General features: G+C 60.4%; 60 protein-coding genes (1 of these 60 cut by a window edge). 34 read left to right on the top strand and 26 right to left on the bottom strand.

Features of this window, described 5'->3' with window-relative positions; translation table 11 throughout:
* The 4 genes in view from ACR3FF_RS09900 to ACR3FF_RS09885 are tightly spaced (at most 42 nt apart) and all read left to right on the top strand, a layout consistent with a single transcriptional unit that may run on beyond the window.
* On the top strand, positions 1-784 hold the 3' portion of the coding sequence (locus ACR3FF_RS09900; RefSeq protein ID WP_458187848.1) for a glycosyltransferase family 2 protein. 173 nt of this gene lie to the left of the window's left edge; only the last 784 of its 957 coding nucleotides appear in the window; its start codon lies beyond the left edge, outside the window; its stop codon occupies positions 782-784.
* Positions 781-1,842 (top strand): DUF354 domain-containing protein, encoded by a 1,062-nt coding sequence (locus ACR3FF_RS09895; RefSeq protein ID WP_458187847.1) that lies wholly within the window; start codon positions 781-783, stop codon positions 1,840-1,842. Before ACR3FF_RS09900 ends, ACR3FF_RS09895 begins: the two co-directional genes overlap by 4 nt.
* A gap of 42 nt (positions 1,843-1,884) precedes the next feature.
* A complete protein-coding gene (locus tag ACR3FF_RS09890) occupies positions 1,885-3,867 on the top strand; it encodes a hypothetical protein (protein WP_458187846.1) in 1,983 nt (660 codons plus the stop codon).
* Between the two features lie 39 nt (positions 3,868-3,906).
* Positions 3,907-4,824 carry an NAD-dependent epimerase/dehydratase family protein gene (locus ACR3FF_RS09885; protein WP_458187845.1) on the top strand — a complete coding sequence of 306 codons (918 nt, stop codon included), beginning with the start codon at positions 3,907-3,909 and terminating at the stop codon, positions 4,822-4,824.
* Here the strand turns inward: ACR3FF_RS09885 and ACR3FF_RS09880 are convergent, their stop codons facing one another.
* From ACR3FF_RS09880 to ACR3FF_RS09865, 4 genes are all read right to left on the bottom strand, one after another.
* Positions 4,825-5,784, bottom strand: a complete 960-nt coding sequence (locus tag ACR3FF_RS09880; protein WP_458187844.1) for a sugar phosphate nucleotidyltransferase — start codon at positions 5,782-5,784, stop codon at positions 4,825-4,827.
* 156 nt (positions 5,785-5,940) lie between these two features.
* Positions 5,941-6,507, bottom strand: a complete 567-nt coding sequence (locus tag ACR3FF_RS09875; protein WP_458187843.1) for a metal-dependent hydrolase — start codon at positions 6,505-6,507, stop codon at positions 5,941-5,943.
* A 2-nt stretch (positions 6,508-6,509) separates the two neighbouring features.
* A complete protein-coding gene (locus ACR3FF_RS09870; RefSeq protein ID WP_458187842.1) occupies positions 6,510-7,769 on the bottom strand; it encodes a DUF1616 domain-containing protein in 1,260 nt (419 codons plus the stop codon).
* 45 nt (positions 7,770-7,814) lie between these two features.
* Positions 7,815-9,533 (bottom strand): asparagine synthase-related protein, encoded by a 1,719-nt coding sequence (locus ACR3FF_RS09865; RefSeq protein WP_458187841.1) that lies wholly within the window; start codon positions 9,531-9,533, stop codon positions 7,815-7,817.
* Positions 9,534-10,275: 742 nt separating this feature from the next.
* On the opposite strand from ACR3FF_RS09865, the gene ACR3FF_RS09860 reads away from it, so the two are divergent.
* Positions 10,276-10,515 (top strand): hypothetical protein, encoded by a 240-nt coding sequence (locus ACR3FF_RS09860; protein WP_458187840.1) that lies wholly within the window; start codon positions 10,276-10,278, stop codon positions 10,513-10,515.
* Positions 10,516-10,946: 431 nt separating this feature from the next.
* Positions 10,947-11,996 (top strand): polysaccharide deacetylase family protein, encoded by a 1,050-nt coding sequence (locus ACR3FF_RS09855; protein ID WP_458187839.1) that lies wholly within the window; start codon positions 10,947-10,949, stop codon positions 11,994-11,996.
* Between the two features lie 306 nt (positions 11,997-12,302).
* Here ACR3FF_RS09855 and ACR3FF_RS09850 read toward each other — a convergent pair whose 3' ends face one another.
* Entirely contained in the window at positions 12,303-13,985 is a 1,683-nt protein-coding gene (locus ACR3FF_RS09850; RefSeq protein WP_458187838.1) for a hypothetical protein, read from the bottom strand.
* A gap of 273 nt (positions 13,986-14,258) precedes the next feature.
* Between ACR3FF_RS09850 and ACR3FF_RS09845 the strand changes: the two genes are divergently transcribed.
* The gene (locus ACR3FF_RS09845; protein WP_458187837.1) at positions 14,259-15,566 is read left to right on the top strand and encodes a polysaccharide deacetylase family protein; all 1,308 of its coding nucleotides are present in this window, start codon (positions 14,259-14,261) and stop codon (positions 15,564-15,566) included.
* Between the two features lie 140 nt (positions 15,567-15,706).
* Here ACR3FF_RS09845 and ACR3FF_RS09840 read toward each other — a convergent pair whose 3' ends face one another.
* From ACR3FF_RS09840 to ACR3FF_RS09815, 6 genes are all read right to left on the bottom strand, one after another.
* On the bottom strand, positions 15,707-16,519 hold the full coding sequence (locus ACR3FF_RS09840) for an FkbM family methyltransferase (protein ID WP_458187836.1): 813 nt from the start codon (positions 16,517-16,519) through the stop codon (positions 15,707-15,709).
* A 258-nt stretch (positions 16,520-16,777) separates the two neighbouring features.
* Positions 16,778-18,937, bottom strand: a complete 2,160-nt coding sequence (locus ACR3FF_RS09835; protein WP_458187835.1) for an oligosaccharide flippase family protein — start codon at positions 18,935-18,937, stop codon at positions 16,778-16,780.
* An 87-nt stretch (positions 18,938-19,024) separates the two neighbouring features.
* The gene (locus ACR3FF_RS09830) at positions 19,025-19,927 is read right to left on the bottom strand and encodes an alkaline phosphatase family protein (RefSeq protein ID WP_458187834.1); all 903 of its coding nucleotides are present in this window, start codon (positions 19,925-19,927) and stop codon (positions 19,025-19,027) included.
* 74 nt (positions 19,928-20,001) lie between these two features.
* Positions 20,002-20,610 (bottom strand): hypothetical protein, encoded by a 609-nt coding sequence (locus tag ACR3FF_RS09825; RefSeq protein WP_458187833.1) that lies wholly within the window; start codon positions 20,608-20,610, stop codon positions 20,002-20,004.
* Between the two features lie 204 nt (positions 20,611-20,814).
* The gene (locus ACR3FF_RS09820) at positions 20,815-21,531 is read right to left on the bottom strand and encodes a twin-arginine translocation signal domain-containing protein (RefSeq protein WP_458187832.1); all 717 of its coding nucleotides are present in this window, start codon (positions 21,529-21,531) and stop codon (positions 20,815-20,817) included.
* A gap of 283 nt (positions 21,532-21,814) precedes the next feature.
* Positions 21,815-23,086: a glycosyltransferase gene (locus ACR3FF_RS09815; protein ID WP_458187831.1), complete on the bottom strand. Its 1,272-nt coding sequence runs from the start codon at positions 23,084-23,086 to the stop codon at positions 21,815-21,817.
* Between the two features lie 277 nt (positions 23,087-23,363).
* On the opposite strand from ACR3FF_RS09815, the gene ACR3FF_RS09810 reads away from it, so the two are divergent.
* The 10 genes from ACR3FF_RS09810 to ACR3FF_RS09765 all read left to right on the top strand — a co-directional run bounded on the left by ACR3FF_RS09810 (position 23,364) and on the right by ACR3FF_RS09765 (position 29,304).
* Positions 23,364-23,801, top strand: coding sequence for a DUF7269 family protein (locus ACR3FF_RS09810; RefSeq protein ID WP_458187856.1), 438 nt, complete (start codon positions 23,364-23,366; stop codon positions 23,799-23,801).
* Positions 23,798-24,637, top strand: coding sequence for a DUF58 domain-containing protein (locus ACR3FF_RS09805; RefSeq protein WP_458187830.1), 840 nt, complete (start codon positions 23,798-23,800; stop codon positions 24,635-24,637). The genes ACR3FF_RS09810 and ACR3FF_RS09805 overlap by 4 nt, the downstream gene beginning before the upstream one ends.
* Positions 24,638-24,706: 69 nt before the next feature.
* Positions 24,707-25,000 (top strand): hypothetical protein, encoded by a 294-nt coding sequence (locus ACR3FF_RS09800; protein ID WP_458187829.1) that lies wholly within the window; start codon positions 24,707-24,709, stop codon positions 24,998-25,000.
* Positions 24,997-25,674 (top strand): DUF7519 family protein, encoded by a 678-nt coding sequence (locus ACR3FF_RS09795; protein WP_458187828.1) that lies wholly within the window; start codon positions 24,997-24,999, stop codon positions 25,672-25,674. Before ACR3FF_RS09800 ends, ACR3FF_RS09795 begins: the two co-directional genes overlap by 4 nt.
* Positions 25,675-25,718: 44 nt before the next feature.
* On the top strand, positions 25,719-26,633 hold the full coding sequence (locus ACR3FF_RS09790; RefSeq protein ID WP_458187827.1) for a glycosyltransferase family 2 protein: 915 nt from the start codon (positions 25,719-25,721) through the stop codon (positions 26,631-26,633).
* Entirely contained in the window at positions 26,630-26,818 is a 189-nt protein-coding gene (locus ACR3FF_RS09785; protein WP_458187826.1) for a hypothetical protein, read from the top strand. The genes ACR3FF_RS09790 and ACR3FF_RS09785 overlap by 4 nt, the downstream gene beginning before the upstream one ends.
* Positions 26,819-27,000: 182 nt before the next feature.
* Complete coding sequence (locus ACR3FF_RS09780) at positions 27,001-27,585, top strand: DUF7344 domain-containing protein (RefSeq protein ID WP_458187825.1); 585 nt, start codon at positions 27,001-27,003, stop codon at positions 27,583-27,585.
* Between the two features lie 211 nt (positions 27,586-27,796).
* The gene (locus ACR3FF_RS09775; RefSeq protein ID WP_458187824.1) at positions 27,797-28,339 is read left to right on the top strand and encodes a hypothetical protein; all 543 of its coding nucleotides are present in this window, start codon (positions 27,797-27,799) and stop codon (positions 28,337-28,339) included.
* Positions 28,266-28,886 (top strand): helix-turn-helix transcriptional regulator, encoded by a 621-nt coding sequence (locus ACR3FF_RS09770; protein ID WP_458187855.1) that lies wholly within the window; start codon positions 28,266-28,268, stop codon positions 28,884-28,886. Before ACR3FF_RS09775 ends, ACR3FF_RS09770 begins: the two co-directional genes overlap by 74 nt.
* Before the next feature lie 193 nt (positions 28,887-29,079).
* Positions 29,080-29,304 carry a DUF7563 family protein gene (locus tag ACR3FF_RS09765; protein ID WP_458187823.1) on the top strand — a complete coding sequence of 75 codons (225 nt, stop codon included), beginning with the start codon at positions 29,080-29,082 and terminating at the stop codon, positions 29,302-29,304.
* A 51-nt stretch (positions 29,305-29,355) separates the two neighbouring features.
* Here ACR3FF_RS09765 and glmU read toward each other — a convergent pair whose 3' ends face one another.
* Together glmU and ACR3FF_RS09755 are read right to left on the bottom strand one after the other, a co-directional pair.
* Positions 29,356-30,537, bottom strand: coding sequence for a bifunctional sugar-1-phosphate nucleotidylyltransferase/acetyltransferase (gene glmU, locus ACR3FF_RS09760; RefSeq protein WP_458187822.1), 1,182 nt, complete (start codon positions 30,535-30,537; stop codon positions 29,356-29,358).
* A gap of 52 nt (positions 30,538-30,589) precedes the next feature.
* On the bottom strand, positions 30,590-30,958 hold the full coding sequence (locus ACR3FF_RS09755) for a hypothetical protein (protein WP_458187821.1): 369 nt from the start codon (positions 30,956-30,958) through the stop codon (positions 30,590-30,592).
* Positions 30,959-31,204: 246 nt separating this feature from the next.
* Between ACR3FF_RS09755 and ACR3FF_RS09750 the strand changes: the two genes are divergently transcribed.
* A complete protein-coding gene (locus ACR3FF_RS09750) occupies positions 31,205-31,501 on the top strand; it encodes a hypothetical protein (protein ID WP_458187820.1) in 297 nt (98 codons plus the stop codon).
* A 21-nt stretch (positions 31,502-31,522) separates the two neighbouring features.
* Here ACR3FF_RS09750 and ACR3FF_RS09745 read toward each other — a convergent pair whose 3' ends face one another.
* Positions 31,523-31,843, bottom strand: coding sequence for a hypothetical protein (locus ACR3FF_RS09745; protein WP_458187819.1), 321 nt, complete (start codon positions 31,841-31,843; stop codon positions 31,523-31,525).
* 192 nt (positions 31,844-32,035) lie between these two features.
* Entirely contained in the window at positions 32,036-32,533 is a 498-nt protein-coding gene (locus ACR3FF_RS09740) for a PH domain-containing protein (protein ID WP_458187818.1), read from the bottom strand.
* A 262-nt stretch (positions 32,534-32,795) separates the two neighbouring features.
* On the opposite strand from ACR3FF_RS09740, the gene ACR3FF_RS09735 reads away from it, so the two are divergent.
* Together ACR3FF_RS09735 and ACR3FF_RS09730 are read left to right on the top strand one after the other, a co-directional pair.
* Complete coding sequence (locus tag ACR3FF_RS09735) at positions 32,796-34,517, top strand: NAD+ synthase (protein WP_458187817.1); 1,722 nt, start codon at positions 32,796-32,798, stop codon at positions 34,515-34,517.
* A gap of 156 nt (positions 34,518-34,673) precedes the next feature.
* Complete coding sequence (locus ACR3FF_RS09730) at positions 34,674-34,871, top strand: hypothetical protein (protein ID WP_458187816.1); 198 nt, start codon at positions 34,674-34,676, stop codon at positions 34,869-34,871.
* Positions 34,872-34,882: 11 nt separating this feature from the next.
* Here the strand turns inward: ACR3FF_RS09730 and ACR3FF_RS09725 are convergent, their stop codons facing one another.
* The 3 genes from ACR3FF_RS09725 to dgoD all read right to left on the bottom strand — a co-directional run bounded on the left by ACR3FF_RS09725 (position 34,883) and on the right by dgoD (position 38,376).
* Complete coding sequence (locus ACR3FF_RS09725) at positions 34,883-36,361, bottom strand: glycyl aminopeptidase (protein WP_458187815.1); 1,479 nt, start codon at positions 36,359-36,361, stop codon at positions 34,883-34,885.
* A 90-nt stretch (positions 36,362-36,451) separates the two neighbouring features.
* Complete coding sequence (locus ACR3FF_RS09720) at positions 36,452-37,225, bottom strand: SDR family NAD(P)-dependent oxidoreductase (RefSeq protein ID WP_458187814.1); 774 nt, start codon at positions 37,223-37,225, stop codon at positions 36,452-36,454.
* Positions 37,226-37,227: 2 nt separating this feature from the next.
* Positions 37,228-38,376: a galactonate dehydratase gene (dgoD, locus tag ACR3FF_RS09715; protein ID WP_458187813.1), complete on the bottom strand. Its 1,149-nt coding sequence runs from the start codon at positions 38,374-38,376 to the stop codon at positions 37,228-37,230.
* 83 nt (positions 38,377-38,459) lie between these two features.
* Between dgoD and hisS the strand changes: the two genes are divergently transcribed.
* From hisS to ACR3FF_RS09700, 3 genes are all read left to right on the top strand, one after another.
* Positions 38,460-39,758, top strand: coding sequence for a histidine--tRNA ligase (gene hisS / locus ACR3FF_RS09710; RefSeq protein WP_458187812.1), 1,299 nt, complete (start codon positions 38,460-38,462; stop codon positions 39,756-39,758).
* 277 nt (positions 39,759-40,035) lie between these two features.
* Positions 40,036-40,239 (top strand): hypothetical protein, encoded by a 204-nt coding sequence (locus tag ACR3FF_RS09705; RefSeq protein WP_458187811.1) that lies wholly within the window; start codon positions 40,036-40,038, stop codon positions 40,237-40,239.
* On the top strand, positions 40,232-40,477 hold the full coding sequence (locus ACR3FF_RS09700) for a DUF7563 family protein (RefSeq protein WP_458187810.1): 246 nt from the start codon (positions 40,232-40,234) through the stop codon (positions 40,475-40,477). The genes ACR3FF_RS09705 and ACR3FF_RS09700 overlap by 8 nt, the downstream gene beginning before the upstream one ends.
* Before the next feature lie 254 nt (positions 40,478-40,731).
* Here ACR3FF_RS09700 and ACR3FF_RS09695 read toward each other — a convergent pair whose 3' ends face one another.
* Positions 40,732-42,153, bottom strand: a complete 1,422-nt coding sequence (locus ACR3FF_RS09695; protein WP_458187809.1) for a sensor histidine kinase — start codon at positions 42,151-42,153, stop codon at positions 40,732-40,734.
* A gap of 126 nt (positions 42,154-42,279) precedes the next feature.
* Positions 42,280-42,903 carry a response regulator transcription factor gene (locus ACR3FF_RS09690; RefSeq protein ID WP_458187808.1) on the bottom strand — a complete coding sequence of 208 codons (624 nt, stop codon included), beginning with the start codon at positions 42,901-42,903 and terminating at the stop codon, positions 42,280-42,282.
* 280 nt (positions 42,904-43,183) lie between these two features.
* Between ACR3FF_RS09690 and ACR3FF_RS09685 the strand changes: the two genes are divergently transcribed.
* Positions 43,184-44,170: a transposase gene (locus tag ACR3FF_RS09685; RefSeq protein ID WP_458187807.1), complete on the top strand. Its 987-nt coding sequence runs from the start codon at positions 43,184-43,186 to the stop codon at positions 44,168-44,170.
* Between the two features lie 708 nt (positions 44,171-44,878).
* Complete coding sequence (locus ACR3FF_RS09680) at positions 44,879-45,940, top strand: helix-turn-helix transcriptional regulator (protein ID WP_458187806.1); 1,062 nt, start codon at positions 44,879-44,881, stop codon at positions 45,938-45,940.
* Here the strand turns inward: ACR3FF_RS09680 and ACR3FF_RS09675 are convergent.
* A complete protein-coding gene (locus tag ACR3FF_RS09675; RefSeq protein WP_458187805.1) occupies positions 45,937-46,674 on the bottom strand; it encodes a helix-turn-helix domain-containing protein in 738 nt (245 codons plus the stop codon). The two genes, ACR3FF_RS09680 and ACR3FF_RS09675, sit on opposite strands and share 4 nt — an antisense overlap.
* Before the next feature lie 696 nt (positions 46,675-47,370).
* Here ACR3FF_RS09675 and ACR3FF_RS09670 point away from each other — a divergent pair.
* Positions 47,371-47,976, top strand: a complete 606-nt coding sequence (locus ACR3FF_RS09670; RefSeq protein ID WP_458187804.1) for a DUF7344 domain-containing protein — start codon at positions 47,371-47,373, stop codon at positions 47,974-47,976.
* Positions 47,977-48,016: 40 nt separating this feature from the next.
* On the opposite strand, the gene ACR3FF_RS09665 is transcribed toward ACR3FF_RS09670, so the two are convergent.
* The gene (locus ACR3FF_RS09665; RefSeq protein ID WP_458187803.1) at positions 48,017-48,247 is read right to left on the bottom strand and encodes a UPF0058 family protein; all 231 of its coding nucleotides are present in this window, start codon (positions 48,245-48,247) and stop codon (positions 48,017-48,019) included.
* 206 nt (positions 48,248-48,453) lie between these two features.
* On the opposite strand from ACR3FF_RS09665, the gene ACR3FF_RS09660 reads away from it, so the two are divergent.
* Positions 48,454-48,753, top strand: coding sequence for a PadR family transcriptional regulator (locus tag ACR3FF_RS09660; protein ID WP_458187802.1), 300 nt, complete (start codon positions 48,454-48,456; stop codon positions 48,751-48,753).
* A gap of 345 nt (positions 48,754-49,098) precedes the next feature.
* On the opposite strand, the gene ACR3FF_RS09655 is transcribed toward ACR3FF_RS09660, so the two are convergent.
* Positions 49,099-49,344 (bottom strand): DUF8028 family protein, encoded by a 246-nt coding sequence (locus tag ACR3FF_RS09655; RefSeq protein WP_458187801.1) that lies wholly within the window; start codon positions 49,342-49,344, stop codon positions 49,099-49,101.
* Between the two features lie 416 nt (positions 49,345-49,760).
* Between ACR3FF_RS09655 and ACR3FF_RS09650 the strand changes: the two genes are divergently transcribed.
* The 4 genes from ACR3FF_RS09650 (at position 49,761) to ACR3FF_RS09635 (ending at position 52,796) form a co-directional block, all read left to right on the top strand.
* Positions 49,761-50,150, top strand: coding sequence for a hypothetical protein (locus tag ACR3FF_RS09650; RefSeq protein ID WP_458187800.1), 390 nt, complete (start codon positions 49,761-49,763; stop codon positions 50,148-50,150).
* A gap of 156 nt (positions 50,151-50,306) precedes the next feature.
* Entirely contained in the window at positions 50,307-51,263 is a 957-nt protein-coding gene (locus tag ACR3FF_RS09645) for a transcription initiation factor IIB (RefSeq protein ID WP_458187799.1), read from the top strand.
* 630 nt (positions 51,264-51,893) lie between these two features.
* Positions 51,894-52,151 (top strand): hypothetical protein, encoded by a 258-nt coding sequence (locus ACR3FF_RS09640; protein ID WP_458187798.1) that lies wholly within the window; start codon positions 51,894-51,896, stop codon positions 52,149-52,151.
* A gap of 288 nt (positions 52,152-52,439) precedes the next feature.
* Entirely contained in the window at positions 52,440-52,796 is a 357-nt protein-coding gene (locus tag ACR3FF_RS09635; protein ID WP_458187797.1) for a PadR family transcriptional regulator, read from the top strand.
* A gap of 78 nt (positions 52,797-52,874) precedes the next feature.
* Here ACR3FF_RS09635 and ACR3FF_RS09630 read toward each other — a convergent pair whose 3' ends face one another.
* The 3 genes from ACR3FF_RS09630 to ACR3FF_RS09620 form a co-directional block, all read right to left on the bottom strand.
* A complete protein-coding gene (locus ACR3FF_RS09630; RefSeq protein WP_458187796.1) occupies positions 52,875-53,264 on the bottom strand; it encodes a DUF8160 family protein in 390 nt (129 codons plus the stop codon).
* On the bottom strand, positions 53,261-54,052 hold the full coding sequence (locus tag ACR3FF_RS09625) for a ParA family protein (RefSeq protein WP_458187795.1): 792 nt from the start codon (positions 54,050-54,052) through the stop codon (positions 53,261-53,263). Before ACR3FF_RS09625 ends, ACR3FF_RS09630 begins: the two co-directional genes overlap by 4 nt.
* A gap of 296 nt (positions 54,053-54,348) precedes the next feature.
* On the bottom strand, positions 54,349-54,531 hold the full coding sequence (locus ACR3FF_RS09620) for a hypothetical protein (protein WP_458187794.1): 183 nt from the start codon (positions 54,529-54,531) through the stop codon (positions 54,349-54,351).
* 102 nt (positions 54,532-54,633) lie between these two features.
* Here ACR3FF_RS09620 and ACR3FF_RS09615 point away from each other — a divergent pair, with 102 nt between their 5' ends.
* The 3 genes from ACR3FF_RS09615 to ACR3FF_RS09605 all read left to right on the top strand — a co-directional run bounded on the left by ACR3FF_RS09615 (position 54,634) and on the right by ACR3FF_RS09605 (position 55,776).
* Positions 54,634-55,158, top strand: a complete 525-nt coding sequence (locus tag ACR3FF_RS09615; RefSeq protein WP_458187793.1) for a plastocyanin/azurin family copper-binding protein — start codon at positions 54,634-54,636, stop codon at positions 55,156-55,158.
* Between the two features lie 206 nt (positions 55,159-55,364).
* Positions 55,365-55,601, top strand: a complete 237-nt coding sequence (locus tag ACR3FF_RS09610; RefSeq protein ID WP_458187792.1) for a UPF0058 family protein — start codon at positions 55,365-55,367, stop codon at positions 55,599-55,601.
* Positions 55,602-55,635: 34 nt separating this feature from the next.
* Entirely contained in the window at positions 55,636-55,776 is a 141-nt protein-coding gene (locus ACR3FF_RS09605; RefSeq protein WP_458187791.1) for a hypothetical protein, read from the top strand.
* The last annotated feature ends 49 nt before the right edge of the window (positions 55,777-55,825 follow it).

Below are 55,825 nucleotides of genomic sequence, written 5' to 3'. Positions count from 1 at the left end.
GCCGCGCGCTGGTGAGAGTGACGACACTGACGGTGAGGTGGTCGCCATCCGTCACGAGCACAATCGCGGCGCAGGTGGGGCTATCAAGACGGGTTACCTCGCCGCCCGCGAGGACGGCGTCGACGTGACCGTCACCATCGACGCAGACGGTCAGATGGACCCCGACATGATGACGCGCTTTCTCGACCCAATCATGGCAGACGAGGCGGAGTACACGAAGGGCAATCGGCTCTCGAATCCCGAATACCGCCGCGATATGCCGCGTTTTCGCCTGCTGGGCAACTGGCTGCTGACCGGCCTGACCCGCATCGCCAGCGGCTACTGGGACGTAACCGACCCACAGAACGGCTACACAGCCATCTCGCTGGCGGCGCTCGAAGCGATCGACCTCGAAGGGATGTACGAGTATTACGGCTACTGCAACGACATCCTCGTGAAGTTGAGCATCGCCGGCATGCGGGTCGTCGACGTGGACATGCCCGCCACCTACGGTGACGAAGAGAGCAGTATCGAGTACGGCGACTACATTCCGAAGGTGTCGCTCATGCTCCTGCGCAACTTCGTCTGGCGTCTGGGTTCACGCTACCGAGCGCACCCACTCGGCCTCGCCTACGCGCTCGGCGTGGGAAGCGCACTGGTCGGCGTCGTCCTCGGCATTCGTGCCCTCGGCGCGGCCCGTTCCGGTTCGGAGAGCGACCACGCACGCAAGTCGCTCACGTCGTTCGCAGTCGGTCTGGTCGGCGTTCTCGCCGGCATCGTCCTCGACAGGAGGGAGAATCGATGAGGGTGTTCGTCACCATCCAGCATCCGGCGCACGTCCACTTTTTCCGCAACGCCATCGCGGAACTGGAGCGTGAGGGCCACGACGTTCACGTCTTCGCCCGCGAGAAGGAGATGGCGGTCGAACTACTCCAGCGATACGACATCAGCCACGACGTGCTGGCCGGTACTGCGTCGGGGCTGTCCCAACTGGCGCGGGTGCAGGCCACCTACGAGGCGCGCTTGCTCCGCCGGGCGATACAGCTGAAACCCGACGTGATAACCGCCATCGGCGGTGTCGCGGCGGCTCACGTCGCCAAACTCGTCGGTGCGCGGAGCGTCGTCTTCTACGACACGGAGCACGCGAAGCTCATCCAGAACCTCGCGTTCCCGTTCGCGGACGCCGTCTACACGCCCGATTGCTACACCGGGAGCGTCGGGCCAAAACAGGTGCGCTACGCCGGCTATCACGAACTGGCGTACCTCCATCCCGACCGGTTCACTCCCGACCCCACCGTGGTCTCCGACCTCGGACTCGACCCGGACGACTCGTTCGTCGTCCTCAGGCTCGTCGAGTGGGGGGCGTCACACGACGTGGGGCAGGCCGGGTTCGACGACGTTCGCGACGTCGTGTCGCGACTGGAGGCCGCCGGCGCGGACGTGCTCATCACGTCGGAACGCTCCCTGCCGTCGGAACTCGAATCCCACCGCGCGACCGTCGAACCCCATCGGATGCACGACCTGTTGGCCTACGCCGACCTGTTCGTCGGCGAGGGCGCGACGATGGCGGCAGAAAGCGCCGTCCTCGGAACGCCCGCCATCTACGTCAACACGCTCACGATGGGGTATACGAACGAACTGGACGAACGCTACGGTTTGCTGTTCAACTATCAGGAAGACGACCGCCACGCGCGAGCGCTGGAGAAGGCGGTCGAGATCCTCGAAGGCGACGACGACTGGCAGGAACGACGCGAGCGGCTACTTGCCGACAAAGTCGATACGACCGACGTAATCCTGCGCGCGGTCACCGGCCGTACCCGACGGGTACGCGACCACCCCGACAGGCCGGGTGCGGAGGTTTAAGTATGATGACGGAACCACCACTTGACAGACGGAGACGATAGTATGTTCGGACAGATGTCTGGCTGGCTGAAACAGCGACGACTCGACGTCGACGCCGCCATCCTGGGATTCATCATCGCACTCGCGCTGTTTCCCCTGCGATTTTTCGCCTCCCAGATTTACATTCAGACGATTCCCATCATCCTCGGACTGGGCTGTGCGCTCTACCTCCTCGCGGTTCGCAACGACCGCGAAACGATGGAGATGTTCCCGGCCATCTCGCGACCGGTGGCGCAACTTCTCCCGAGCGTCGTCTTCGTGACGACGGCCGTGATGGTCGTCGTCGCGCTCTACTCGGGCCAGCGTTCCGTGCTCTTTCACGTCCTCACGGGTATCGCTGGAACGCTCATCTTCCTCCAGGTACTGTTCACCGACGACGAGGATTTCCTCCCGGCACTCCTGCTCACGGAGATCCTCGTGTTGGCGTTCGTGGTTCGATTCATGGCGGTGTACTCCACGCCCTCGTACATCGGCATCGACATCTGGACGCACATGACGCGGTTGGCGCAGGGCGTTCTCGACCAGCACTCGCTCTCCTCGATGCAGGGGAACAAGCACATCGCTGCGCCGCTGTACCACCTGATGGTCGCGTCGGCGGCGATGCTCTACGACGTGTCGCTCCGAAACGCCCTCTACCTCTCGGTGGGCGTCGCGATGCCGGCAGTCGTCCTGTTCGTCTACGGGGCGACGAAACTCCTCGCACCAGCGCGCTGGGCGGTGTTCGCGGCGCTGCTCTACTCGCTCGGCGACTACGTCATCGAGTGGGGTATCCACATCATTCCGACGAGCCACGGGCTGTTGTTCTTCATCGCCATCATCTACGCGCTGTTGCGTATCATGCAGTTGGAGTACAACGCACGGGACTTCAGCCTCCTCGTGTTCCTCTCTATCGCCATCATCCTGACACACCAGGTCTCGACGTTCATCATGCTCGTCGTCCTGTTCTCGGGGCTGTTGGCGCAGTTTGTCCTTAAACTGGACATCTTCCAGACGACGGCGCGCAGACCGGGCGTCTACCGAAAGATGGAGCCCGTGAACCTCGCCGGACTCCTCGCGTTCGACGTCGGCCTCATCACGTTCATGTGGTCGTTCACGCCGTACAACGGCGATTCGTTCCTCGAAACGGTGCTGTCGTATCTCGCCCAGACGATGCAAGAGAGCTTTGGCGTCCTCAACCTCGCCAGCAACAACTCCGGGAATATCGCGGTTCCGAAGCCGACGCTCGTTCAGAAGGTGGCGACGTACATCGACACGATGGGATTCTTGCTACTGTTCGGGCTGACCATCGTCGGCTGTCTGTACGTCCTCCGTCGTAAGCGCATCTCGCACTCGGTGTTCACCCTGCTCTTCGCGACCGTCGTGATGACGGTGTTCACCCTCGGTCTGCCGCTGTTCGGCATTCGTAACTTCATCCCACAGCGGTGGTTCGCGTTCCTCTACGTGCCGATGGCGATTCTCGCCGCCCTCGGTGTGGCGTATCTCGTTTACAACCTCGACCGGCGGGTCGTGGTCGCGACGCTGCTCGTGGTGGCGCTCGTCTACCCGAGCATGATGGTGATGTCCGGTCACGGGGCACTCGACAGCCCCGTCTTCCAGAACGAACAGACGCGGCTGACCTACAACGAACGCGAGGTGGCGGCCGTCTACACCATCGCGGACATGACGGGGTCTCCGGACTCCTCGAACCTCCTTCCCCGGCAGGTGATCAGAACCGACCACCCCTACCAGACGGTGTTCTCTAGAACGGGGGCGTATCCAGCGGACGCGGTCAACCTCTCGGTGAACGGAGGGGCGACCGACCATCCCATCACCGTCTATCGTGAGTATCAGTCCACGGGTGCGCCGCAGTTCCGTCTCGTCAACCAGAGTGCGAACGCGAGCGTTCCGGTTCGCCGAACGGTCCCCCGCGAGAACGTCTGCCGTCCCGGTCAGAGCGTCCTCTATACGAACGGTGATGTCACGATGTGTGCGGATCGATCGGTGTAGAGGACAACCCTTTTCTAGCGTCCCGGTAGACCCTGAGGTATGCAGGGAAAGCGCGTACTCGTAACTGGCGGTGCCGGATTCATCGGATCGAATCTCGCCAACGATCTCGCCGCAGAGAACGACGTCGTCGCCATCGACGATGGCTACCTCGGAACGCCCGAGAATCTGGACGATGCCGTCGAATTTCACGAGCAGAGCGTCCTCGACGACGACCTTCCGACGGACGTCGACGTGGTCTTTCACCTCGCAGCCCTCTCGTCGTACGCGATGCACGAGGAGAACCCGACGAAGGGCGCGCGGGTGAACATCGAGGGGTTCGTCAACACCATCGAGCAGGCGCGCAACGACGGCTGTGATACCGTCGTCTACGCCTCCACGTCCTCCATCTACGGCAGTCGAACGGAACCCTCTCCGGAACACATGGAGATCGAAGCCCGGACGGGGTACGAAGCGTCGAAACTCTCCCGCGAACGCTACGGCGAGTACTTCGCCCACCACTACGACATGAACATGGCCGGGATGCGATTCTTCTCGGTCTACCAGGGCTACGGTGGCGCAGAAGAGCACAAAGGCGAGTTCGCGAACATCATCGCGCAGTTCGCCGACGACGTCGCCAACGGCCGGTCGCCAGAGATCTACGGCGACGGAAACCAGACACGAGATTTCACCCACGTCTCCGACATCGTTCGCGGCCTGGTGCTCGCGGCCGAACACGAACTGACGGGCATCTACAACCTCGGCACCGGCACGAGCTACGACTTCGACACCGTCGTCGAGTTCATCAATCGTGAACTCGGCACCGACGTCGAACCCGTCTACGTCGAGAACCCGATTCCGGACGACGTGTACGTTCACGACACGAAAGCCGACGTGACGAAGTTCAAGAACGCGACCGGGTGGAAGCCGAAAGTCAGCTTCAGAGAAGGCGTCCGTCAGGTCTGCGAGCAGTACCAGTAATCAGGCGATTCGGGTGTGTGCGCCGATGAGCGCACCTGCCAAATCCATGTTTTCGACGTGCGTCTTCTCGTCGATGATGGAATCGCGCACGTCACAGTCGCGCACCGTCGCGTTCGGGAAGACGACGGCGTTCTCGACGTTCGCGTTCTGCAGTTCGACGCCGTCCATCACGTGGACGTTCTCGCCGATGGTGGTTTCTTCTATCGTGGTGGACTCGGCGACGTAGGTGTCGCCGTCGAGGTACCACGCGACGGCGTCGAGGTAGCTCTCGGGCGTGCCGATGTCGTACCACGCCTCGTCAAACGTGTAGGCGTAGACGTCGTGGCGCGACTGCAGCCACTGGATGAACCAGCCGGGTTCGTCGGGGTTGTTGCCGTCGGCGAGGTACTGTTCGAGCAGGGGGAGATTCTCGCGGGTGAAGGCGTAGCAGGCGATGGAGACGAGCGTGGAGTTGGGGTCGGCGGGTTTCTCCTGGAAGTCGACGACGCGTTCGCCGTTGAGTTCGACCAGCCCGTAGGATTTCGCGAGTTCTTTGCTGCCGACGTCGTAGGCGGCGAGACAGGGTGCGTCCTTGTTCTCGAAGAAGTCGACGAAGTCGTCGATGTCGAAGCTGATGAGGTTGTCGCCGGCGATGACCAGCAGGTCGTCATCCACTCCCTCGCGGTCGACGAGCTGGGCGAGCGCGCCGACGACGCCGAACTTCTCGTCTTCTTCGGCGGTGTCTTCGACGCTCAGTTGGGGTTTTTCGAACTCGCTTTCGGCGAGGTGGGTTTCGAAATCGTCGGCGAAGCGTTCGTTGGTGCTGACGTAGACCGTGTCGATGCGGTCGTCTGCTTCGAGGTCGGCGAAGATGCGGTCGATGACCGTGGTTTCGCCGATGGGCAGGAACATCTTCGGCCGGTGTTTCGTGATCGGCCACAGCCGAGTCGCGTAGCCGCCTGCTAAAACAACAGCGTCCATATCTCCTCATCTCGTTCACCCCCCCTTCATTATGAAGCGGCTAATCGGCCGTTCGGCGAGACTGGCGTGTCACTGTCTCACACCACCAACTTCGCCGTTTGCGACTGACGGTTGATGATGCGTGCCACCGCACCACACGAGCAGTTCGTCCGGAAGTCACCGCTTTCGCCAGTCGGGCGTCGGGAGACCGGCCGTGCCGTCGTACAGCCAGAGAGCGAACATGGCGGTGCCCAGGACGAGTTCGAAGACGACGATCGGGTGCCAGCCCGCCTCGCCGAGCATCTGGAGGTACTCGAAGAAGTACAGTAGAAACCGCCCGGTGAGACCGCGGTGCTGCTCGTACGCCGCAAGCTGGACGACCGGCCACAGCACGACTTCGGGTTTCAGCCCCTCGCCCATGAACACCGGGTAGACGATGTCGCCGACGAGGTGCGAGACGTAGCCGACCCCGAACGCGGCGGCGTATCGAAGCCGGCGTCCACACCACGCGAATGTGGCGATTATCGACAGCACGAGACCCGCGACGAAGACGGAGTGGGCGACGGAGTACCCCGTCGGAAACAGTTCGAACGACCACGACAGCGGCTTATCGACGAGGTCGGGAAGGAGGGCCGCGAAGCCGAGGACGACCACCTCTCTGGTCCTCGGCGACGGTCGCCGTGCGAGGTTCACGGACAGCGAGTACCACAGATATCCGAACGCGACGTGTTCCCACGGCCACATCTCTATCGGTCGTTCAGGACGTCCGAGTCACGGTCGGGGAAGAACCCGTCGTCGGTCGTGGTGGTGGTAGATGTCTCGCTGGTGGCAGATGTCTCGCTGGTAGTAGACGTTTCACTCGTCGTGGTGGTTGCGCTCGTGGTCGTCGCACTCGACGTCGTCGTGGTCGTACTCGGCGGTGACGTGGTGGTGTCGCTGGTCGTCTGCGGCGGTTCGGTCGTGCTCTCGCCTCCGTCGCTGCCGTCACCTCCGTCGCTGTCGTCTCCACCGTCGTTACTGTTTTCCTCATCGCTGTCGTCTCCGCCGTCGTTCGTAGTCTCGTCTTTCGCTGGGGCGCCCTGCTGTGAGAGCCACAGTCGCATCGTGAGATACGGGTCGTCGCCGGGGTCGCCCTTGTAGAGCAGGAGACGGAGTCGGACGTTGTCGCCGGAGATAGACGGGTCGCCTTCGAGTGTCACTTTCTTCGTCTTTCCTTCGTCGACCGTCACCTGTTTCTCGGCGAACTGCGCTTGCTTCACGACGTTCCCGTCCTCGACGCGCTGGAGAACGGCGACGACGGTGTACTGGGTACGTTCTCCCTCGCGATTGCCGACGTTCACGGTCACGCCTTCTCCACCGAGGTCGGTCTGGTACAGCGTGTTCGTGTTGCTATCGACGTTCTGCGTGTCTACGTAGAACTCCGTGAACTGGTCTCCCTGTGGCGGGTTGAACACTGCGAAGCCGACGCTGGACGCGACCAGCAGGAAACTGATGACGATACCGACGTTCAGGAGCGTCGTCGTCCCGCCATCGGACCCTCGCCCCGTCGCCCCGAACAGCAGTCCGGGTACGCCGGGGGAGTATCGACGCTTCGCGGGGACGCGGGCCCGGCGAGTCAACGCAACCAGCGTGAAGACCGTGGTGAAGGCGACGAGACCGACCAGAATCGGAAGCATCCTCACGCCCCACGGCGTGAAGTTCGCCACTGCCGCAATCATGGGGACGATGGCAACGCTCAGCGTGACGGCCAGTGCGACTCGTTCGGGGCCGCCGAGCGAGTATATCGTGTTAGCGTCGCCGATTCCGAACTTCCGCGTTTTGTCTTTTTCCCCGCCCGGGAATATCGCCGAGACGAGGACGTACCCTGGTAGGAAGACGACGAGCGGCAACACGAACGCGACGCGCGCTCGCCCGCCGAGTCCGGCGTACGCTGTGTACCCCCCCAGGCCAGTCAGCGCGAGCGCCACTACGAGGTCCGCGAACCACCAGCGGCTATTCGTACTCATTGTCTCTCATGTCGCGTGATGCGGGTTTTATTATACGGCTCCTAATCAATTCTCCGAGCGCACCTCGTCGGCGCCCCGCGCTTCTGCGGGCATATAGAGCACGTCGGCCGGGTCGACGACCGTCTCGGAACACTGGGTGACCCACCCGACCATGTCGTTGATACGGAGTTTGTGTAGTGGCGGCAACTCGTGAATCATCTCCTGTTCCGGGAACAGGCGCTGGTCCAGGTTGTAGCGGTCGTACACCTGCTCACGGTCGGGCCACGCCGATTCGAACTTCCGAACGAACGGCACTTTCCGACGCGCGAACCGCTCCATCTCCGAGAGGAGCATCGACGTGTACGGACGGTCTGGGGGTCGGTGTCGGAACAGGTCGCCGTCCAACTGTCGAATCGCGCGGATGAACGTCTCGGTCGTCCGGTACTCCGGCGGCGTCTGGAGGTGCCAGTTCAACAGCTCCGTGTCGGCCGCGATGAACGATTCGAGATAGTTGTCCGCGAGGTGGGTGCGGAACGGAATCGTCGGCTGGTTGCTGATGCTGAACAGCGAGAGGGCGTTTTGCACGGAGTCACACCGATTCAAACAGTGGTCGAATTCGCTGGCGATGGCCTCGCGCACGAACTCTCCGGCGGCGTCCGGTTCGGTGGTATACTGCTCGGCGACTCGTTTACTCTTGTCCGGCATGTAGCCGAAGTTGTCGAGGGACGACTCGATGGGGTCGGGGTCGTTTTCCATCTGCTTCAACGGGATTCGCTTCCCGAACAGTCGAAGCTCGCTCCGCTTCTGGGCGAATCCGCGCAAGAGTGTATCGAAGAGGAGGCCGTGGTACATCGTGTCCACTTCGATTTCGTTCTTGTAACCCGCGTGGTGGATGTGGATGGACTCTTTGATGCCGTTCGTGTACCGAACTTTCTCCTCGCCCGGGATGATGTACCGTTCGTTCGTCACCAGCGTCGTGTGGTCGACGCCGTACTGTTTCGACAGCCGCCGGGCGGTTTTCACCTCCTGTGCGTCCGGCATCCCGACAGTGTAGCAGTGCTCGATCTCGGGAAGCTGAGAGAGGAGCGTCCGCGAGTCGTAGCCCGCCGACAGGAGCAATCCTTTCTTTCCGGGCTGGCGCGAGCGCCGACGAATCGCTCGCTGCATACGGTCTGCGAGTTCGCTCGCGTAGTCCATTTCCCGTTCGTCGTAGACGAATCGGTCGAGTTCGCCCACTTCGTCCGCCGTTAGATAGCCGTCGAAGGGGGTACGATGCAGTTCGTGAAACAGCGTCTTGTTCCCGAGGACGACGCCCATGTGGAGGAACTCGCCGACCGACTGGCGGCGCATCGTCGGATTGTCGATGGTCGCCGCGACTTCTGCCGCGTCCGTCCCGAACACGCGCACGCCGGGGTCGTCCGTGTAGAAACTCTCCCACGACCGGATGGTGTCGGTGAGCACGATGGCGTCACCATCGTGTTCGATGAACGCGAGGTACGACCCGTTGAGCGCCTTGATGGCGTCTGTTCCGTTCTCTGCGTACTGTTCGAGCAACCAGCGGGCCGGCTCCGACCAGCCGTGCTTGTTCGGGTACGCTTCTCCCCAGATGACACACGACCCGAGTTCCCCCGAGTAGGAGGCGCTCCGGCCCGGAATTCCGAGCCCGGTGTCTCGAATCCCGACGGTCGCAACATCGCTGGTAACGATGTCGTCGAACTCCCGTCCGACTCGGAACCGCTCGAACTCGTCCCGGTCGCCGAAGACGCCGAATATTTCTTTGTTCATCGTTCTTCCTCGTCAGCTCTCACCGAGTGGTGACTGTCCCGTGCCACGGCGATGTCTGGTCGGACATCGTTCGCCTCGTCAGTTCTCGCTCGTGTCACGGTTGGCCCTAATTCTGCTATTGTGTTTATGGCGGTTAACTATACACAGTATAACATCAGGAAAATTGTGTTTAGGAAACACTGAAGCGGCTCTCACGTCCCGACAGCACCACTGACGGTAGGTTTTTCTCGACGGCCGGCACGCCTCGCGGGGTCGAAGAGTCGTGACTGTGCGCGACGAAGCGTGACCGCGACCGGTTCGAACTCGGTCGGCGAGCTAGTTTCGAAGCCGAGAGTACGGCGTCAGCGCCGGTTCGACGCCTCGCGGTCGCTGTCGGCCCGCGCTCCGAAGCTCTGTCGGGTATCCGTGTCTGCTGTCAGCGAGGCAGCGAGAGTAGTAACTGACACGTCGTGTTTCCGTCCCGTCGTGTCGGGCCGTAATCGTTCCACGGGACTGTTGTCGTACGAGGACGGAGACGACGCGCCTCGGGTGAATCGACCGGTTCGTCGGTCGACGTTCTCTCGCTCTTCCGTGAGCTACGGTCCGTTCTCGGCCGAATCCGTCGTTTTCGTCCCGCCGTTATGGGCCTATTAAGGCGAGCGCGTCCGCTCGTATCGGGATGTGTGCCAGGCATCTGTGTCTCGGTTGCCGGATCGCTCGCCTGTCGGATTTAGAGCGCCGGCCGTCCGAAGCTGTCCGTGGAATGGCATCCGCCGGGAACGGCGTCACACTCGCGCCCGCCACGCCCCCTGCACGCATCCTCGTCCGCCAAACTCGTGTTCTCTCTGTGGTCTGGGTCGGTGACCGTCGGTGGCGACGCTGTCGCGTTCGCGACGGATACTCGACTCGAGTATCGGCGCGTCACCTCGCCGGCGATCGAAACGTCGTCAAGTTGTCATTATCGCCGTCGGAACTGGACTACGACGCCGTTTTCGGCACGTGATATTCGTCATCGATGGTGATGGACGAACCGTGACAGATGCTTTTCCGTGAACGACGCGGAGACGAGCTGAAAAACGTTCACGTACTTATCCTCTCATTAACCAAGTCGATTCGAATTTCATATAACGTAGTAATATGTCTGATCTCTCCAAAAATAACGACGGTCGACACGCTGCACGCCGCCAATTTTTACGACTCTCGTCCCTCGCATTCGCTACTTCGCTCGCTGGCTGTTCCGGCGACTCACCGTGGACGACGACCACGTCGTCCACGACGACAGAGACGACACAGGACTCGACCACGACCGAGACGACGGCCAGTTCCGCCCCTTCACTGAAGACGAAGTCCAAAAGCCGTGAACGGTACCGGTCGCCGGGAGAAAGCCTCGACGAGTTCGAGACTCTCTCAGCGTGGCAGACGAATCAGGGGTCGATGACTGCCAGTTCGCAGTACGCGTTCATCGGCTCGAAGAGCGCAAAACTCGTCGGCGAGAACGGTGACCACGCCGTCATCCAGAAGTCGTTCACCGCACCGAAGGACTTTACAGATACAGACGTGTCGGTCGCGCTCCGAACGACGACGCCGGACGCCATCGCCTTCTTCGTACAACTCATCGACACGAACGGCAACGCTGCCGAACATCACCTCCGGGACGTCTCGATGAGAGCTCCCGACATCGGCTGGTTCCGAACGTGCCCTGGTGTCTGCCAGAGCGACGACGGCTTCGACCGCAGTTCGGTCGACCGGATTCGTCTTCGGGTGAACAACGCTTCGAGCGAGCGCGCCGTCGTGTGGGTCGACGACGCACGAACCCACCCGAAACCGGACAAGGGGTACGTGATTCTGAGCTGGGACGACGGCAAGCGGAGTTACTATCGGAAGGCCGCACCGATTCACGACGAGTATGGGTTGCCAGCGACGTTGACACAGCCCCCTCAACCCAGTGCCGTCGAGTCGGAACTGTTCATGTCTCTCGAAGAGCTGAAAGAGCGACAGAAAAAGGGCGACGAGGTGGCGGCCCACGGAAGCGTCAAGGAGCCGTTCGCACGAATCTCGACGTCGAAACTCGACGGTATCCTTCGGCGGAACAAGCAGTGGCTCATCGACAACGGCTTCGAAGGGGCGGATTTCATCGTCTATCCCGGAAACAACTATGACGCCCCGGCGCTGGACGTCATCGGTCGCTACCACTACATGGGTGGGATGAATCAGTCCGGGAGCGTCAACACGACTGGCCTCCACGGTTTCGACCCCCTCGTGCTCCCCCGAACCATCGGCCACGACCTCTCGATATCGAAGCAACTCGTCGACCGTGTCGCCGCACACCGAAACGTCGGGATTCTCAACTTCCACGACTTCGCGAGCGACAACACGATGAACGTCCCTGACTACAGGTCGTTGCTCGACTATATCGACCGTACGACCGACATCGAAGTTATCACCTTCTCCGACCTCTGGAAGATGCGAACGTCCGGGCCATAAGCCACGAGAACGAGTTCACGACCCACCGCGCATCACTGTGACGGTCGGCTCGCCACTACGGCTCGTATGCCCTCGCTGTACGGTTCGAATCACACGGTCACACTGCAGAGTTCGAACTGGTGTAGGTGTCAGCTAGAAGAACGACGTTCTCTCGGTGGTTCGCGTCCCGTACGCGGCACTCCAAGACGGGCTCACGACCTCCGCACGAACCGGAGCAGATCCCCCGACGAAATCGAGGCGCACCTCTCCGACCACGGTTCGAAATCGAATCAGTTGGTGACCGGTCGGACGCCCATCACATCCGCGCTACCGCGAGCACTGGTCGTCGTCATCGGAGTCTCCACCGGAATCTCCATCGGAGCCACTACCGGAATCGCCGCCGGAGTCACTGCCGGAGTCTCCATCGGAGTCACTACTGGAATCGCCGCCGGAAGCTCCACTGGAATCGCCGCCGGAAGCTCCACTGGAATCGCCGCCGGAAGCTCCATCGGAGTCACTACCGGAGTCTCCGTCGTCATCGTCGCCGCCGTCGTACTCCGAACTGTTGTTGCTGCCATCGTAGCCGTCCGGGCTGCTGTCGTCGATACCGTTCCCGAGGTGCGAATCCTTGACGGTGACGTCTTCGGCGTCGCTCGTGATGCGAAGCGCTGCGTTGCCGCTGCGCGCACGTGCCGAGACGCTTTCGATCAACGTCCCGTGGCCGCTCTCTACGAGCGCGTTTTCTTCGGAGACGTAATCGCCTTCGTAGATTACGACGTTGTTCCCCGTGTTCGTCAGTGCTCGTCGACCGTTTCCACCACCGTGGTCGACTTTCAGATTGCGGAACTCACAGCCGTCACGGTTGTTGTGGATCGCACTCCGTGTGCCTTCGGTTGGTGCGTTTCCAACGACGGTGACGTTTTGGAGGTGGACGGGCTTGCCACCCTCCTTGATTTTGATGGCTAGGCCACCGCCCGTCTCGTGGTCGACGGTGGTCCGCTTGATACGCGTCTGGCCCGCGGATCCCCGAATAGAGATTGCAGGCGTTGGACCATCAGTTCGAGCCGTGACGGTGGAGTCGACGACTGCTACGTTGTCCGCACTTTGCGTGATCCAGATTGCGGGACTCTTATCGATGTTGGTTCGGAGGTCGACGTTCCGTGCGACGAGGCCGTTTCCGTCCTCGATGCGGAGACCACGCTGAGCGATGTCGTGGTCGTCGCCTTGGTTGACGACGATGGTAGCGTCCTCGATGTAGCTGTCGTTCCCACCGAGACGGACGTTCGCGCCCAGACTATTCTCGAAGTGACCACCTTCGATTCGGATGGAACCGGACCCTTCGGAAGCGTATAGACCGTTGTCCGGAAAACTTCCGAGTACGCAGTCACGGAACGTCATCGTCCCTTTGTTTTCGGCGTTACAGAGGATGCCCGTCGGGCCACGCCACAGGGAATCTCCCGGCGTGTTACCGGTCCAGGCACCTCCGTCCGGGGCCTTGAACCGTTCGACGAGACCACTCCCGTCGTCGTTGAGGACGACGGCCCGAAGCGGTCCGAACGTTCCGCTGTCGTGACGGCCGACGACCTCGATGTCGCGGATGAGTAGTCCGTCGGTGACCTCGGCTTCGACGACGCGGATGCCCGTGTTGTCTTTCGTCTGGTCGACGGTGAAGCCTTCTACGCGCAGGTCTCGTCCGGGGTCGTAATCGACACCCAGGCGGAAGAGACGGTAGTTCCCGCCGTCGCCATCGTCGAAGTTGCTGTAGTCCGCTGGGACGAGCTCGGCGTCGTGACCGACCATACCGAAGTTCGTAAAGCCGGTGTGGCGGAACTGTTCGTCCATGTAGTACTGGCCTTCAGGGAAATAGAGGAGCGTATCGTCGGCTGCGTGTTCCTCTAGTACGGGTGTGACTGATTCGTTTCCTTCGTTGTCCGCTCCCACTTCCGTTACGTCGATGACCTCGTTGTACTGGCCGCTGTACTCCGAGTGCTTCCCAGATGCGGTACCCACGGCTGCAGACGAGGCGGCGATTGCTCCGGTTAGTTTGAGAAAGGTTCTACGACTATTTGAATTTCGATTTTGCCTGTCTGGCGCCATCAAAATAGAGCTATCATCCGTATATATTAATTATCTGGTGCCTAGTTCATTCCCTCTCGGTTTTCCCTCTGTTGGAAACGTTGTAAACGGTATTCAGCGCCCCGCTCTCACAAATATCAGTTCGCTTTCTGCTCTCTCTTAAGCGCCATATAAGAAAATACCTATGACTAATTGGATAGGGTAGCGATGAAACGACAGACACGACGCACGTTCCTGACGACGGTCGGCGCGACTGGGATGGCTGGTCTCGCCGGTTGTTCGGGCGTTATCAGTGATCAGAAAACCCCCGATGATACGGGAACGACCTCCAAGACATCCACCGACGGCAAGACGAGCACCGGCGGTGGAACGACCGAGAACACCAACGGAAACGCCGGTCCGACGGTGTTCGAGGACTTCGAAAAGCTCGGCAACTGGCACGCCGTCCAGGGGCAGGGGAGTCTGAAAAAGAGCACGAAACAGACGTACGAAGGCTCGCAGTCGGCCCACGTCGTCGGCAGCAAGCAGACCAAGGAGGGGAAGATATTCCGCGCGAACTTCGACGGGAACTCCGTCGATATGAGCGGGAAGAACCTCTCGATGGCGTTCAAGTGCACCTCACACGACTTCGTGAAGGTCGCCGTCCAGCTCCATGCCCCCGACAGCGGGCACGTCGTCGAGATGAAACGCACGCTCTACGGCCCGAAAGGCAAGTGGGTGCGACTCAACCTCGGCGTCACGCGCGACCAGCGGCCGAAGACCATCGACCTCTCGAAAGTGTACGAGATACGCATCCTCGCCCGCCCGATGGACACGAACTCCGCCAACCCCGTCGAGTTCTACGTCGACGACCTCAAGACCGTCCCCACGCCGAACAAAGGCTACGTCATGCTCACGTTCGACGACGGCCTCAAATCCCACTACACCAAGGCGTACAAGAAGATGAAACAGTACGGCTTCGCGGGCGTCGATGCCGTCATCACGGATGCGGTCTACGACGACGGTTTCCTCACGCAGACCCAGATGCGCAAGATGCGCTCGGACGGGTGGGACATGATCGCACACCCGAACACGCAGGCGACGCCGATGGACGAACGCTCGCCCAAAGAGCAAGAGCAGTTGATGAAAGACGCAAAAGGATGGCTCAAGAAGTACGGTTACCAGGGCCACAAGTACATGGCCGTCCCGAAGAACGTCCTCGGGCCGAAGACATTCGAACTCGCCCAGAAACACTTCGACCTGACGCTATCGTTCGGCGCGTCGCCGAACGCGCTCCCCGCCATCCAGAAAGACACCATCCTCTCCCGGATGTACGGGACGGGCGACGTCCAGTCCACGAAGCGGATGATAGACCACGCCGAGCGGTACAATCAGCTCGCCCCCTTCCTGTTCCACAAGATCGGTGGCGATGGCATGTCAGAGAAGAAGTTCGACACCATCCTGAAGTACATCAAGAAAAAGAACGTGGAAGTCGTCACCGTTTCGGACCTGAAAGAGAAAGGGCTGCTCGTCTAATCACCGGTCGACGAACTCCCATCGTCCTGCCCACGTGACGGTCGTGCGTCGTGTCGTTTGCCGCGTCCCGACCCGGTGTCCCATCGCGGTTCGCTTTTCGTTCGACTCTCCTGCGTTGGTTTTCCCGATTCGTGTTTCGGTTACGCTTTCTCCGCTCGCAGGAAATACTCCGCACCACGGTCGTGCATCGTCTCGACCGTGAATCCACACGCCTCCAGTGCTGCCCGAACGTCGTCTTCGCTCGCGCCGTACTCGTCGAGGAACGTCGGATGCACTTCACAGTACACCAGCCGACAGTCGCCTCGTGAGAGCGTTTCTTCGAGACCTGCAATCGTGTCCCGTTCTGCACCCTCTACGTCGATTTTCAGGACCGTCGGCGGCGGAATCTCACTTCGCTCGACTAGCTCGTCGCCCGTCATGAGCACCACCTGCTCGGTTCCGCGTGTCGAAAGTTGTGCGACTCCATCGATAGCCATCGTCGCCTCTCCGGTCTCGTCCGAGAGCGCCTCGCGGCGTACGTCCGCACTCAGGTCGTTTCGTGCGAGGTTCGCCTCGATGCGCGCCGCCTTCGACGCTCGGGGTTCGAAGGTCACGACCTGCCCCGCCGGGAGTGCCGCCGCTGCGAGACACGTGTAGCATCCGATGTACCCGCCGACGTCGTAGAACACGTCGTCCGGTTCCAACCGCGAGAGCAGGTCGGCGAGGACGGGGCGTTCGTCGACCAGCGTTCGGTAGTGACGGAACTCGTCCGCTGTCGCGGCTTCGAACGTGACGCTCGTGTCGCCGATGCGCTGGACGTGTGTCCCACCAGAGCTCCGAAAGAGCAGTTCCCAGTACGCCTGCGAAAGCGCCACCTGTAAACCGAGGCGGTCGATTACCTGCTGGAGTGGCGGCGTCGAGAGTATTCGCCGCCCCGCCCGAAGCGCACCTCTCGTGAGTTTCTTCGAAGCCATCTTTTCATCCCGGTTCTCGTGCGGGCTCTAAATAGTCCCGGGCCGATTTCGAGATGCTCGACGGAGGTCGGGGGGTCGCTCGGCGTGGCTCGCTTCGGTCGACGGTGAGCAGTAACGTCGTGGCTTCCTTCGAGCGGTGACTCTCCGACGTCTGCTCGCTCGACTCCGCGACCGGAATCCGGATTCTCGAACGTCGCAGAAAAGCTCCGAAGACCCGCAGTGCCCCGACCGAGCATCGGTGTCCTGGGTCGCCTAACGTCAGTACCAGTTCCAGCTCCAGTCGCCGACGAAGAGGCTACCGAACAGGCCACCGTCAGACGTGGTCGTGGTCGTGGTGGTAGTCGTCGTCGTACTGGTCGTACTCGGCGGTGGCGTCGTACTGGTCGTGGTGGTAGTCGTCGTCGTACTGGTCGTACTCGGCGGCGGCGTCGTACTGGTCGTGGTGGTAGTCGTCGTCGTACTGGTCGTACTCGGCGGTGGCGTCGTACTGGTCGTGGTGGTGGTCGTACTCGGCGGAGGCGTCGTACTGGTCGTCGTAGACGGTGGTTCCGTCGTACTGTCCGGTGGTTCCTCCGTCGTGGATGGCGGCTCTGTGGTGCTCGTCGAGGGCGGTTCCGTCGTACTCTCCGGCGGTTTCGTCGTCTCCGTGGACGTCTTTTCCTCCGCGGTGGTACTATCCTCCCCGGCGGGTGTCGTGCTCGCGGGTGGCTGTGTGGTGTTCTGTGACTGTCCGAGGTCCGGTGTGCCGCCGCCGAATCCGCCGATTCCCGGGTCGAGAAACGCATACCCGATACCCGAGACGAACAGCAGGATTCCAGCGACGACCATCATTTTTTGCATTGAGTCGGATGACATCGTATCTCCTCTTACTTTTGGTCGGAGCGTTTCGGCGCGTGAGCCGATCGGTTCGGGGAACGACGAGAGCGTGTTGAGAACTTCACAGAGGCCGAGTGCACCCGTCGCAAAGGAGAAAAACAGGAAGACACCGAGACCGAGCGGTGGAACGATGACGAGCGACAGAGGCAGTTCGACACCCAGTAGCACGGGTCGTACGTCGAGCAAGCGGGCGAGCAGGAATATCGGCGGTGCAGAGAGCAGTGTCGTCGCGAGGACGCGCCCGAGGCGAGCGTCGGACAGGGGGTCGAATCCGACGTTTCGGGCGCTCCAGAGGTGGAAGACGAACATCAGTCCGTATCCCACGCTGGTCGCGACGGCGGCTCCGTTCATGCCGTACCGGGGGATGAGAATCGCGTTCAGGACGAGATTGATACCCGCCGCCGCTCCCGTGGCGACGATGGGGTATTTCAGGTTCCCTTTCCCCTGTGCGATAGCGAGAATCGGTCGGGCGACGGCGAACCCGAGTGCTCCCGGTAAGAGCAAGAGGAGGGGAGTAATTGCCGGGGGGTACTTCGGCCCGAAGTACACCGGAACGGCGATGTTTGCGAGCGCTGCGAGACCGAGCGCCATGATTGCCGTCAGGAGGAACGTGTATCTGGTCGTTCGCGCTGCCAGCTCGGATATCTTTGCCGTCCGATCGTTCGACCACAGTTCCGAGGTGGAGTGGACGAACACGGTCTGGAGTGCCAACGGAACGAACCACAGGAACTCGGCGAGTTTGAGTGCGGCCCGGTAGTACCCGACCTGTTCGTTACCCGAGAGCGCTTGTAACATCAGGATGTCCACGTGGTAGAGGGACATCAACAACAGGATGAGCACGATAGAAAGCGAGTTGAACGTCAGCATCGTGCGTCGTGGGAAATCGTCCGGCACCGGGCGAATCAGGCTTCGGAGCGATACCTGCCGGAAGATGAGCGCGAATCCGATGATTGCGACCGCGGTCGCTGCTGCGATCTTCCCAACGAGGGCGCCAGCGACGGCGATTTCGAGGAGTCCCCGCTCTCTCATGACGTACACGAGGGGGAGTGCAACGACGACGAACGCCACCTGTTGGACGACTTTCAGCGGTTCGGAGTATCGCTCGAGTCCGAAGCCCATCAGCGTACGGCGACTGTACGCTCGGAACTGGCTCGCGATCGTCATCGCCGAAAGCAGGTAGAAGTACAACTCGTACTGTGGCCCGAACGTCCGCGCGATGATTCCGGACCAGGCGGCGAGCGCGAGAATCACCGACCCGACGACGGCGAGGAGGAGCGCGAGTCGGAAGTAGAACCCGACGACGTACTCCTCCCAACAGTCCATCTCTCGCTCTTCGGCGATGAACTTCCGGACTCCGTCGGTGACGCCGGAGCTGACGAGTATCATGAACAGCGAGAACACCGAGAGGACGGTCGTGTAGATACCGACCCCACTCGGTTCGAGCAACCGATACAGAATCGGCGTCGTGAGGAGGCCGATGACGAGCGTCAACACTTTCGTCCCGGCAACCGATATGACGCCACTTAGAATGCTTCGTTGCACGAAATCACCGTTGATGCGCTGCTACTCGCAACAGCACCTATCATGACTGTGGGCACTAAGACACTTTATTATGGATTTGCTAGTCGCTCAGGCATAGCCGAGATCGTGTAGACGCTCTTCGACGTCGGCCGATACGTCGTCCATCTCCTCGCCTTCTTCTCCAGCAGTAATCGTTCGGTGCGCGCCGTTTTGATAGACGAGCCACGGAACCGTCGTCAGCTGTGGGATGTAGATTCCGTTTGGATGACCGTACTCGGACATCGGAATCGGCCCCGACCGCTCGCCGAACGCCTCGCCGTGGTCTGCCGTCACGACCGTCTTTCCTTCGAACGTCTTCATCAGTCTCTCGACGCTCGGATACACCAACTCCAGGTTCTCCTCGTACGCCTGGTAGAGCACGTCGATGGGAACGTCGATTTCGCCGGCCATGACTCGATTCCAGAAGTCCAGACGCCCCAGTTCGAGGTACTGCTGGCCGGTCGGTCCGATGAACGGGTAGTGTGGCTGGAGGAAGTGGACGACGATTCGCTTGTTCGGATACTCCTCGGCGGCCTGCTCTGCGACTTCCGTGACCGTCTCCGGACGCACCGTCCGGAACTCCTCGTCCCACCCTTCGTCCTGCCAGACGTTGATGACCTTGTGGAGTTTCACGTCCACTCGGTCGCTCTTTCGGTACAACTGCGGATTGGCGGTCACGTAAACGGTATCACGGAGGTCGGCACCGTCGAAGTACGTGTAGAGAAAATCTGGCGTGGAGCTCGATTTCGTCACTTTCGACTGGAGTTCTCCGGGGAGGTCGTGGGTCTTCTCGAATGTATCGTACCGACACGCGTCGAGGATGATGAGGTTATCCCAGTCCTCTTCGAAGAACTCGACGCCGTCCTCGTTCGACCCTTTGTACTCGTGGTAGTACTTGTTCAACCGTCGAACGACGAGATGTGGCTCCTCGATACCACGTCGAACGCGTAGAACCGTCTCCGATAGATCCATCGTACCTAGGGGAGAGGTACGTTTCTATATTATTATACGTCTCTTAACCCTCCCATCCCGTCTTCCGCTCGATTTCAGGCGCTGAAGTCGTTCCCCCACCCGCTTAGGTCCCCGCTATCGTCTCGGATTCCGTTGACGATGTGGCTCTTTTTCACGTACGCGTTGCTAGACGACGTCGATAGCCTGAGTCCCGCGAAGTCTCCGTCGGAACGTGCGTAGATGCTTTCGACCCAGATGCTGTCGCCGTGGTCGATGATGGGATATTCGGGGGAGCGGTACTCGCCCTCGTAAATCAGGACGTCCGTTCCGGTATTCACCAGCGCACGGCGACGGGACGCCCCCATCTGTGTGGCCGTAACGTTCCTGAGTTGACAGTCGTCACGGTCACAGCGGATAGCTGCTCGGGCACCATCGTGACCACCGTTTCCTTTGAACTCACAGTTTTTCACGTACACCGGCTCCTCACCGCTTTCCATCCACAGGGAGAATCCACCGGGTGTCTCGTGGACGAACGTCGACCCGACTATGCGCGCCGACTTCGTCTTCTGCTGAATAAGAAGGCCGTGAGCCACCTCGCTTCCGCCCGTCTTCACCGTCGTCCCTTCGAATCGGAGGTGGCCGACGTTCATCGACTTGATGGCGGCACCGTTCGCGTCGCTTGCCCCGATGTCGCAGTTTTTCACCCGGATGTTTGCTGTTCTCGGCGCGAAGCGCGTGTTGGTTCCCCCGACCGGAGTTCTCGTCCACGACGATTCGCGCGTTCTTGACGACGCTGTCTTTTCCGCCGATTCGCACGCTCGCGGTCTGGCTGTTCTTGTAGACCCTGCCGTCGACGATGACCTTTCCGGAGCCGTTCGCGGCGTACAGACCGTTGTCCGGGAAAAATCCTAGCTCGCAGTCTTTGAACGTGATGGTGCCTTTGTTACCGGCGTTACAGAGGATACCCGTCGGACCGCGCCAGAGTCTGTCGCCCGGCGTGTTCTCGGTCCAGTCGCCGCCGTCGGGTGCGCGGAAGCCCTGGACGACGCGACGCTGGAGCCGTCGGGGTCGGTGATGACGGCACGGAGCGGTCCCCACGTCCCGCTGTCGTGGCGGCCCCTCATGTTGACGTTCTCGACGTGTAGTCCGTCGCTGACGGCGGCGTCGAGGACGCGAATCCCGGTGTCTTTTGCAGTCTGGTCGACGAAGATATTCTTGAACAGGAGGTCTTTGCCCGGCGCATAGTCGCCGCCGTCGTCGAAGTCGTAGTAGTTGTCGGGGACGATGGTGACGTCCCACTTGCCGTAGATGCCGAAGTTGTTGAACCCGGTAAAGCGGAACTGTTCGTTCATTCGGTAGCGCCCCGGCGGGAACACCAACACCGTGTCGTCGTCGGCGTACTCCCGAAGGAGTGGGGTGATGGGTTCGTTGCCGGTGGGGTCTGCGCCAGCGTCTTCTACCATGTCGATGACCGTCTCGAAGTTATCGAGCAGGGGTGGCCTCGCACTAGCTTTTCCGGTCATCTCCCCTGTCCCTGCGGCACAGAGGCCTGCTGCGCTCACTCCTTTCAGGAAGTTCCGTCGAGATGTCGTTCCGCTGGTGTTCGTGTTCGGACTGTCAGCCATTTCCAGCGTGTCGGTTTTGTGTCCTATTGTCGAATCTAGCGTATTTGTGACAACCAACGCGAGCGGGCCGCGTCATATATCGCGGCCGAAAATCCCCATTGCATTGGATTTGACGGTCAACAAGAGTACCCATCAGAATATTTCGGTCAAAGTCTGTGGCTTAGTATTTCCCTTCTTCAAGTTCTGTCTATCTGGTAACTAGTGACAGTATATAAAATTATATTAGTAAGAAAATTCCCAATGACTTCGATACGTCACGTCGGCCAAAAATACCGGTCAGTTATCAGAATTCTTCATCGAGAACGTGGGCGTAGAGGTGGGCGATGTCCACGCAGACGCGTTCCCACGTGAACTGTTCTGCGTGTGACTCGATGGCGTCCCGGTTCCAGTCCTTCCGGAGCGCGCGAACCACCGCATCCGTGAGCGCGCCGTGGTTCTCCGGACTTTCGACGAGGAACCCGTGGTCCTCAGAGGTGACGACCTCCTCACTGCCGCCGTTTATCGTAGAGACGACGGGCGACCCACAGGCCATCGCTTCCAACTGGACGAGACCGAAGCTCTCGCTGTAACTCGGGAGGACGAAGGCGTTACAGGCACTCATCCAGTATTTCAACTCCTCGTTCGACACGTAACCCAGCAAGCGCACGCGGTCGTCGAGCCCCAGTTCCTCTATCTGCGCTTCGAGTTCCGACCGCATTCCGCCGTGGCCGCCGACCGCACAGACGACGTCACCCTCTCGTTCGACGACGTCGGGCATCACGCTTACGAGGTGCTGGAACCCTTTTCGCTCTTTTAGGTGGCCAAGCGAGAAGAGGAGTTTCGTGTCGTCGTCGATGCCGAGATGGGATTTCGCCTCGGCCTGCGGAACCCGCCGAAGTCGGTCCCTACTGAACCCGTTCGGGACGTAGTAGACGCTGTCGTTGAACTGCCGGAGCGTGTCCTGGTCTTGCCGGTTCACTCGGACGATGGCGTCGGCGCGTTTCCACGTCCGGTCTATCTTGTCGTTCGACGATTCGAGTTGCTCGACGAACAGGTCGTGGTTCTCGTGGACCGTGAGCACGAACGGAATCCCGAGGTCGCGCTGAAGTACGCTGCCGACGTAGCCTGCGGTCCACGTCAGGTGAGAGTGGACCACGTCGAACTCGACGGGGAGGTCGGCGAGAGTCTTCTTCACCCGCCACGCGTGCTGGTCGCCGAGGAATCGGCGGTGTAAGTCGATGGGGAGGTAGAGAAGCGGCGTGCTGACGACGGTGACGTTGTCGGGTTTGTCTTCGTGGTTTATCTTCGCGCTCTTGCTGAACGGTTTGGCGTAGTCGATGGGCAGATACTCGGAGATGTCCGCGAAGCGGTTGTAGCGGACGAGGACGTACACTTCCTCGAAATACTCGGCGAGCATGTCCACCTGCCCTTTCACGAAGTGGTTGTAGCTGTGAGAGACGACGAGCAGGTTCTTCTCGGTCAGCACGCCGAGGTCGTGGTTCCGTGGCACGTCACCGGCGTCCACGTCGACAGTGGCCGACGATTCGGCGACTTTCCCGCGCGTGTCGCTCGACATACCAACAAAGAGGCGTCCGTCCGTGTTTATTATCGGGTGGCTAAGTACGGGTTCGAGGAAGTACGCTACGGCGGCGCACCTATCACCGACGACCGACTCGACCGAATCCGTCACGACCGACTGGGGGGAGGGTCGTGAACGGTCGCCGTACGCTGTTCGGTCTCGCCGGTGCGACCGCCCTCGTCCTCGCAGTGGCGGGTGGCGCAGGGGCGATACCCGTCCGGACGCTCGTGGCAGTCCTCGGTAACGACTACTTGCTCGTCGTCGCCATCGGCGGATTCGGCCTCCTGGTGGCGATTCCGGTACTCGTCTCGGGGCGGGACGGAAATCTCGTGCAGGCCGAGATGCCCACCCCGAGGAACCCGTCTCGGTCCACCCTGCGGGCCACGACTTCGACGAAACCCTCGGGTCGTGGCAGTATCGTCTGCCGTTCGCAGGCCACACCCGGCGGCAAGCGGTGCGCGAATGTCTCCACATCGCCGCCATCGAGACGGTGATGCGAACCGAAAACTGCTCTCGGGACGAGGCCCGTCGACTGGTCGAATCGGGGTCGTGGACCGACGACCTGGCCGTCTCGGCGTATCTCGGAGGTTCTGCCGCCCCGAGCGCGAGCGTTGGGACGCGCGCCGCGACGATACTGCGAGGGCGGACCTGGCACGAGCACTGTGCCCACCGAACTGCCGCAGAAATCGCCCAGCGGGGTGAGATGGCGTGACCGAGACGCATCGCTGGCGCGGCGTCATCGCGCTCTCGCTCGCCGCTGGCGCAGCTGGGCTAGCGGTCGACCGCCCGGAGATGCTCTTTCTGGCCGTCATCGGCGTCGTTTTCGCGGCCTATCCACGAGTGATGGGGACGCCCGAGCCGAACCTTCGAATCGAGCCTCGCCTGAGCAACAGAACGCCGCGACCCGGCGACGAGGTGACCGTGACCGTGACGGTGACGAACGACGGTGGATTTCTCCCTGGCGTTCGAATCGTCGACGGCGTCCCCGCGCTCCTCTCGGTGTCCGGCGGATCACCCCGGAAGGGTGTCGCGCTCTGGCCCGGTCGCTCGGTCAGTTTCTCGTACCGAGTCGAAGCCAAACACGGAAAACATCCGTTCGAACCGGCGACGGTCGCCGCCGACACCGAACTCGACTGCACCGCGACCACCGCCGACGGCCCCCTGCGCGACCAGACCCTGGACCAGGTCGGGCGAATCGTCGCCCAAGACGGCGGGAGCGGCATCGAGTTCTACCGCACCCACGAGTATCGCTCCGGTGACGCGATACACCGCATCGACTGGAATCGCTACGCCAGAACGGGCGACCTGACGACCGTCGAGTACCGCGAGGAGAATGCGGCGACGGTCGTCTTGCTGGTCGATGCCCGTCGAAGTGCGTACCGCGCCGCGACCGACGAACCGCACGCCGTCGCCTACAGCGTCTCCGCCGCAGAGCAGTTGTTCGGCACGCTCCACCGCGACCGCAACCTGGTCGGACTGGCCGCGTTCGGCCGGGAGTCGTGCTGGCTCGAACCCGGTGCGGGTCGAACTCACCGGGCGAAAGCCTAGCGACTGCTGGCGACGCACGCCGCGTTCGCATCACTCCCGCCGACCGACGAACCGGACCACGACGAACAGGTGGCGGACCTTCGGATGCGACTGCCCGACGCCGCGCAGGTCGTCTTGCTCTCCCCGCTCTGTGACGACGCCATCGTCGAGACGGCCCGCAGGTTGGACGCCTACGGCCACCGCGTGGGCGTCATCAGTCTGGACGTGACCGGCGACGAGAGCGTCGGACAGCGACTCGCGGACGTCGAACGCGAGAATCGACTGAGTGCGCTTCGGCGGTCTGGGCTCCCGGTCGTGGAGTGGGAACCGCAGACGCCGCTGGCGGCCGCGCTGATGAACCAGCCACGGGAGGTGTACACGTGAGCACAGTCACCCCGAGCGAACGGCCGACGCGCCTGGCAAGCGCGCTCGCCGTCGCTGTCGCGCTCGTCGCGATGTCGAAACTCGGTGCGTCGTCGCTCACCCTCGGTCTCGAAGCGGTCGGCGTGGCGGCACTCGCCGGAGGATTCGGCCTCTGGCGACGTGAGTGGCGACTCACTGTGGGGCTGGTCAGCCTCGTCGGCGTCGCCGGGGTCGGCGGCGCGTTCGGCGTCGTGGTCTCCAACGTCGCTGGATTGAGTGGACTCATCCGGTACGTCCCGGGACTGCTCGGCGTCCTCGTGCTCGCGCTCGTCCCCGTCCGCGGGACGGGGTCGCGCTCGCTCGTGAAGGCGGGTACCGCGCTCGTCTTCCTCGCCGTCCTCGCGTCGGGCATCTTCAACGCCGCGCCGCTCGGTGCACTCCTACTGGCGGGGGCCGCGACGGTCGTCGCGTGGGACGCCGGCGAACACGCCATCAACCTCGGGGAGCATCTCGGTCGGGGTGCGGACGCGCGAGAAAACGAACTCGTCCACGTCGTCGGGACGGGGCTCGTGGCGGTCGTCGCGGTGGAAGTCCCGAAGTTCTCGGGTGGAGTCGGTCTGGATGGGCTCTCGTTGGGGTCGCTCGCGCTGTTGCTCGTGGCGGTCGTGTTGCTCGCGGTGGCGCTTCACGATTAGGAAGTCGATAATAAAGCCCCGAGAAAACGGAGATGTGAGCAAAAATGGCCCCGACTGTGAGCGTCATCGTGCCGACGTACAACCGCGCGGACGCCCTGCCGAGAACCATCGAGAGCGTCCTCTCTCAGACCCTAGAGAGTCTCGAACTCATCATCGTGGACGACGCGTCGGACGACGACACCGCCGAGGTCGTCGCGTCGTACGACGACGACCGGATTCGGTTCTTCCAGCACGAGGAAAACCAGGGTGCGAGCACTGCACGAAACACCGGAATCGAGCACGCAGAGGGGGAGTACATGGCGTTTCTCGACTCCGACGACGTGTGGCTCCCGACGAAGCTCGAAAAACAGGTTCTCACCCTCAAACTGCGGTCCGACGACTGGGTGTCCGCTTACTGTAAGGCGGAGACCGTCCATCCGGGCGGGCAGAACCCGCTCGTGAAGTGGGTGACACAACTCATCTCGCGCCGAAACGAGACGGAGGGTGCGGAGGGCGGAAAGGAACTCATCGGCCCCATCCTGAGCGACGACCTCCACACGAGCGCGGGCTCTACCCTGCTCGTCCGAAGCGACGTGGTGCGAGCGATCGGTGGGTTCGACGAGTCGTTCGACCGATTCCAGGACCCAGAGTTCCTCATCCGCGTCCTCAAACACGGGAAACTCGCCTGCATGGACGAACCGCTCCTCCTGCGCTACGAGACGGGGTCGCCACCCGCGGACGCCGTCGCCGAGGCGGACGAACACTATCGCCGGACGTTCGCCGAGGAAGTCGAACGGCTCGAACGGCAGGGAATCGACGTGACGGGTGCACATCACTACATCCTTGCTCGACACTATCTAGACGAAGGACAGTTTCGAACCGGCTTCCAGCACCTCCGTCGCGCTCGCCGGCCGCAACTACGTCAACTACCAGGACTGTTGATGAACGTGTACACGGGCCTCAGAGTAGCCGTTCGATGACCGAAAATGACCAGACGACACGATACGCTCACTACTACCTCGGCCTGTCGGTGCTCTCGACGCTCCTGTTCGGCAGCACCGTCCTCAACCTCGGTCCCCTGGAACAGGTCTCACCGATGCAATCGACGGTGGTGGTCGTCGTACTATTCACAGCGTTGACAATACGGCTCTCGTCGGGTGGTTAGACAGTCCCTAACATGTGTTAACGATGCAAAAATAAGTAACGAATATTATAGTATCTATCTATCTGTTTACTCTGTTCAAATAGTATAATCGACAGACGTAAACGGAATGCAACGACGCGAAAACGATCGAGAGAGACGCTTTGATTTATGTGTTATCTCTGTCTGGGGAACGATGAAGAAGCATGAGCGCTACGACGCAGCATCTCTCTGACGACCCGTCGTTGCCGACTGACGAATCGCTGGACGACCTCACGAAGGACAAAATCTTCCACATCCTGCAGACCCAACGCCGTCGGGACGCACTACGCTATCTGAAAGAGAACGACGGCCCGGTCGAGATGCGTGACCTCGCCGAGCAGGTGGCTGCGTGGGAGAACGATACGACCCTGCAAGCACTCGCCTCCGACGAACGCCAGCGCGTGTACATCGCACTCTACCAGTCTCATCTCCCGAAACTCGACAAAGAGGGTATCATCGAGTACAACCAGAGTCGCGGTGTCGTCGAGCGTGGCCCGCTGGCCGAACAGTTCGACCCCTACCTTGAGACCCCCAGTAGCGACGATACCGACGATGCGGACGTCGAAGTCGAGACGGACGACGAACGATGGTTCAACTACTACCGCTGGGCGACCGCCGCGAGCGCCGGAACGTTCGCAGGCGCGTGGATGAACTTCCCGGTTCTTTCGACTGCGCCGAGCTACGTTCTCGGTGCGTTTGTCGTCGCACTCTACGCGACCATCTCCGCCGCCCAGTTCCACGGTCAGTAGGACGCACAATTATTTCAATTATATTAAATATTTTAATAATATAATATAGCGTTACGTTATTTCCGTCTGACACAGAACTATATGGCGAAGGAACTAAACTTCCGCTATCGTATTCAAAAAAATGGGCAACAGTTCCGGAAGTCGTGATCGGTAGCCGGTCTAGGCCGTCGTCGTTCTCCTCGTCACCGGGACTGTCCTGGCGCCGGTTATCGTGGGGAGACAGAGCGAAAGCAGTGGCGGACGAATCGTCACCATCGAACAGACGGGCGACGCCATCATCACGACGGTAAACGAAACCACGTACATCTGGCAGTCGGAGCAGTACACGGCGCGTGCGACGTTCCAGATTAATACCAACGAAGACCAATACTCGGTTTGTCTTCACGAAAATCGGAGTGACAGCGAGCCACGAGAACTCGACTGCCGCAGCAAACGCGTCGGGAACGGTTCGACCGCGACCGTGACGCTTACGGGAGCCAACGCGACGGAGACGGGCGAGCGAACGCTGTATTTCCAGCTTCGACCGACGTTCGGTCGGGACGTTCCGACGCTCGACAGCCGAACCATCCGTCAGCACGTCATCTCGAAAGAGGGTGACGAGGACACCGATGGCCTACGAATTCGAGGTGAAGAAAGCCAAAAACGAGAACTGGTCGAAAACCGCGTTTCTCGTCTCGGACATCGACCAGGACGGACTCGACGACGGGAAGGAAGTAAACGAACTCAACACCGACCCAACCAACAACGACAGTGACGACGACGGACTGCTCGACGGGTACGAGAACACGCTCGGAACCGACCCGCTCGAAGCCGACAGTGACGGCGATGGTATCTCCGATTACGAGGAGGTGCACAAGTGGAACAGCGACCCGAGGAACCCAAACGACCCCGAGACGAGTTCGTCCACAACAACGACGGTGGGACAGGAAACCACCCCATCGGACGGTATCTCGTGGATGCAACTGCTGCTGCTTGCCCTCGTCGGGGTCGGTCTCGTTGGTGGGGCAGTCCTCATCTTGCGGGCCAGAACCGACGACGACCCCAACCCCACCGCAGAGCCAGCCGAAACGAGTGAGCCGGACGAGCCGCAACCACCCGAACCACCGGCCGACGACGGAGAAATCCTCACCGACGAGGGGCGCGTTCTACACCTACTCCACGACAACCGGGGACGGATGAAACAGACAGACATCGTCGACGAGACGGGCTGGTCGAAGTCGAAGGTAAGCCGACTGCTCTCTCGGATGGAAGACCGCGGCGACATCAACCGACTCCGGGTCGGCCGAGGAAACATCGTCTAACCTCGACGGCTCGAAACCCAGTGGTGCTCGGTCGCCACACGAAGGAGATTCGTATAGTTAGCTCGATAGTTGATAACCCCACAACTTGGAGGTGGAACGGTGTGAAATAAACAGTTCTACAACACTATTTCGAGAGTTTCATGAGATTAAGTGATGGATAATAATAGTGTATCCCTGTGAAGGAACTACTGTCATGTCGATGCAAATGAGCGCTTCCCGGAACGGTGACGACAGCGCGATGGCCGACACCCAGTGTCGAAACTGTGATTCGTTCGTGACGCCGCAGTTCGCTCGCGTTTTCGGAAACAACAGAAACGAAGTCTACGGCTGTTTCGAGTGTATGACCGCCACCGAGGTAAAACGTGGTCGCGTCAATCACCCCGAGGAGGCCCGCCGCGCTCGTAAGGAGATGCGGTAGTGGCAGCGGTCACCTTTCTCCCCACCCACCACAGAAATCGACGGAGCGTCGTTACTTGTCCCGAGAGACCTCTTCGGCGGGAAGCGTCGTCGCCTCTTCCGAGAGCGTCACACCGGGGTAGAGGCTCGTGTTGATGCCCGTCTTCGCGTCGTCGCCGACCACGACACCGAACTTTCGCCGGCCGGTCGAGACGCGCTCTCCTTTCACGGTGTGTTCGACGGATTCACCGTCGTGGCGGAGGTTCGCCACGTTTGTTCCCGCGCCGAAGTTCACGTCGCGCCCGAGGATGCTGTCGCCGACGTACGAGAGGTGGCCCACCGTCGCGCCGGGCGAGAGGACGCTATTTTTCACCTCGACGCTGTGACCGACTTTCGCGCCTTCGTCCACGAGCGTCGCTCCACGGATGTAGGCGTTCGGTCCGACGCTCGCACCCGACCGAACGAGCGCGGGGCCTTCGACGACGACGCCCGATTTTACCGTCGCGCCTTCCTCGACCACGACGGCACCATCGAGGGTCGCCTGGTCGCTCACGTCTCCCTGCACGTCACGCTCTAGGTCGCCGAGTTTCCACTCGTTGGCTTCGAGCAGTTCCCACGGGCGTCCGACGTCGAGCCATCGGTCGACTTCGACTGCCATCACGTCGTACTCCTCGATGACGCGCTCTAGAACGTCCGTAATTTCGTACTCGCCGCGCTCGCTTTCGCCCACGTCGAGCCAGTCGTTCGCCGCCTCCGGGAAGACGTACGCTCCGGTGTTGGCGAGGTCGGTGGGCGGGTCGTCCGGTTTCTCGACGATGCCCGTCACTCGGTCACCGTCGGTCGAGATGACGCCGTAGTTCGAGGGGTCGTCTACCCGGTACGTGCCGACGCTCGGGCCGTTCTCGAAGAGTCGGTTCACGGCGGGCGTGTCGTAGAGGTTGTCGCCGTTCAACACCGCGAACTGGCCGTCGATGTGGTCGCGTGCCGCACGAACCGCGTCCGCCGTGCCGCGCTGTTTTTCCTGTACTGCGTACTCGACCGGGATTCCGGCGTACTCGGCGCCGAAATACTCCCGGACGGTGTCGGCTTCGTAGCCGACGACCAGCACGAGCTCGTCCGCACCGGCCTCGACAGCGGCGCGCGCCGTGTGCGCGACCAGCGGTTCCTTCGCGACTGGCAACATCGGTTTGGGACACGACGTAGAGAGCGGTCGCATACGTGTCCCTTCCCCCGCAGCGAGAACGATTGCCTGCATAGAGAGACGTAGCGCTAGAAGGTGTATAATTATTCACGGGCTAACCGCCGGATTACGGTCGAGGGATTTCGTGCCGGTTCGAATGGAGGTCCCGAAACGGGTTCGACTGCTCGCGGAGTGGCAGTTCCGTCCACACGTCTTTCGTTTCGTACGTCCGGCCGAACTCCATGTACTCCCGCGCGAGCCACAGAGTGTGATTCCGAGAGCCGAGGCCGGCGAGGAGCGTGCGCGTCATCCCGTCCTCGACGGCGAGCGCCTGCCATTCGTCGCCGACGCGACGGCAGAACACCGACTCCGTACCGTCGGACCACTCGATGGCACCGTAGACGTTCTGTTGAACGGGAAAATCGCCGACACGAACCAGAATTTCCTCGTGATGTCCGTCTGCTGCGCGGACGACGTGACTGGCGACCCGTCTCATGCTTCCACCTCACTCGAACCGCAGCAGTCTCGGACCATCTCTAACGTATCATTTGAAGTATATAGTCAAATAAGTTATCATTCGTGCCCCCACTCTTTATATGGGGTCAAATGTGTATGATGAAAACATATATGAATTCGGTGAAATCGAAAGCATGAAGCGTGATATTAGTTGTCGATTAGGAAAGAGAACAGTGTGGAACTGTATCCCCCTTTTTTGACGGAGGGGGAAGAAGGTCGAATCATCATGAGCGCGACCGAACGTTGCCACGAGGTCTCCGGCCTGGTCGATACCTTTATCAACCTCGATATCGAGGACACCCTTCGCGTCACAGTCGGTGACGTGGCTATCGACTGTCGAGTACACGACATCGACCGAACTGATAGCCGCTTTACGCTGCTATTGCAGACGTTTGCAGGCGACTACCTCCGTGTCGAGACACAGTGGGCGCGGGGATGGCTCGACCCACAGGTAGACCGACTCAAACCCGTCGAAGAAGAGCGTCAGCCACTCGGTGAGCTACAGGCGATCGAACTGACGTGAAGCGAGCGGCGTGACGGACCGTCAGAGGGTGGTACCGACCGACGGCTGTTTTGCGAGTCGCGTGATTTCGACCATCATGTCCACGCAGTCCGAGCACTGGAACGTCCACGCACGGTCGGGGAGTGGGCGTGACCCCTGCGAGAGGAGCGTCGATAGCTCCGTCTCGAACGACGCCACGTCCATCACGGATGCGTGCGTCTCACCGGAACGCGGCGTATCGGGAGTGGCGCCGAGGTACGTGACCTCGACCATCACGTCTGAAGTGTTGTCCGCCCGGTGAAACGTCCACGTCCGGTCGAACGTAACACCGCCTCGATACGCATCGAGGAAGAGCTCTCGCAAAGGTCGTTCAAATTTCTTAGAGGTCGTTCGGAGGAGGACAGTGTCAGTTTGTCTCATATTTCGGCTGCCTCAGTTCACCCAACTCTGCAGGAGGTAATAAAGACAGAAACTCGTCGTGGTCCGTTTCAGACCGTTTCAAACCGAAAATTATCGCTTTTCGGAGGTTTAAACACCGTTATAGGTATTTTAACACTATCGCCGGGGAGAGACGCGATCTAACTGTTCAGATAGTAGATCGTTGACCTGCTGTGGATGGGCGATGTTTTCGAGTACTAGATTGACAGTTCCGGAGCCGGCGGTGTGGACGGTTATATCCCCGTAATCAAACACGCGTTCCGTCATCGACTGCGAACAGCTCGTGTTTTGAATCCTGTCGAGTCGAATCTGTGTCACGTCCTGTCCGAAGACGCCGTCTTTGTGATACACCTCTTCGGTCGTGAGAACGTACCACTCACTCCGCCAGCGAAGAAACGGCGGTACCGCGAGCGCGATGCCGACCGGGACGAAAACGAGACCGAGCCATCCGACCCCACCGAGGACGCCGCTTCCTGTCAGGCCCACTCCGAGCAAGACGAGGAAAATTCCGACCGTCACGACCGGGAGAATGCGGTAGACGCTCCGATGACCTGCCCAGAGAATCTCCTCGTTGGGTGTGAGGTGAAGCCATGGTGGGTCGAAATTTTTCGTCATCGTGCCTCACAACGAGGAGAGCCAACGCCTTACGTTTTGCCGCGCTGCTCCAGAGTTTAGCCCCACCGACGTGAATGGCGTAGCTTTGCCGCGTTCCGGCCACGACTCCCGTGGGCACGAGGCTTCGATGACGCCGAAGAGACCCACCAACGGTCGAACGTGGGTGGGAGCCGACCCGAAACCACGAGTATCAGACTGCCGCGCGACCACACGGTTTTCTCACTCGAATTCCTACGTGCTCGCAGAGGGGGTTCTCATCGTCATGACCACGCTCCGGGTCGCACTGGCACAGCAAAACTACACCGTCGGAGACGTCACGGGCAACGCGGAGAAAATCGAAGCGGCGATTCGGCGCGCGCGCAGAGAAGACGCCGACCTGGTCGTCTTCTCGGAACTCGCGCTGGTGGGCTATCCACCGCGAGACCTCGTGAAACGCGAGGCGTTCGTCGACGCCCAGCTCGCAGCGCTCGACCGAATCACAGCGCAGACCGAGGACATCACGGCGCTCGTCGGCTTCGTCGCGCGGAATCCGACCGAGTACGGAAAGAGCGTCCAGAACGCGGTCGCTGTCTGCCGAGACGGCGAAATCGTCGGTCAGACCGTAAAGCGCCTCTTGCCCACCTACGACGTGTTCGACGAAGGCCGCTACTTCGAGGCTGCGGACCAGCAGCCGGTTCACGCCCTGTCGGACTTCGCCACCGCCGATAGCACCACCGCCACGGTCGACCTCGGGGTGAACGTCTGCGAGGACGCGTGGAACGAACCCGACGTGTGGGAGCGCCCGGAGTACGCCGACGACCCCATCGAAGACCTCGTGGAGGCAGGTGCAGACCTCCTCGTGAACAGTTCCGCGAGCCCCTTCTACGGCGGGAAGGGCGCGTTCCGGGAGCGACTGTTCGGCAGCCACGCCACGGACCACGGGCGGTGGCTCGTCTTCGTGAATCAGGTCGGCGCAAACGACGAACTCGTCTTCGACGGCCGGTCGTTCGTCGTCGCACCCGACGGGACGCTAGCCTGTCGACTCACCGCGTTCGCTGAGGATTTCGCCGTCTGCGAGATTCCCCTCGACACCGATTCGCCCGGAGAAGCGCTTGCCGACGACTCCGCGGGTGCCATCGCCGACGAATCCCCGGAAGGGCCTGCGGAGATCCGCGAGGCACTCGTGCTCGGCATCCGGGATTACGTCGATAAATCCGACTTCAATCGGGTGGTCGTCGGCCTCTCGGGCGGTATCGACTCGTCGGTGACGGCGGCGCTGGCCGCCGACGCGGTCGGCCCGGAGAACGTCCTCGGGGTCGCCATGGCCACCCGGTACACCAGCGACGCGAGCGAGGAGGACGCCCGCGAACTCGCCGACCGCCTCGACATCGACTTCCTCGACATCCCCATCGAGAACACCTTCGAGTCGTTCGAGGCGGAACTCGCGCCTATCCTCGACGCGACGGCGGGCGTCACCGAGGAGAACGTCCAAGCCCGGATTCGCGCGACGACGCTGATGAGCGTCGCCAACGAGCAAGGACGTCTCCTCCTCGCCACGAGCAACCGGAGCGAACTCGCAGTGGGCTACACCACCCTCTACGGTGACATGGCTGGCGCGCTCGCACCGCTCGCTGACTGTCCGAAAACTACCGTCTACAACCTTGCCACGCACCTGAACAAGAACGAGGAAGTCATCCCCAGGCGCGTCATCGAGAGACCGCCGTCCGCCGAACTTCGCGCCGGCCAGACCGACGAGGACGACCTCCCGCCGTACGAGGTCCTCGATTCGATTCTAGCAGGGTACGTGGACGAGGGACTGACCGCCGAGGAACTGGTCGCGTCGGGCCACGACCGCGAGACGGTTCGCCGGGTGCTGTCGATGCTCCACCAGTCGGAGTACAAGCGGTTCCAGGCCGCACCCGTGCTGAAGGTGTCGCCGAAAGCCTTCGGAGTGGGCTGGCGATATCCGCTCGCGGCGGGGTACGAGAGCGTCCTGCCGGAGTGAAAAGAACCCGACGGTTCGATGGTAGCTTTCGAGCGGTTACCGTTCTCGCGACCATTTTCACCCCGGTTATAGAATAATTTTTATATACGAATGGAGAAATAAGGTGCGATAAGGAGACTTGACCCTCCACCACAATCCTTCTTGTCGCCGCCCACTATGAAGAGCCGTACCGAAACGGCGGACGAGACCCCGCCAACGAACGAGAGAGATGTATCGCACCCAGAAACGCTAGAACGCTGGCGGCTGTTCGGCGAACTGCTGAAGCTCTGGGGAGACGCCATCAAAGTGTGGCTGAAAATCATCGCCGCGGTGTTGGCCGGACTCGCGGCGATGTCGAAGCCGCCGTTTCACTGACGACGCGTTCCTCATCTCTCACCCCGGAACCGAGCTACCAGTCCGGAGACGTACTGCGCGACGGTCAGTCCGAACACCAGTCCGATGAGGCTAAGCCCACCCCACAGTACGAGCGTCGAGGGAAGGTCACCGGTCATCGCGAGTGGCGGCGTAGAATCCGAACCGCCGGACTGTCCCTGTCCGCCCTTTCCGGACACCTTCTTCTCGGACGAACTGTCGGCCCCCCCGCTGTCGCTCGACCCCTCGCCGATACCGCCTTCTAACCCCTGGACGTCGGGCTTCGCTGTCGTCGTGACGTGCCGGGAGAGCCACGAATCCATCGACTGCCCGGCCACGTCAGGGACGATGCTCTCGAAGTCGGCGTACGTCACCGGCCCGTCGTGGCGGTTCATCCGGTCGAACACGTCCAACAGGCTTCGCTTCCCGTCGGTCGCCTGCTGTATCTTCGCGTCCAGCGCCCAGAGGACGAGCGCCCCCCGATAGTAGGGGACTTCGGGATTCGTCCAAGTGTTCGCCTTCGAGAGCACCGCGTCGTCGTACCGTTTCGCCGAGAGCGTCTCGGCGACCGCGGACTGTGAGGTTCGGCCCTGCCGAATCGTCAGGTCGGCGGCGAAGTAGGCAGCGCTGGCCTCGCGGAACCACGTCATTCGGTCTGCGAGTTCGAACGACTGGCGCGTGTGGACGTACTCGTGAATCCAGAGGTTCTGCGGGTCCGCGAGACTCGCGTCCTCGTGTACCCAGAACTCGTCGTGTGTCGGCGAGGCGTAGCCACCGCGCCAGATGGGGTCGGGGAGGACGAAAAACAGCACTTCGTCCGGCGACTGGCCGGGCAACTGCTGGCTCGCCGTCCCGAGCGACTTGAACACCTTCTCCGGCGAACTGGCCGGCGTGGCACCGGCACCGACGACCATCCGGAATCGCTGGCCGTCGGCACGGTGGGTGTGCTCTTCGTACGGCCCGACGTAGGTAAACGCCGACCCGAGGACGCCCGTGTCGGCGAACTCGACGCTCGATTCAGGGTAGTCGTCCTGCAAGGGATGGCGGTAGCGCCACTCGTCGCTTCCCCGTGGCGACCACGCAACCGAGAGTTTCGGCGTCGGCACGAGCGCCCACTCGTCGGTGGCGGCGTACTCCCGGCCGTTCCCCGCATCGCCGTCGGCGACGACGGTCACCGACGGCGATTCCGTCTCGCCGTCCCATCGAAGCGCGTGATCACCGCTTTTCGTCTGGTCCGTGACGAACCCCTCCGACGACACCACGTTTCCGGTGTAGTTGATGAGCCAGAACGAGCGAGTTTCTTGTGGCGTTTCGAACGAGAGACGGTAGCGAACGGTCGTCCGGTCGTCGGCAGACCGCTCGACGGAGATAGAGACGCCCGGCGGTGCGTCCGCGGACTGTGCCGTCGCTGGCGGCGCGAGGACGCCACCGACGAGCGAAAGCACGAGCAACAGCGATACTGTCCCTCCGGAAACCCTACCCCTGAGCGCCATCGACTGTGATGGCGCTCCAGAGTCGTTTTGTTATACGTCGCCTGTGCCGTATTCAGGGGCAACCATCGACCGGGACGGTCACGTCCCGAGTCAGTCGCGACGATACGAGGGGAGCATGTCGTCTTGCATCACCACGCTCCGCCCACCGTCGACGGTGAGGTGGGCACCGGTGACGTACCCCGCGTCGTCGCTGGCGAGGAAGGTGACGGCACCTGCTATGTCCTCGGGCGTTCCGAGGCGACCGACCGGATGGATGGATTCGAGGTGTTCGCAGTACTCCTCGTCTATGTCCTCGGTCGTGCGCTCGATGGCGACCCACCCGGGATTGACCGTGTTGACCCGAACGTCGGGGCCGAAATCGAGTGCCATCCCACGCGTCATCCCGTTGATTCCCGCCTTCACCGCATTGTAGAGAAACATCTCGGGCATCGTCAGGAAGGCGTGGTTCGAGGAGACGTTGACGACGGCCCCCTCGTCCATCTCGGCGACGGCGTACTTCGCACAGAGCCAGTACGCCCGGAAGTCGGTTTCGAGGACGAACTCCCAGTCGTCTATCGTCGCCTCGTCTGCGGCCGTGTTCGTCTCGACCCCGGCGTTGTTTACGAGCACGTCGAGTCCACCGTACTCCTCTACGGTCGCCGTCACGAGCGCGGTGATGTCGTCCGGGTCGCGCATGTCCGCGCGGACGAACACCGCCTCGCCTCCGTCTTCGTGAACGCTTTCGGCGACCTCCTGCCCGGCGTCAGTCGAACGCCCCGTGACGACCACCGATGCCCCCTCGCGGGCGAGTCGGCGTGCGATTTCCGCGCCGATACCGCGCGTCGAGCCCGTGACGAGTGCCACGCTGTTTTCGAATCGCCGCACGGTTACCACTCCGCGACGCTTCCGTCGTCGTGTCGCCAGACGGGGTTGTGCCAGTCGTCGTGTCCCTCGCGCGCACGTAAGACTTCCTCGTCGGGTTCGACGCCCAACCCCGGCCCGTCCGGGAGCGAGACGTACCCCTCCTCGTAGTCGAAGACGCTCGGGTCGGCCAGATAGTCGAGCACGTCGCCGCCCTCGTTGTAGTGGATGTCGAGGCTCTGTTCCTGAATCAGGGCGTTGGGCGCGCAGGCGTCCACCTGGAGACACGACGCCAGCGCCACCGGGCCGAGCGGGCAGTGGGGTGCGAGCGCCACGTCGTACGCTTCGGCCATCGACGCGATCTTGTGAGTCTCCGTGATACCGCCGGCGTGCGAGAGGTCGGGCTGGACCACGTCTACCGCGCCCGATTCGAACACCTCCTTGAAATCCCAGCGCGAGTACATCCGCTCGCCAGTGGCGATGGGTATCGACGTGTGCGCCGCGAGGTCGGGCAGGAACTCGTTTTGCTCCGGGAGGACGGGTTCCTCGATGAAAAAGGGGTCGCGGGGTTCGAGTTCTCGGGCGAGTCGTTTCGCCATCGACTTCGACACCCGCCCGTGGAAATCGACGCCTACGTCCACGTCCGGGCCGACCGCCTCGCGGACGGCGGCCAGTCGCTCGCCCGCGGCCTCAACCGCGGCGGGAGTGTCGATTCGCCGGAGTTCGGCGGTGGCGTTCATCTTCAGCGCGGTGAACCCCGCATCGACCTTCTCGCTGGCGGCGTCGGCGACCCTGTCCGGACGGTCGCCGCCGACCCACTGATAGACCCGCACTCGGTCGCGCACGGGGCCGCCGAGCAGGTCGTACACCGGCGCGCCGAACGCCTTCCCCCGGATGTCCCAGAGGGCCTGGTCGATGCCCGCGATGGCACTCATCAGGACAGGCCCACCCCGGTAGAAGCCGCCCCGATAGAGCGTCTGCCAGTGATCTTCGACCGGCATCGGGTCTTCGCCGAGCAGGTAGTCGTCCATCAGTTCGCGGACGGCACTCCGCACGGTCTTCGCTCGTCCCTCAACGATGGGTTCGCCCCAGCCGACGAGGCCGTCGCTGGTCTCGACGCGGAGAAAGAGCCAGCGTGGCGGGACAGCGAACAGGTCGTAGTCCGTGATTCGCATACAGGAGTGTCGTCACGCCCTCGGGAAGCGTTTTTCGGGCGGAGATAGCCAGAGGTAAATCGCTCGCCTTCGATACGCGAATCATGGACGAGTTCGAGAGCCTCAAGGGCTTTTACGACCGCTACCCGGCGGAGTGGGCGGCGTGGCGAGAGGTCGTGGACACCGTCGAGAAGACAGCCCGCGAGTTCGGCTTCCGCGAAATCGACGCGCCGAGCGTCGAACCGACCGACCTCTTCCGGGTAAAATCGGGCGAGGAAATCGTCGACGAGACGTACAGTTTCGAGGACAAGGGTGGACGCGAGGTGACGCTCATCCCCGAACAGACGCCGACCCGAGCGCGGTTGGTACAACAGCGCAAAGACCTCGGGACGCCCATCAAGTGGTTCGACACGTCGAAACGCTGGCGCTACGAGGCGGTGCAGAAGGGCCGTGACCGCGAGTTCTTCCAGACCGACATCGACATCTTCGGCGTCGAATCGGTCGAGGCGGACGCGGAGATTATCGCCTGTGCCGGGACCATCTTCGAAAAGCTCGGGGTCGCCGACGCGGTGGAGTTCCGACTGAACGACCGCCAACTGCTCGATGCCCTCCTCCACGCCACGGGCGTCGGGGAGAGCAAGGACGTGATGCGCGTCATCGACAAGAAAGAGAAACTGAGTCGGGCGGAGTTTCTCGGGCAACTCGAAGCCGAGGGAGTCGACCGGGAGACCGCCGAGGAGATAGACGAACTCACCGCCATCAGCGGTGACGTCGAGAGCGCACTGGTCGAACTCTCGGACAATGCGCCCGAGGATGACGGTGCCGACGACGCGATAAACCGGATGCACGACCTCTACGACGCCCTCTCGGCCTACGGCGTCGAATCGATGTGTACCTTCGACCTCTCTATCGTCCGGGGGATGGACTACTACACCGGCCTCGTCTTCGAGGCGTTCGCCACCGAAAGCGACCTTCGCGCCCTGTTCGGTGGCGGTCGCTACGACGAACTCATCGGCCTGTTCGGCGGTCGTGAGGTTCCCGCCATCGGCTTCGCGTTCGGCTACTCGCCGACGATGCAGTTGATGAAAGAGTTGGGCGAGTGGCCCGCCGAGGCGGTCTCGACCGACGTCTACGTCCTGACCGTCTCCGACTCCGTGCACGAAACGGGGATGGGATACGCAATGGACCTCCGCCGCGAAGGGCTCACGGTCGAAACCGACCTCACGGACCGAAGCGTCGGCGAACAGTTCGGGTACGCCGACCGAATCAACGCCGAGTACACCGTCGTCGTCGGCGAGCGAGACTTAAACGAGGGCGTCGTGACAGTCCAGAACATGGACTCGGGCGAGGAAGAACAGGTGCCGAAAGACCACGTAGTCGAACACGTCCTCGACCTGCTGTAACCCCGCAGCCGGTCGTTTTCGGTGAGACGACAGCAAGATGGGACGAGACTTCCTGTAGATGGGAGGTTCGTCCAAACTCTCCAAACCGACCGAACCATCAAAATCAGCAAAACCGTCAGAACCCGCGAGACCACTCGGCGGACCGGCACCGTTTCGGTCGCCGAAACCGGTGGGGGTCCGAATAGCCGGAGTGAGGGGTGCGTCGGACCCACAGGTACCTTTACTTTCACCCCGGATAAGACTCGATGTTTTGAACGAAGTGCCCGTAGACTACCGTATGAGCACCCACGATATCGACACGCCGATGGCGAAGTGGCGCTACACCTGTCCGAACGGCCACACCAGTTGGGAGCCGACGAACAGCCATTTCTGGTGCCATCAGTGCAGTCGACTACCCGACACGGACGCGGAGTTCTGGAAGCTTCGAGATAGGAAGACCGGCGACCGGCTCACGCGCGAGAAGGTGGTCCTCGATGGCTAAAACGGAGAAGTTGGGGCTCCAGCTTCGCGTGTGGAACCCGAGCGACGGGTCACGGTACGTCACCTGTGGGAATCCGACCTGCCAGAACGAGCACGTCGACCCGGACTTCGCACGCACGTTCGGAAACGACGACGGCGCCGTCTTCGCCTGCCCCGAGTGTACCTCGTGGGCCGCGCTGAAACGTGGTGCCGCAGCGGACCCGGCGTTCGAGCAGCGAGTGACGCGCGAGAGGTCGTGACCAGCCACGGCGAGTAGCCACCTCGAATTTCGTATCGGTCTCCGCACCGAGAGTACGCCGGTCGCGAGGACGTCGTCGAGCGTCGATCGCCGTCGGCAGTCGGCTTCGTTCACTTTCAGTTCGGGTAAGACTAACCGTTTTTCCCCTCCGTCGCCTGAAAACAGACGCGGGGTTGACGGCCCGCATAGAGTTCGCGCGACTGCCATCCCTCTGCGCGTACCCCCAATTTTGTTTCCACCCCTTCGGACGGGCGGTCACTCCGCCCGTTCGGTGAACTCCACCCCCGTGATTTCGAACCGAGCGCCGCCGCCGTTCGCCTCGGTGACGGTGATCTCCCAGCCGTGGGCTTCGATTATCTGTTCTACGATAGAGAGACCGAGGCCGGTGCCATCGTTCGTCGTGAACCCGCTCTCGAACACGGAATCGTGTTCGTCGCTCGGGATGCCCGGACCGTCGTCCTCGATGTACACCCCGTCCGGAAACCGTTCGACGTGAACGGACACGTCGTCGCCCGCGTGTTCGACGGCGTTTCGGAACAGATTTTCGAACACCTGACTCAGTCGGTCGATGTCCGCCGATATCTCGCTGTCGACGTTCTCCAACACCAGCGTCGCATCGGGAGGAGCAACGCACGACCACGCGTCCTCGACGATGTCGTGAAACGCCGTTAGCTGCGTATCCTCGATGACGCCGGGTCGTCGTGCCAGGTCCAGCATCTCGTCTATCATCTGCTCCATTCGGTCGAGTGCGCCACGAACCTCGTCGAACGCGTCGTCAGCACCCTCTAACTCCGCGACCCGTAGATAGCCCTGCGCGATTCCCAGTGGATTGCGAAGTTCGTGTGCGAGCATACTCGCGAACTCGTCCAGACGTTCGTTCTGGTCTTTGAGTTCCTGTTTCCGGCGTTTGTGCTCGGTCACGTCGCGGAAGACACCGATGACCTCGGGGCGCTCGCTACCGAACTGCGTCCAGGCGGTGTTTATTTCCGCGTAGCGCGTCTCGCCGTCGGTCGTCGTGTATGTGATCGAGTACAGCGGGGCGTCACCGTCCGACTCCCGTTCACGCACGTCCGTGGTGAGTTTTTCGAGCGAGTCGTTCGGGAACGCCTCGATGTCGGCGAGTCGCTTACCACGGACTGCGGCACGTTTGAGGCCGGTCACTCGACAGAACACGTCGTTGACTGCCTGAATCTGACCGTCGGCGTCGAGAACGAAGACGGGGTCGGGGGCGGTCTGGAACAGCGTCCGAAATCGCTCTTCGCTCGCTTCCTTCTCGCGTTCGAGTTCGACGGAGAGTCGACGACGTTCGAGCAAGCCGTCGATGCGTGCCTGCAAGACCGCTTTCTCGATGGGTGTCGTGATGACCTCGTCCACACCCTGCCACACCTCCGGTGTTCGCGCGGGAGAGCCAGTCGAAGTGACGAGCAGGTAGGGGAGAAACGTCGGCGAGGCGGCGTCCTTGCGAACGTCGAGGTCGTCAAGATACCGGCTGAACGACACTTCGTCTACGATACAGAGGTCGAACGAAATGTCGAGACCGTCACTCGGAAAGACGACTTCGTACTTAGAAGAGAGCCACTCACTCAGTAACCGGCGGTTGGGGCTGTGGTCGATGAGGAGGAGGATGTTATCGCGCGGACCCTGTGCGTGACTCCGCTCCGCCGTGTTCTCACTCATCGTCGGTTCTCTCTCGACATTTCAGTTCTACCGTTCGTGAGATGAAATCGTCACTACCGTCCGTTTGTGACCGAATTTACGAGTACAACTCATAGTCTGTGAAAAATCGGATATACGTGGGAGAGGTTACTCCTCCGAATCGGTCGAGTCACCGTCGTTCGACGACTGGACCAGTTTCGATGCAGCAGTGTTTCGGCCGTAGAACTCCGCGCGCAGGTCGTCGTCGTCGAGATTCATCGCCACGGACGACAGTTCCTTCCGAAGCGACGCCAACTCCTCTTCGAGGGCAGCGTACTCGTCGTTTTCGGCGAGTTCTTCGGGGTCCTTTCTATCTTCCAGTGCCGCTTTCTTCGAGGAGAGTGCGAGCAACTTCTGCACCTGGGAATCGTAGGACGAGCGGGTTTCGAGCGAAGCAACGATGTCGCGGAGTTCTTCCGGGTCAGAAACCGGCTTGCAGATGTACGCGTCGAAGCCGAGTTCGAGGATGTCGAAGTCGGGTTCGACAGCAGTCACCATCGCAACTCGGCAATCGAGCTCTCGGTCGCGAATTTCGTCGAGCACTTCTCGGCCAGACAGGTCCGGCATGCGCCGGTCCAGAAGAACGATATCGACAGTCTCGTCGACCTTTTCGAGTGCCTCGCTTCCGGTGTACGCCGTTCTGACGTCGTAGGAGTCCTCGAGCCACCGGGCATGCAAGTCAGTAATCGCATGTTCGTCATCGACGATGAGAACGGTGGACTCGTTAATCATTGGCTACGTTGATTTTCATAACCCCCGCCATATCAAGTGTATCGATATGATTCGTACGTGGGCCGATTTGTGGAGATATCTCATACACGACCAGTTCATGAACGATAGTAACCTCGTCTTACAACTAATAAGTAAATGTGACCGTTTTTACTAAAAGCGTTTCGGTGGATTCGCCCTCGTGAACCGACAGAAAGCAATCAGCTAGCTCAGCGGTAGGATATTGCGTGAGGGTGTCATAGAACGATTAGCACACCAAAGAGCAGGGTGAACGCTGAGGTGGATGAATTCAGCGACCCTGCAGGATGATCCTTCGGTAGAGTCCTTCTTCAATGTCGTGGAGACAGAGACGCTAGCCCTGTTCGAGCACCTCTCCTTCGAGTTTCTCGAAGAGTTCGACGTGTTCGCCCCGGCGCAGACGGGGCGAACACGAGACCACCACCCACCAGAGTTGATGCGTGGCTTTCTCCACTGCTACTACAAGGACATCTACGGCATTCGTCCCGTCGAACGAGAGCTACGGAACGCGGTTGTCTGGTTGAGCTGTGGCTTCGATCGACCGCCGTCGAGAGACGCGGTCGATCGCTTCCTTACCGACCTCGAACACGTCGTTGACGATGTCTTCACCCACCTCGTTGAGCAGGCCGCCTGCCGCGGCCTGCTCAACTTGACCTACTGCATCGATTCGACAGACGTGAAGGCGATGCCAGCCGATCCAGACGCGTCAAAGTGCTACGATCCAACCGAGGACGAGTACTACTACGGCTATACAATCGTCTCAACCGGGCAAAAGATCCCGATTGCAGCCGAGTTCACCGAGAGCAAACAAGCACCAGAAGAGACGGCGATGCGCGTCACATGTGACGCGCTCGCCGTCGAGCAACCGATCTGGATGGTCGGTGACAGCGCCTACGACACACTCGACTGGCACGACCACCTGCTGGCCGCAGGGGTCGTGCCCGTCGCTCCGTACAACGCACGAAACACTGACGACCCGAAAGCCATCGAGTACAGGGTCGAAGACCGCATCGAAAAACACAGCGAGGACGTCCAGCTGAAGCAATCAACGCTAGACGAGACGTACAACCGGCGGAGTGGGGTTGAACGAACCAATGAATCAGTCAAGGACTGCGGCCTCGGCCGTGCGTTCGCCCGAGGCCGCGTTCATGCACGAGCGCAGGTGTTCCTCGCGCTGTGCCTTCGTCTCGTCATCGCAATCACCAACTACGAACGCGGAGACAATCCGGGAAGCACATTCATCACGGTGTGACAAGAGTTCTATGACACCCTCTATTGCGTTGGAAAACAGGTGACTGCGTCGATAGATGAACGACCTGACCGGACTGACCGCCCCAGCGAGGGAGTTCGTCCTGTACGAGACACCACGTGGCACACGATTCCGGGTCTGTCACCGGCCACGCGACGCTGGGAGATGCCGCGATCGAACTCGGTGTCTCGCCGGAACGCACTTTCGACGCGTCTCCGGCGCGGACACGCGAACCTCATCTCGAGCATCCTTCGGCACGAATAGTGCTACCTGCATTTGCAAGGCAAGATTACTTGATACCGGGATAGATAAATAAACGCAGGTAATGGTAACACACTGCCTTTACGTAGGCCACTGTGTGACTTAATACGAAAACAAGTTATTGTATATGACTTTGGAGAGGTATGAAACAGGGGACTCGAGCCAGGAATGGCGAGGTAGTCGGGCGTTTTTCTCATCATCGTCAGCCGTATCGCTGGAGACGGCACCGGCGCCCTCCGGCAAGAATCGGAACGGCGAAGTCAATCGAATCTAAACCAAGAGGAGTGAACACCCTCCCGTCTCGAACACCGCCACGGCAAGCGAGATCAGCGAAAGACATCCGAAATTAGACTAAAAAGAACAAACATTGATGTTCAGTTACCTCGTACCAGTAGGCAAAAGAATGTTTCGACCATGAGTATGTTGTAGAGAATGTGGAGTGGGATATAAATGAACGTTCAAAAATTTAGAGAAGGTCTCCAAGACGCGTCGAACGTCCTCGTGCTCGCGCCCCTGACACCCGACGGCAACCGGGCACACATGGAGCTCGTCGCTTCGACGCCGCCGGCGGAGATGAGTCTCGCAGCCGTCACGTACACACAGCCGCCGAACCAGTGGCTCGGCGACTGGGAAAAGAGCGTCGGGACGCTGCCACGCGAGACGCGGTTCATTCACGCGAGTGGGATGTCACAGTCCGAGTCGCACGACGAGCAGACTCCCGAGGGGGTGACGGCGACCATCGTCAACCCGACCGACCCGATGGAAATCATCGTTCCGCTGAGCGACCACCTGGAAGAGTGGACGGACGGCGAGACACAACCGGTCGTGTCCGTACAGACGTTGACCGTTCTCCTCGAGTACGTCGACTTCGATACTGCGTTCAGATATCTCCACATCCTCACGCATCGAGTGCAAGCCGCCGGCGCACTCGGCTACTTCCAGATGGACCCCGACATTCACGACCCGGAGACCATCAACACACTCAAAACGCTGTTCGACGTCGTCGTCGAAGTCTCCGAAGACGGTGCCGAATGGACGACGACACGGGCCTACAGCCAGAGCGAAGAGACGGCGAGTGCCGACGAGACGGACGCCACGGACGACGAATCACCGTCGGATGGCCCCTTCTCCTCGATACGGACGATTCTCTCCGGCCTGTTCGACCGGCGGGACGACGAAGCGGAGTCGGAACGGGAACCGGCCACCAACGTTACTTCCGAACCGATCACAGACGAACCGGAGCCAGAACAGCAACCGCCCGTCGGGAATCTCGCAGACGAGGAGATGCTCACCGACGAGGAACGGATTCGCTCGCTACTCATTCAGTACGGGGGTCGAATGAAACAGGCAGACATCACGGCAGAAACCTCCTGGTCGAAATCGACCGTGAGCAGGAAGCTCTCGAAGATGGAAGAGAACGAGGAGATAACACGTGTCCAGATCGGTCGCGGAAATCTCGTCTTCTTGAACGGGTCCGAACCGGAAGCCTCCAAATCCCCGTTCGAAGCTTAATCTTGGTCGACGGCGAACGTGCTGGCGATTAACTGTCCCGTGGCGCGTCGAAGTTGCTGTGAAATCGCCGACGTCGAAACACCGAGTTCGTCTGCGAGTTCGCTCTGCGAGATGCCGCGGGGAACGTCGTAGTAGCCGAACCGATACGCCGTGAGCACCGTATTTCGTTGCTGTGGCGTCAGTCTGGCTACGTCGATTTCCGTCTCGGGGTTCGCGCCGTACAACTGTCGTACCCGAAACGTGATACCAGCGTCGAGACAGCCGTTTCGAAGTTCGATGAGTGGTTCCCGCGAGAGCATCTGGATTCGCGCGATCCACCCGCCGTTTCCACTCTGGACGTCAAGGATTCGAACGCCGAGGTCGGCGGCAGTCGGGAGGAACGGGGTGACGGACGGGGCGAGGTGGAGTTGGTACACTCGACGGTCCGCAGACGACGAAAAGAGCGTCGTTTCGCTGACTGTCGGGTCCACTTCGAGTGCTCGCTCGAACGCCACGAAATCGTCGGTGACTACGGAGACGAACGGAGTCGAACCGCCCACTGGCGTCCCTTCCATCTGAATCGTCGCCTCGGGAACTGACTCGATAGTGGGGACGAGCACGAGACGGTCGTGGGAGATAGAAACCTCGGCGAAAAGCGTTTTCGGGGGCTCTGAGAGGACCGAATTCCGCGACGTCTTCGACGACTCGTCGGCGTCGTCGGGTGGATCGTCGGAATCGGATGCGCCGTGTGCCATTGTCGGGGTCCAGAGAGTCGATTATGGGTATTCGATTCACTCACATTAAACTTTAGGAAGGCTGTCGTGGTTCAAAATTCAAATACAGGTACATAATATAAGAGACTTTCCAGTGCTCGGTACGGATTCGGTGAGTGGTCGACGGGTCGTGACTCGGTCGGAAAAACGCGAGGGAGAGTCAGTCATGAGCGCTACTACCCTCACGGCCGGATATTCGGACATCCCGCCTCCGCGCTAGGCGTTCACTTCTATGTGATGATTCCTGATTACTATGGAGCGGTTAACGATTTTCGCCCCAGATGGGGCGTAGAGGACGTCACGACAGACATCTGGGAAACGCGGGTCGACCGTCGTCCCCAACCGTTTCGGTGCACGTGTTCACACACATACAAGACATCGAATAGACAATACGAGCGTTCGACATACATCTGTAGTTCGACAATTTTACCCAGTATACTGTTCAAGGGATGCCAGATTCACCATTAAATTGGTTTCAAACGCTTCAATGAGCCGGGATCGAGGACGATAGACCGTTCACCTTTTTTCTAAAATCGGATACGAGCTGGAATGAGAACGATAATAAAAATTATGGGTTATCAGTAGGCTAAGCGATGGAACAAGCACTCACAACCATTTGCAACAAAACGGGAGCGCATTATTGGTTTATTACCCATCCAGCCGATAATTCTAATCGTCATGAGCGCTGTAGAGGTTCACCCTGACGATACCGGGACGCAAGGCGTAGCGAAAGATGAACTAGAGTCGCATGTTACGCGCGAGATTTCGAAAGACAAGATATTTCACCTCCTTCAGACGCCACGACGACGATACGTTCTCCAGTATCTGAAAGAACACGAGGGCGTCGTCGAAATGCGTGACGTCGCCGAACAGGTCGCCGCGTGGGAAAACGAGATATCGGTTCAAGAGCTCACTTCGGACCAGCGCCAGCGCGTGTACATCCCGCTCTACCAGTCACACCTCCCCAAACTCGACGAAGAAGGCATCATCGAGTACAACCAGAGTCGCGGAACGGTCGAACGAACCGCGCTCGCAAACCAACTCGACCGGTACCTCGACACGTCGGACACCGAGACCGAACAGTCAGACGGTGACACCGACGAGATGCCGTGGGAAGCGTACTACCTCGGCGTCTCGGTACTCAGCACGATCCTCCTCGCTGGGACGGTGCTCGGCGTCTCCGTGCTTTCGGCACTCCCGGCCGTCGGCGTCGGCGGGAGCATCGTCGCCATGTTCACGTTCGTGACGCTCGCACAACTCGCTTCGGGAGAACACACTCACTAAGAGCGTCGACGATAGTCCAACGCGAACCACTACGGAACGGTTAGTTCGTGGGCGGGACGAGCTTGTCTTCTTCGTACATCGCGTCCGTGAGATTCTCCGCGAGTTTGAACACCGCATCTCGGTGGTCGGTTTTCGACCGGTGGATCGACGTGGGTCGTACACCTGTCGCCTCGTACTCTTCACAATCGGCCGTCTGGTCGTTCCGAACTTCGTACTGATTCCGGACCTCGACGAGCAGCCCGTGTAGGTGTATCAATTCTTGCTTTTTCATATAAGAGAATTTGATGACTCAATGGATATATTATCTTGGGCCGATTTCGGACACATCCCTCCCGCGCGGCGTCCATTCGTGTGGGATGATTGTTACGAGAGCGGGAACAGTAGATCCGAAAATACGCGACGAGGGTTTCTCGTCGCATAAAGCAGGCATTATCATGCGCTTAACTAATACCATGTAGACATAACATCGAGTCGAACATGTACGACCTGACTGGCTTCCAGCGAGACCTGTTGTACGTCATCAACGGGTTGACCGAACCACACGGCCTCGCAATCAAGGAAGAGCTCGAAGATTACTACGAAAAAGACATTCACCACGGTCGTCTGTACCCCAACCTCGACACTCTCGTCGACAAAGGGCTAGTCGAGAAGGGACAGGTCGACCGTCGGACGAACTACTACACGCTCACTCGACGTGGCAAGCGCGAAATCGAAGCGCGTCGCGAGTGGGAAGCGAAGTACGTCAGTGAAAAAGGCACCGCAGAAATCGCAGACTGACGCCGGACACGTTTCTCCCCAGCACGGGTACCCGTATTTAAAAAACGGAAATACTAATGCGTAGTTTTTGGGCGGTACCGCTTCACGTTTACAATTGACGGCCATCGGCCTTGAATGAGCAAGCACATATGCCGAGAAATCATGACATACCGAAGCGGGTTGATGCTATTGAACGTTGTGCGTACTGTCGGGACTACGTACCGGTGACGCGCATCGAACTGGAGCTGAACGAAAACGACACGTTCCTTCGAGCGAACGTAGACGTCTGCGAGAACTGTCTGTCCAAATCTCGATGACGATAGCCATCCGACGGAAGAACGCGGGGCGACGAATGCGGCCCCGTGCTCACCGTCGATACCCGTGGCCGACGACGAGTGCGACGACGTGAAATACCAGTAAACCCACGAACACTGTCAGTTCCGTACCGACCAGTCCGTCGAAGAGGAGTGGGGCGTAGAGGAACGGAAGCGAAACCGCCGCCCAGAACCCGAGAAACTGAACCGGTGGAGCGATAACTCGCCGAACCGCCCTGACCGGCGAGCGAGGGTCGAGAGCGTTCTCGTTTTGCATCGTGGAGGACGTGCTTGTCATGTCTCACCACACACCACTGGAGAGTATATAACGAGCGGAGCGTTATCGAAAATTTACACCATTCACTCGATGAAACGTCGTTTTATCGAGGTAGGCAGATATTTTATGGGAGGAGTAGAGAGCAGGTGACGTTTTACGCAGTTGTCTCGTCGCGTCGTTCTGGAGACTGGCGCGAGCGACCGAACCGAAAAAACACTACGACGAGAAGAAAGATATCATTCGAATGTAATAGTAGAAATTATGAGAGCACGAAACCGGTCGAAAACATCTCTCACCGTCAATGCTACCGGATGAATGACACACTGTCGATAGGTGTGCTGACTGTTGCAAACTGTTTCAAACGGTGGTACAGTATGGAACCACGTGGGACAGCGTTCTGAGTTTATGTAGGGTATCCACATATAGACAGATAGAGAATGAGTCAGGCTAACCCCCTCCCGTCCTGGGCCGTGTCCCCGGAAACGTTCAAATCGACCCTCGGAGCACTGGTCACTACCGCGCGAGAGAACGACGTCGACATCGACCGGTCGTGGACGTTCCGCTACGACGACGCCGAGTGTGACGACGTGATGGTCGAGATTACGCTCCTCGCACCGCGTCCCGAATTCACAGAGCCCTCGGCAGACCGCCCATCCGTGCCGGGTGGCGTGGGACACCAGGACTTCGAAACCGTACTCGAAGACCTCCTCACGAAAGGGCAAGACGCCGGAATCAGCTTCGACCGGTCGTGGACGTTCCGCGATACGAACCCGGACAGTAACGACGTGATGGTCGAAGTGTCGCGTCTCGCAAAGCCCACCTGTTAGCCTGTTCGAACGACGGACGGTGGTGGCAAGCCTCCTTCTCGTAGAGCGTCATATCCAGCAGAGACATTAGCGTTCGTTCATCTCGAGTTCTAACGAACCTCTAAGCGCGCCGTTTCATCCGGGGGTTTAAATGTTGGCTGTGAGTATAGAATGGTGATGAAACGGTCCACTCGCCAACGGGAGCGCCGTGCGGAGCAAACCGAAACCGAGGAGGAGGCAGTCCAGGGGTGTCCCGAGTGCGGGTCGAAAAACCTCGTCAACAGCGCAGACCAGTCCGAACTGGTCTGTGACGACTGTGGACTGGTGGTCGAAGAGGACCACGTCGATCGCGGGCCGGAGTGGCGCGCGTTCAACCACAGCGAGCGACAGAGCAAGTCGCGCGTAGGAGCACCGACTACGCAGACGATGCACGACAAAGGGTTGACGACCACTATCGACTGGAAGAATCAAGACGCATACGGCCGGTCGCTCTCGTCGGAAAAGCGCAGTCAGATGCATCGGCTGCGCAAGTGGCAAGAACGCATCCGAACGAAGGATGCGGGCGAGCGCAACCTCCAGTTTGCCCTCTCTGAAATCGACCGGATGGCGTCCGCGCTGGGCGTCCCCCGGTCCGTCCGCGAAGTCGCCTCGGTCATCTATCGTCGTGCGCTCTCCGAAGACCTGATTCGGGGGCGCTCCATCGAAGGTGTCGCAACGAGTACGCTCTACGCCGCGTGCCGCCAGGAGGGTATTCCGCGCAGCCTCGAAGAGGTCGCAGAGGTGTCGCGGGTGAATCAAAAAGAGATCGGTCGCACCTATCGCTACATCTCGCAGGAACTCGGCCTCGAGATGAAACCAGTCGACCCAAAACAGTACGTCCCCCGGTTTTGTTCCGACCTCGGCGTCAGTGAAGAGGTGCAGTCGAAGGCAAACGAGATTATCGACACGACGGCAGAACAGGGGCTGCTCTCGGGCAAGTCGCCGACAGGCTACGCCGCCGCCGCCATTTACGCTGCGTCGCTTCTCTGCAACGAGAAGAAGACCCAGCGTGAGGTCGCCGACGTCGCCCAGGTGACGGAAGTCACGATTCGAAACCGGTATCAAGAGCAGATCGAAGCGCTCGGTATTCACTGAGCGTTTAAACCCTTCAGCAATCCACCCTCGTTTTTACCGCCCGTCGGTACGTCCACGTAAATGCGAGACAGGTCGGTTCCGTCGTCGTCAGATCCCGAGATCCGATTCGTTCGAAATCGCGCGATTTTCGAGCGTCGAACGGGCTGAGTTGCAGACCGTGTGTGAACGTCTGGCATTCTCCCTCTCTCCCCGGACGTGGCTGTCAGGGGAGAGCTCACACCACAACGCAGCGACGCCTCCCGAACGACGAGTCCGTCTTGCTCTCCACGTTTCTATTAGATGTCGTCAATGTCGAACGTCAGCTCTCGGCGGGCGAGGGAACCCGCCGGAGCCAGAGAAAGGTTCGCTCGGGAAGAGAACTTTCGTGAGAGGGGTGGTGACACATGGCGGGATGCCAGCCCGTCGCCATCGCCTCCGGCACCGCCGAGCGAATCAGCCAGTGCAATTGCACTTACCACGCCCACGTGGGCGTGAGAGAAACGACGGTTCCTACCTACTTCACTATACACTTATTAACCGACACGTTCGAGTCACATCGCGGTGGCGTGTTCGAGACAGCGAGTGACAGAATTAATTATAAAAATTTTTATATATAATTATATTTAATGTTTTAGTAGCTTTCCCCGATTTATGATTGATATTATCGAATTCGTCGAAGGGAACCTCGAATCGATGTTGAACTCGGGGGAGGTCGAGTGTCCCGCTGGTGAGTGTGACAATCGACGATTCCGCGTCACCATCTGGCGGGACGACGAACGAGGGTTCGTCGGCGACGCGTCGTGTCGTGACTCTGACCTACAGATCGAACTCAATCTCGCTAACGAACCCATCGACTGTGCAGAATCGATCTTCGACGAGTTACAGACCGCCTTTCGGTCACCTTCCTGACCGGTCAAAACCTATCGAGGTCTCGATGTGTGAGTCCGACGAGTTCGCTTCCTCGTCGTAGATTTTATTTTTCTTTCGGCAGATATTTATCAACCGCATAGTAACTCCCAACGAGGGATTGACGGGGAAACCGAGATATTGACTAACATCCTAAACATTCTCGTACAGAACACTACTATCTATGACCCCAATGGTAGACGCTAGATAATATTTATAACAAAGTCCATAAATATTGCCCAGGTTAGGAAGTTTTATATCCACTGTTAGTCTACATCACACTAGACGACCATGTCAGAGGCACAAACAGTCAACGATGCGGAAACCGCACGTGACCTCACCGCGTTCCAACAGAACGTCCTGATCGTCCTCGCCGAGGAGTCTCGCTACGGGCTCGCCATCAAGCGCGAGTTAGAAGACTACTACGACGAGGAAGTGAACCACGGGCGTCTGTACCCCAACCTCGACACCCTCATCGAACGCAGGCTAGTCGAAAAGAGCGAACTGGACAAGCGAACCAACGAGTACGCCATCACGGACGAGGGAATCGCCGTTCTCCTCGACTCGTTCGACTGGCGGTTCCAGAAGTTCATCACCAACGACGAGCGTGCAGCACAGATTCGATCCCTCCTCGACGACCAGTCGTAACCACCCTCTAGCGATTTTTCTCGGCCGTATCGGCACAGCGACGGGTATCCTCGAGCGACCCGGCCGGGGGAGACGCCCTCACTCCATCCGACTTAGACGCTCTCTCAGCTCCGCAGCGTCCAGGTCGTCAAGCGCTTCGAGCCCCGCCTGGACGACCAGTGGGTAGAAGTGACGATTTTTCTCCAGCTCCGCCCCGAACGACCGTTCGTACGTGAGGTTGAGTTCCTTGTATCGGAAGTTCAGTTCGGAGCGCTGATCTTCCGGGAGGTACATGTAGGTGCCGACGCGGGCATCTTTCACGCTCTCCGATTCGGCGGGGCCGTCGGCCCCCGTCGGTTTGGATGATTTTGACGGTTTGGATTGTTCGGACGGTTCGTCCGACTCGGCTGGTTCGTCGCGTTCGGACTGCTTGTCGCGTTGAGCCCGACGTCGGCGACGGAGTCGGTCGGCACGGCTTTCGTCGCTCATGCAGTCACCTCCACGAGGCCAAGCTGGCGTTCGATGTCTTCGGCGATGTCGAGGAATACATCGACCATGTCACACGATTCATCGAACTCGAAAATCGAGCAGCCAGCCGAGAACGCTCGCTGGAGCGCGACCCGTTTGCGAACCTCCCAGATAGGGACGTCGGTGAACGCCTCCTCGAACCACGCGAGCATCGCCTCCGCCTCGTTGGTCGTCTCGACGCGATTTGCGACGACGCCGAGGTCACGAACCTGGGTGTCGTACTCCGCTTCGAGCACTTCGATTTGGTCGAACAGAATCTCGAGGGCACGCTTGCTGGTCGATTCTGCCAGTGCAGGAATGAGGACGTTCTCGGCAGCGAGCAACGCGTTGTCGGTGAGATTGCCGAGATACGGCGGACAGTCGATGAGGATTACGTCGTACTCGGTATTGAGCGCGTCGAGCACCTGGCCCAGTCGCTCTCGGCCACGCATCGCCATCGTGAGTTCGGGCTCGACACTGGTCATGTCGATGTTGCTCGGGAACACGTCCATCTCCTCGTGGGAGACGACGAGCGAATCCACGTGGTCGCGCGCCTCGTGGTCGGTCAACACGTCGAACAGGGTCGGCGGTTGCGCTTCGTATTCGGCTTCCAGCCCCAGTCCCTCCGTCGCGTTCCCCTGCGGGTCGAGGTCGACGAAGAGTACGTCGCGACCCCGTCGGTTCAACGCCCCGGCGACGTTGATCGCTACCGTGGTCTTCCCGACGCCACCCTTTTGGTTCGAGATGGCGATTTTGGCCGTGTCGGACATACGAATCGGCAAAACCGTCCAAACCACATAAATCTGCGTCAGACATACGGAAGAAAGCCGTGTGTCGGCGTCTCGGAGGCCGAAAGACGTTTCTATAGAACCAGTGCGCGAGGTTTCGACCTTCGAGCTGACTTGGGCAGAATATACAAACCATCAAAACTAGTTTTGTCGTCCAAACTCGATTTGACAGGCGAACTAATTTTGCTAGCAAAGACGTGAGCGGCCACACTCATCTCTCCCCTCGGGAAGACGGTCCGGCACGAATCGGTGTGACACCGGACTCCACCACCCGGCACTCAGACCGGGCGCGTGCGCCGTGCGACTGCGATGATGAGCGTCCCGGCGGCGAGAACCAGCACGCCGAGTGCGAGAAGCACTGGCGGTGTGCCGATTCCTTGCAGGAGCGTTCCGAAGATGAGCGCGGCCCCGACGAGCAACAGGACGACCCCGAGCCAGAACCGTCTCGTTTGACCGAGCATCCCCGAGAAGTTCGGGCGAGAGAGACATAAATCGACTGGCAGGTTGCGAGACGGGAAACGGAATATCAGAACACTTAGTGTCGCTGTCGCACGTCCACGAGTATGAATCGACGACGATTCGTCGCGTCGGTGAGCGCCACCGCACTTGCGGGGTGTTCGTTCCTGCGGGGAAGCGACGGACCGAACGTGACACCGACGGCCGGCCCCGACGGTGGCACGGCGACCGTCGAGATGATATCGGATGGAAGCGGGTCGTACTTCGACCCGATCGGACTGTACGTCGAGCGCGGCGACACGGTGACGTTCGTGACGAAAAGCGGGAACCACTCGGCGTCCGCCTACCATCCGGACACGCTCTACGCCGAGACGACGAGGATTCCAGAAAACGCGAAACCGTGGGGAAGCGAGGTGCTCCAGCGGAACGAATCGTTCGAGTACACCTTCGAGACGGAGGGGACACACGACTACTACTGCATCCCACACAAAACGCTCGGAATGGTCGGACGCATCGTCGTCGGCAAGCCCGGTGGGGTCGCCGAGGGGAGTGCGCCACCGGACGGGAGCGTACCGAAGACCGAGCGTATTCTCCGAGAGGGGGCAGTGTCCTACGACGAATTTACCGCCTAGTTCGAACGAGACGTACCGTCCGAAGCGTCGGCATCGTTCGCCGCACGCGGCAACTCGTTGTAGCCTGTTAAATCATAGCGGCATTTTATTCTGACGAGTAGTTGAGAATAGTAGCGTCAAACGCGTTCTAAACTCGGGAAATCATCATGTGAGTCAATGTCCCTCAAGGTAATACTATAGGCCTTCAGTCGGTAGGTGTCGTCGGGATGAAAAAACAAGAGCTCATTCACCTGCACGGACTCCTTTCAGAAGTACGAAACCAATTCGACGTTCGCACCGAATCTGCTCTCGACGTACCGGAATACGACACACAAAACACACGCCCAACTTCTATTCACCACTCGAAAAACGACCACCGATCAGCAGTGCTCGCGTTGGCGAACGGTCTCGCAGCGAACATGGCGGAAGGGGACGTCGAGGCCGTCGCTCCCCGCGCCGACTAAGTTCTACACCGAAATACCGTACTGGACGAGCGGATTGTTCGTCGACGAGCGTTGCCTCTCGGAGCGTTCGAATAAGAGCCACGACTCCCTCGACGGGCGGTTCACCACAGGTTCGGAGGATGTCGAAAATACAAACGAAATGGAGGTGAAGACCGGTGTTTCGCGGCTGAGGTGAGTGTGGGCTCGACAGGATCAGTGCACCGATTGGGTGGAGAGTCGTAGTA

The organism is Haladaptatus ordinarius, from assembly GCF_054177595.1.
Note: the sequence above shows the minus strand (reverse complement) of the source record. Positions and strands in the feature narration are given on the sequence as shown.

Bases quoted from the DNA above. Each gene is read 5' to 3' on its own strand.
- ACR3FF_RS09735 (WP_458187817.1), top strand. From the start codon at position 32,796: ATGACCACGCTCCGGGTCGCACTGGCACAGCAAAACTACACCGTCGGA.
- ACR3FF_RS09870 (WP_458187842.1), bottom strand. From the start codon at position 7,769: ATGAGTACGAATAGCCGCTGGTGGTTCGCGGACCTCGTAGTGGCGCTC.
- ACR3FF_RS09630 (WP_458187796.1), bottom strand. From the start codon at position 53,264: ATGAGCGACGAAAGCCGTGCCGACCGACTCCGTCGCCGACGTCGGGCT.
- ACR3FF_RS09625 (WP_458187795.1), bottom strand. From the start codon at position 54,052: ATGTCCGACACGGCCAAAATCGCCATCTCGAACCAAAAGGGTGGCGTC.
- ACR3FF_RS09670 (WP_458187804.1), top strand. From the start codon at position 47,371: ATGAGCGCTGTAGAGGTTCACCCTGACGATACCGGGACGCAAGGCGTA.
- glmU (WP_458187822.1), bottom strand. From the start codon at position 30,537: ATGCAGGCAATCGTTCTCGCTGCGGGGGAAGGGACACGTATGCGACCG.
- ACR3FF_RS09665 (WP_458187803.1), bottom strand. From the start codon at position 48,247: ATGAAAAAGCAAGAATTGATACACCTACACGGGCTGCTCGTCGAGGTC.
- ACR3FF_RS09705 (WP_458187811.1), top strand. From the start codon at position 40,036: ATGAGCACCCACGATATCGACACGCCGATGGCGAAGTGGCGCTACACC.
- ACR3FF_RS09620 (WP_458187794.1), bottom strand. From the start codon at position 54,531: ATGCTCGGTCAAACGAGACGGTTCTGGCTCGGGGTCGTCCTGTTGCTC.
- ACR3FF_RS09635 (WP_458187797.1), top strand. From the start codon at position 52,440: ATGTCAGAGGCACAAACAGTCAACGATGCGGAAACCGCACGTGACCTC.
- ACR3FF_RS09865 (WP_458187841.1), bottom strand. From the start codon at position 9,533: ATGAACAAAGAAATATTCGGCGTCTTCGGCGACCGGGACGAGTTCGAG.
- ACR3FF_RS09690 (WP_458187808.1), bottom strand. From the start codon at position 42,903: ATGATTAACGAGTCCACCGTTCTCATCGTCGATGACGAACATGCGATT.
- ACR3FF_RS09765 (WP_458187823.1), top strand. From the start codon at position 29,080: ATGTCGATGCAAATGAGCGCTTCCCGGAACGGTGACGACAGCGCGATG.
- ACR3FF_RS09650 (WP_458187800.1), top strand. From the start codon at position 49,761: ATGAGTCAGGCTAACCCCCTCCCGTCCTGGGCCGTGTCCCCGGAAACG.
- dgoD (WP_458187813.1), bottom strand. From the start codon at position 38,376: ATGCGAATCACGGACTACGACCTGTTCGCTGTCCCGCCACGCTGGCTC.
- ACR3FF_RS09675 (WP_458187805.1), bottom strand. From the start codon at position 46,674: ATGGCACACGGCGCATCCGATTCCGACGATCCACCCGACGACGCCGAC.
- ACR3FF_RS09820 (WP_458187832.1), bottom strand. From the start codon at position 21,531: ATGGCTGACAGTCCGAACACGAACACCAGCGGAACGACATCTCGACGG.
- ACR3FF_RS09815 (WP_458187831.1), bottom strand. From the start codon at position 23,086: ATGTCGAGCGACACGCGCGGGAAAGTCGCCGAATCGTCGGCCACTGTC.
- ACR3FF_RS09855 (WP_458187839.1), top strand. From the start codon at position 10,947: ATGACTGCCAGTTCGCAGTACGCGTTCATCGGCTCGAAGAGCGCAAAA.
- ACR3FF_RS09840 (WP_458187836.1), bottom strand. From the start codon at position 16,519: ATGGCTTCGAAGAAACTCACGAGAGGTGCGCTTCGGGCGGGGCGGCGA.
- ACR3FF_RS09680 (WP_458187806.1), top strand. From the start codon at position 44,879: ATGAACGTTCAAAAATTTAGAGAAGGTCTCCAAGACGCGTCGAACGTC.
- ACR3FF_RS09730 (WP_458187816.1), top strand. From the start codon at position 34,674: ATGAAGAGCCGTACCGAAACGGCGGACGAGACCCCGCCAACGAACGAG.
- ACR3FF_RS09895 (WP_458187847.1), top strand. From the start codon at position 781: ATGAGGGTGTTCGTCACCATCCAGCATCCGGCGCACGTCCACTTTTTC.
- ACR3FF_RS09640 (WP_458187798.1), top strand. From the start codon at position 51,894: ATGATTGATATTATCGAATTCGTCGAAGGGAACCTCGAATCGATGTTG.
- ACR3FF_RS09700 (WP_458187810.1), top strand. From the start codon at position 40,232: ATGGCTAAAACGGAGAAGTTGGGGCTCCAGCTTCGCGTGTGGAACCCG.
- ACR3FF_RS09645 (WP_458187799.1), top strand. From the start codon at position 50,307: ATGAAACGGTCCACTCGCCAACGGGAGCGCCGTGCGGAGCAAACCGAA.
- ACR3FF_RS09875 (WP_458187843.1), bottom strand. From the start codon at position 6,507: ATGTGGCCGTGGGAACACGTCGCGTTCGGATATCTGTGGTACTCGCTG.
- ACR3FF_RS09785 (WP_458187826.1), top strand. From the start codon at position 26,630: ATGACCGAAAATGACCAGACGACACGATACGCTCACTACTACCTCGGC.
- ACR3FF_RS09860 (WP_458187840.1), top strand. From the start codon at position 10,276: ATGGCATCCGCCGGGAACGGCGTCACACTCGCGCCCGCCACGCCCCCT.
- ACR3FF_RS09790 (WP_458187827.1), top strand. From the start codon at position 25,719: ATGGCCCCGACTGTGAGCGTCATCGTGCCGACGTACAACCGCGCGGAC.
- ACR3FF_RS09695 (WP_458187809.1), bottom strand. From the start codon at position 42,153: ATGAGTGAGAACACGGCGGAGCGGAGTCACGCACAGGGTCCGCGCGAT.
- ACR3FF_RS09740 (WP_458187818.1), bottom strand. From the start codon at position 32,533: ATGACGAAAAATTTCGACCCACCATGGCTTCACCTCACACCCAACGAG.
- ACR3FF_RS09890 (WP_458187846.1), top strand. From the start codon at position 1,885: ATGTTCGGACAGATGTCTGGCTGGCTGAAACAGCGACGACTCGACGTC.
- ACR3FF_RS09655 (WP_458187801.1), bottom strand. From the start codon at position 49,344: ATGACAAGCACGTCCTCCACGATGCAAAACGAGAACGCTCTCGACCCT.
- ACR3FF_RS09780 (WP_458187825.1), top strand. From the start codon at position 27,001: ATGAGCGCTACGACGCAGCATCTCTCTGACGACCCGTCGTTGCCGACT.
- ACR3FF_RS09885 (WP_458187845.1), top strand. From the start codon at position 3,907: ATGCAGGGAAAGCGCGTACTCGTAACTGGCGGTGCCGGATTCATCGGA.
- ACR3FF_RS09880 (WP_458187844.1), bottom strand. From the start codon at position 5,784: ATGGACGCTGTTGTTTTAGCAGGCGGCTACGCGACTCGGCTGTGGCCG.
- ACR3FF_RS09750 (WP_458187820.1), top strand. From the start codon at position 31,205: ATGAGCGCGACCGAACGTTGCCACGAGGTCTCCGGCCTGGTCGATACC.
- ACR3FF_RS09610 (WP_458187792.1), top strand. From the start codon at position 55,365: ATGAAAAAACAAGAGCTCATTCACCTGCACGGACTCCTTTCAGAAGTA.
- ACR3FF_RS09755 (WP_458187821.1), bottom strand. From the start codon at position 30,958: ATGAGACGGGTCGCCAGTCACGTCGTCCGCGCAGCAGACGGACATCAC.
- ACR3FF_RS09685 (WP_458187807.1), top strand. From the start codon at position 43,184: ATGAATTCAGCGACCCTGCAGGATGATCCTTCGGTAGAGTCCTTCTTC.
- ACR3FF_RS09830 (WP_458187834.1), bottom strand. From the start codon at position 19,927: ATGGATCTATCGGAGACGGTTCTACGCGTTCGACGTGGTATCGAGGAG.
- ACR3FF_RS09725 (WP_458187815.1), bottom strand. From the start codon at position 36,361: ATGGCGCTCAGGGGTAGGGTTTCCGGAGGGACAGTATCGCTGTTGCTC.
- ACR3FF_RS09845 (WP_458187837.1), top strand. From the start codon at position 14,259: ATGAAACGACAGACACGACGCACGTTCCTGACGACGGTCGGCGCGACT.
- ACR3FF_RS09660 (WP_458187802.1), top strand. From the start codon at position 48,454: ATGTACGACCTGACTGGCTTCCAGCGAGACCTGTTGTACGTCATCAAC.
- ACR3FF_RS09615 (WP_458187793.1), top strand. From the start codon at position 54,634: ATGAATCGACGACGATTCGTCGCGTCGGTGAGCGCCACCGCACTTGCG.
- hisS (WP_458187812.1), top strand. From the start codon at position 38,460: ATGGACGAGTTCGAGAGCCTCAAGGGCTTTTACGACCGCTACCCGGCG.